Here is a 50,426-nt window from a genome sequence, read left to right as displayed (position 1 = left end):
CCAGTCAGGCGAGACCGATTACTCCGGCCGGATCAGCAAAAATGGGGACGCTTCCGTGCGCGAGGCGCTCTATGAGGCTGCCCACATCATTCTGACCAAGCCAATCAGGGGCTGTGCCCAGCTCAAGAGCTGGGCGATGCGGATTGCCAAGCGTGCCGGCATGAGCAAGGCCAAGGTGGCGCTGGCGCGCAAGCTTGCCGTCATCATGCTTCGCATGCTCAAGGACAACGTGCCGTTCAACTCAACTGCCAAGGCGAACGCCATGGCGGCCTAAAGCAGGAGCAAAACAGACCTTCGGGCGGGTACCACACCAGCCTTCCCGATGCGAAGTCCCTTCGCCGGGACGATGGATCAGGCCAGGCCGTCATGCGGGTTGTCGACGCATCCAACGATGCGATCACGCTTCCGTAGATTGGCCGGCCGGCTCCTCTCTAGAACCCCATCAGGTGACGGCCACCGCGCCGATCCCGTACAGAAGCAGGTTCCCGGCGAGAGGATGGCGCAAAAAGGGATTGACTAACCAAGCCCGTTACAGAAGCCCGCATGAGCGAAGCGATATGCGGGACCAGCGGCCCCGGATATCGCTGCGCTCATCCGGGCTACAGCGCTGCCACAACCTCCGTCGTCATCCTTCGAGGCGCGCAAGAGCGCACACCTCCAGCGACAACCGCTTCGCGGTCGCGCGGGGATGACCGTGGCGTGTGTGGCAGCGATGCATGGCTGATCTCCAGGCACACCCAAGTATCTTGAGCGGCCGGCGACGAACGTGTAAGGCCCCAAGAGTCCCACCCAGGTGATCGCTTGAACCCCCTTCCCCAAAATCCCGTCGTCGCGTCCGGATCGTTCGCGGCGATGAAGTCGGTGCCGTACCGGCTCCAGTTCATGGCCTACGTGCTGGCGATGATGGCCGACAATATCGAGCACGTGATCAGCTATTGGGTCGTGTTCCAGAAATTCCATTCGCCGGCGCTGGCGGGCTTTGCGGTGCTGTCGCACTGGCTGCCGTTCCTCTTGTTCTCCGTTGCCGTCGGCGGGCTCGCCGACCGGTTCGATCCGCGCCGCATCATCCAGTGCGGCATGCTGCTGTTCATCGTGGCCTCGAGCGGTTGGGGCTTCTTCTTCATCACCGATACGATCCAGATGTGGCACGCGATGCTACTGCTGGTGATCCACGGCTGCGCCGGCGTGTTGTGGCAGACGCCGAACCAGCTGCTGCTCTACGACCTCGTCGGCCCCGCTGATCTTCCGAGCGCGGTGCGGCTGAATGCGATGGCGCGCTATCTCGGCATTTTGGTCGGGCCCGCCGTCGGCGGAATCATCATGCTGACGCTCGGCACCTCGCACGGCATCATCTTCAACACGCTGTTCTACCTGCCGATGCTGCTGTGGCTGTTCTGGGCGCCGGTGCGGGACAAGAGTGTCGCGGTGCGGCGCTTCGCCGTGCGCGGCCTCGCCGACATCATGCTGACCATCCGCGCCATCGGCACGCAGCCGGTGCTGACGGCGATGACATGGCTTGCCGGCCTCACCTCCTTCATGATCGGCAACGCCTATCACGCGCAGATGCCTGGCTTTGCCGGCGATCTCGGCCACGGCGATCCCGGCGTCTCCTACAGCGTGCTGCTCGCGGCCGATGCGGCCGGCGCACTGCTTGCCGGCATCGCGCTGGAATCGTGGGGACGGCTCAAGGGCACGCCGCGCACTGCGATCATGCTCGCGATGCTGTGGAGCCTTGCCCTGCTCGGCTTCGCCTCGGTGCGGATCTATCCGGTCGCGATCGTGCTGCTGTTCTTTGCAGGCTTCTTCGAGCTGTCGTTCAACACCATGGCGCAGGCGCTGGTGCAGTTGAACGCGCCGTCCGACATCCGCGGCCGCGTCGTCGGCCTCTACAACATGGCGGGGCTCGGCATGCGGGCGTTCAGCGGCGTCACGGTCGGCTTGTTCGGTGCGGCGATCGGCATTCACTGGTCGCTTGGGCTGTCGGCGGCGGTTCTGCTGGCGCTGCTGTGTCTCCTGTACCAGCGCGCGGTGAGGAAGGCAGCCGGTTGACTCCGGCCTCTCTCCACCGCACCCTCGATACAGGGCCGGGGAGATGAGACGTTGCACAATCGCTGGGGCATTCTTGCGATCCTGTTCGTCGTTCGCCTCACCATCGCGTTCCAGTTCCAGAGCGTGGCCGCGGTCGCGCCGCTGCTGCAACAGACTTTTGGCGTCGGGCTCGCCGATATCGGCATTCTGATCGGGCTCTATTTCACACCGGGCATCGTGCTGGCGCTGCCGGGCGGCGCGATCGGCCGGAGCCTCGGCGACAAGCCCACGACCATCGCGGCACTGCTGCTGATGACGGCCGGCAGCCTGATCATGGCCACCACCGACGTCTGGGGCTGGCAGATGGCGGGTCGGCTCGCCTCCGGCGCCGGCGGCGTGCTGCTGACCGTGCAGCTCACCAAGATGGGCACCGACTGGTTTGCGGGGAAGGAAATCGCAACCGCAATGGCGATCTTCGTCAACTCCTGGCCCGCGGGCGTTGCGATCTCGCTCTTGGTGCTGCCGGCGATCGGCACCACCTATGGCGCGGGCGCCGTGTTCCTCGTGGCCGGCGCGCTGACCGCGATCGGCATTGTGCTGATCACGTTCTACCGGCCGCCGCCGGGGGCAACCGCCAGCGCGGCCGGCTCCGGGCGGCTTGATCCGCTTGCTCTCTTGGCGGTGATTGTCGCGGGCGCGATCTGGGGCCTCTATAATGTCGGCTTCGCCATGATCTTCTCGTTCGGCCCCTCGCTGCTCGCCGAGCGCGGCTGGAGCATTGCCGCGGCGGGATCGGCGATCAGCCTCGTGATGTGGCTGTCGGTGATCTCGGTGCCGGCAGGCGGCTATCTCGCCGATCGCTTCAAGCGGCCGCTCGTGCTGGCGATCGCGGCCAGCCTCGTGGTGGCTGCCCTGCTGGCCTGGCTGCCTCGGTCCGACGCGGTGATCACGATCCTCGTCCTGATCGGCCTGGTTGGCGGCCATCCGGCCGGGCCGATCATGAGCCTGACCGCCCGCGTGCTTGTGCCGGAAACGAGGGCGATCGGGATGGGCGTGTTTTACACTCTCTTCTATGCCGCGATGATGCTCGGACCGGCGGTGGCGGGCCGGCTCGCCAAATCGGCCGGAACTGCCGCCGTCGCACTCGACCTCGGCGCGCTGACGGTGCTGGCCTGCCCGCCGCTGATGTGGCTTTTCGAACGCATTGTGTCTGTCCGTCATCGACGCGCCCGATCCTAACGCGGCATTAACCCTGTGCACCTTAGGGTCGTCCCGGACTCCGCCAGGCGGGGGGTCGGGTTGTGAAAATGGCGTTGGCGAACAAAAAATTTCTTCCGGCCGCCGAGGAACGTCGGCGTTTCCAGCGGGTGAAGGTTCACCTGCTCGGCCGCTACATGCTGCCGGACCGCCGTGAATTCCCCTGCCAGGTGATCAACATGTCGCCGGGCGGGCTGGCGCTTCTCGCCCCCGGCATCGGCAATGTCGGCGACCGCGTTGTCGCCTATCTCGACCATATCGGCCGGGTCGAGGGCAAGATCACCCGCATCATCGACAATGGCTTCGCCATGACGGTGGGTGCGACGCCCCGCAAGCGCGACAAGCTCGCGGCACAGCTGACCTGGCTCGCCAACCGCGACATCCTCAACCTGCCGGAAGACCGCCGCCACGACCGTATCGTGCCGCGCAACCCGATCGCGGTGCTGACGCTCGAGGACGGCACCAAGATGACTTGCCGCATCATCGACCTCTCGCTGTCGGGCGCCGCGATCGCCGCGGAGAACCGCCCGCCGCTGAAATCGACGGTTCTGCTCGGCCGGGTGCAGGGCCGCGTGGTTCGAAACCTCGAAGACGGCTTCGCCCTCGAGTTCATGCATTCGCAGCCGATCGAGACACTCGAAGAGAGCGTTACCGCGCGGTAAAGCGCGAAGGCACCAAAACCACTGTATTTCCAGCCATGAAGGCGGCCTCCGCAATGCGGACGCCGCCTTTTTCATGGGTTGTGACGAGCCTCGCGCGGGTTAACGCGGGGGCTGCGGGCCTGTGCAAACAACAGTTCCGCCAGCGTTTCCGCGTTAATAGATCAAATTTGAATCAATTGCAGTCATATCGACTTTTATTCGAATTCGATTCAAGTATAGATCGAATTTTCCGCGCCTTTTACTTGAATTCGTCTCGACTTTACTTGGCTGACTTAGCGGCAACTCAAAAGCTCGCTGCGCAATGTGGTCCCAACAAGAAACGGGGGCCGCAATGTTTGATTTCAGGGGACAGGGGAAGGGAATGGCGCTGGCTGCCATGCTCTTCGGAGTGAGCGCGGCAGCGCAGGCCGGCGAAGGCCGCCTGCTCTACGCAAGCCTCGGCGACACCACGCGTGCGCCGATCGGCTGGGTCGAGTTCTGCGCGGATAATGCCGCTCAGTGCCAGGGCGCGCCGACGCAACCGCGCGACATCGTGATGTCGCAGGCTGCATGGCGCGACCTCGTCAAGGTCAATCGCTGGGTCAACGAGACCGTCAAGCCTTTGACCGACCAGGAGCACTGGGGCGTGATCGAGAAGTGGTCGCTGCCGTCGGACGGTTACGGCGACTGTGAAGACTACGTGCTGTTGAAGCGCAAGATGCTGATCGATGCCGGATGGCCGCGCGAGGCCCTGCTCATCACCGTCGTGCGCGACAAGAAGGGCGAAGGGCATGCGGTGCTGACGGTGAAGACCGACAAGGGCGAGTTCGTTCTCGACAATCAGAATGAGAACGTCGTTGCCTGGACGGAGACCGGCTACCGCTTCGTCAAGCGCCAGTCGCAGAGCGATCCCAACGTCTGGGTTTCGCTCGGCGATACCAGGCCGGCGGTCTCCACCGCCAGCGCAAGAGATCAGTAGAGACAAACAAAAGAGTTACGCGATCCGGTCACATCCCCACCCCTCCCCGTCCCAGACCGGTTCGCGCGCGGCCAGCCATCCCCCAATGGCTGGCCGCAACTTTTTTGGGGATGTGCTTCGATCAGTCCTGCTGCGTCTGCCGCGACCAGGGCGGGCGCGCGGCGGTGAAATCGCGCCACGCACTTTGCAAGGCGGGCTGCACCCCGACCGACGCGCGCGCCTGCCAGCCGGCGATTGCCGCAGCCGCGATCACACTGTCGGGCTCGGCAGCGAGCCCGTCGAGCAATGATGCCGTCACTGCCATGTCGTTGAAGGCGCCGAGCTGCTCCTGCAAACCGGCGAGCCTGCGCGAGAATTTTCGCGCGGATTTGCGATCCTCGTAGAGCGGCAGCAGAAACTCGCTGAGATAGCGCAGCCGCTTGGTCGCGAGCCGCACGCGGTGCAGATCTTCGGCGGGAAGCGACTTGAAGCGGCGGCCGCGCTTGAGCACCTTCGCATATTGTTCCGACAGAATGCCCTGCGCGAAGTTGACGGCGGGCTCGGCGAGCTGGCCGAGGTTTTCGGCGGCGACGTCGTTGCGCCAGCCCCGCGTCTCGATCCAGCCGCCGAGGCCGATCAGGAAGGCGGCGCAGCGGCGATCTTCGAGCGCGTCATGCGCCTTGCGATAGGCGTCGGACTGACGCCCGATCGCAGCCCGGCCCAGCGCATCGAAGCCCGCGACCGACGGGCAGGCTTTTGCGATCGTCGGCAAGGTCTCGAGCTGGAACACGTCCCAGTCGCGCGCGGCGGAGAGGTCTTGCGCCAGCCATCTGGCTTCCGACCGCAGCGCATCGAGATTGCTGAGCGCGCCGACCGATCGCATCAGATCGAGCGCCGATCGAAGCCGGCGCAGCGAGACGCGCAGCTGATGCACGCCTTCCGGATTGCGGCCGTCCTCGGCCGCCGGCAGCGACTGAAGCAGATGGAGGAAGCAGGAGCGCAGGATCGTCGCGAAGGCATCGTCGAGCGTAACCGACGCATCGAGGCGAAGTTTTCGCGGCCGTCGCGCCGATGGCGGCTTGTCGGCGGCGAGATCGAAGCCGCGCGCCGATTTGGTACGGATCGACGGCTTCACCGCCCCCTGCTCGGCAAGCCGCAACGCGATCTCGTAGATCGCGCCGGCGCTGCCGCTCTTGAGCTCCAGCTCGATCTCGCTCACCTGTAGCGATCGATCGCCCGCCGTCAGCACACCCTGGTCGAAGGCGATTTCGACCGTGCCGGACGGCAGATCAACCATCCGAGCATGACGATGGATGTCGGCGGTGAAGACGGCATCGAGCGGCTGCGCTGCGAGAGAGCTGCGAAGCTTCTCCGGAATGAAGGGCATCGCGAGAGCCAGATCGGGCGCAAGCGACGGCACGCCCGCCTCCCACTCACCACGGCGCAGCGGATCGTCCACCGCATCGGTCTTCACGGTTTGCACAAAGCGCGCGCCGCTCTGGCGAACGCGCAAGCTCAAGCCGTTGCGCCGCAATGTCCGGTCCGGCGTGTCATAATAGATGGACTTGAGATGCTTGCGCGTGCCCTTGTTGCGTGCGTTCGCCGCGATGACGGGCGCAGCGTTGAAATGCGCCATGCGATCGGCATCGACGAGCAGCTTGAGCTCGATTTCGCCGGCGGGACGTGCGGCAGCGTTCGACTGGGTTGGCGCCGGTACAGGCGTCGCCTCTTGCGATGGCGTCTGGTCGATCACAGCGCCCTCGACGATCGCAGGTTCCGCGCCGGGTTCGGCCGGTTCACGCTGCCTGAGGAAGCCGGCGACGTATTGCGTTTTCTTGTTGTCCTTCGGGACAGGATTCCCATCCGGCGCGCTCGGAGTCTTGCGGCCCGGCGTTACGTCTGACTTCAGCATTTACGGCAACATGACAGTTCGATGACAGAGCGCCACCATATAGCTGCTGCGGCCCGCGAGAAATAGTCACGTTAAGCCGCAGCGCACGATCGTCCACACGAGGAACCGGGCGCTTCGCGAGGCGGTCAGTCTGGAGGACGGCGTACGCCGCTGCGTACCTCCGATGAAGAAAGTCGCTTCCGCACTTGCCGAGGCGCTCGGCGCCAAGCTTGCTGCGCCCGCCATTCCTTCCGCCGGTCGGAAGTGATCATTTCACACAATGAAACGGTATTTTGCTTCCTTGACGCTCCCGTTTGCGCGTGTGACACCTCGTTCCGGTGGCTGCCGGCTGCCCAATGACACTGGGAAAAGGGGGGAGGCCGAAGTGCGGACATCCGCGAGAATTCTGGTTGCCGCGATTGCATGCCTGACGATGGCCGCGGCTGAAACGGCTTGGGCCGAAGCCTGGCCGACCCGGGCAATCAGGATCGTCGTCTCCACGCCGGCAGGCGGCATCACCGATGCCTTCGCCCGCGCCTATGGCGACTATATCTCGCAGAAGCTCCGCCAGCCGGTCATTGTCGAGAACAAAACCGGGGCCAGCGGAGCGCTGGCGGCGCAGTCCGTGAAGGATTCCCCGGCCGACGGTTACACGCTGATGTACACGATCTCGTCCACCCTGCTCGGTAACCGGCTGCTGCTGAAATCGCTGGCCTATGATCCGGACAAGGATTTCACCATCGTCGCGGTGACGCCTTCAGGGCATCTGCCGTTGGTGGCCCATTCCGCCATCAATGCAAAGACGCTCGAAGAGTTCGTCGCGTATGCGCGTGGCAACAAGGTACGGCCGGCTCGTACGGTATCGGCTCGTTCGCACATATTGCGGTCGCCGAGCTCAACCGACAATTCGGCCTCGACATTTCCATCGTGCATTACCGCGGCGAAGCGCCGATGTGGCAGGATTTTGCAGCCGGGGTCATCCAGGCGGCGGTCGGCAGCTACCAGGCCGCGCTTCCGGTGCTCGATACCGGCGTCGGCCGCGCGATTGCCGTGCCGACACCGGTGCGCATGAAGAAGCTTCCCGAAACCAGGACGTTTGTCGAGCAAGGGGTCACCGGCAATGTCTTCCAGCTCACCAGCTTCACCACGCTGGTGGCACCGGCTGCGACACCAACGGACCGGGTCGAACTGCTCGCCAAGCTGATGGTCGAAGGCGGCAAGACGGAGCGTGTGCAGAAGCTACTTGAAGCCTTCGGAGTCGACTCGCCGGCACTGGATCGCGCAGCCTCGGTTGCACTCTACGAAAAGGAAGGGCCGATCTGGCTCGAGTCGATCAAGACTCTCGGATTGGAGCCGCAATAGTTCCGGGGCTGCCGCTTCCGCGTGCGGACCCATCGTTGCCCCACGCTCCCAGTCTTGACGGCGGTAGACAAGGATGTGAGCAAGGAAGCGCGCGATCAATTTCTCAAGCGCGAGACTATTCTTGTAACTCCTGCCGCCTTTCATGATCACCACGAAGTTCTTCGCGGATCTTTGATGAGGCCGATGTTGTCGGACGGGTGCCTTCGACCAGCAGGAGATCGGCGAGCGGCCGCGTCGCCCGCGCGTCACTCTGCGGCTTCAAGATCGGCCGGTCTTTCGGCGCCGCCGAGTGGTGACACCGCAGGGCCATTCAGTGCGGTGCCATCGGGCGCGAATTGCGAGCCGTGACACGGGCAATCCCAGCATTGCTCCAGCGAATTCCAGTGCACAACGCAACCGAGATGGGTGCAACTTGCCGAATGCAAATGCAGATTTCCGCCCCGGTCCCGGCAAGCGGCAATCCTTTTCAGGCCGCTGCGCACCAGGCGCCCTTCTCCAGGGCGCAGCCCTTCGACGCTCGCAATCTCGCTCGCTGTCAGATATTCGGCAAGATTCTTCAGCGGAGTGATGTTCTCGCTGATGAACTCGCCGATGTTCTTCTGAATCCTCCGTGACGGGGCGTAGACCTCCTCCCAAGCGCTCGCGCCTGTCGTGATCAGATCCGTAATCAACATGCCGGCCACAAGCCCATTGGTGATGCCTTGCCCGGAATCACCACTAACGATGAAGAGATGCTCCTCGCCGGGGCTGCGGCCAATGAAGCCGACAAAATCGATCGGCTCCAGCACCTGACCTGACCATCGATGAGTGACCTCGCGCAGGTCCGGCAAACGATCGCGCGCCCAGCGTTCGAGCGCGGCAAGGCGCTGCGCGCCGTCGTCCGCCTCGCCAGACTTATGATCTTCTCCGCCGACGATCACGAGATCCTCGCCGGCAGAGAACGGCTGCAGCCGGACATAATGATAGGGATCGAGTGTGTCCCAATAGAGCGCATCCTCCAGCGCGCCGGCCGGGATCTTGGCGGCGAGCGCGTAGGTGCGGTAAGGCGCCTGTTTGCTATGGATCGCCACCTGCACGTTGACAGGCGAGTTCGTCGCGACCACCACGTCGGCCGCACGGACCTCGTGGCCTGAGGTGGTCGTCACGACCATGTCGCCATGCTGCTCGCGGATGCCTTCGACACAGGTGTCGGCGTAGAGCCGCGCTCCCCGGCCCTGAAGCGCGCCGGCGAGACCGGCGAGATATTTGGTCGGGTGCAGACGCGCCTGGCGCGCAAAGCGCAACGAACGCACCAGACCTTCGGCATGGAACGGGGTCGGCTCGATGCAGTCATCGACGGGAATCCCGAGCTTTCGGCAGCAATTCAATTCCTCGTCGAGCGCGGATGCGGGCGTCTCGGGCGCAAGTACCCAGTAACCGTCCACCCGCCGAAAATTGCAATCGATGCGTTCGGCGCGCTGAATGGCCTCGGCGCGATCAATGGCGGCTGCAACGCTCTGATAGTAGAGATGCGCACAATCAGAGCCGCGCACCCTGACCAGTTCGTCGTAGCCGTCGTCGAGCGCAGTCGCCAGATGCGCGGTGGTGCGCGCCGTCATCCCGCTGCCAATGCGGCCGCGGTCCAGCACCACGACCGAACGTCCACGACTGGCGAGCTCATAGGCGACCGACAGCCCGGCAATTCCGGAACCAATGACCGCGACGTCTGTGGCCACCGTGCTCGATAGCGCCGGAGCGTCGGCGACCAAAACATCCATCCAGGGCGATCGGGTGTGCTCGTCTCGTACGTTCATGAATGTTCCTCGATAGAACAAACGATGCGGCAGGATGCGGGGTTCCTATTCGCCCCGCCTGTTGAGAAGGTGTCATCGAAGGCCAAGCGACTTTAGGAACCTTCATCGTGCTCGCGCTTGAACGGGTATGGAGAGCCCATCGCCCGGGATGCGCGGGGCCTTGCACTAAGCTCAGCTGTACGGCCACCTATTGGTCCGAAATGACAGCTGTATCACCCTGGGGAAAACCACCCGATCTGCTCCGTGCAGGTTGCGCGGGAAATGGTCAGGTCCGGATGGCCGAGATCGCGAGGCGGCGAATGCGAGATTACACCTGACGGGCAGTTCGCTGCCGAAACCGAACTAGCCGTTGACGCAGGTCTGAGCTCCGTCGCGGAGTTTCCTGGCGGCTCGCGGGCCGCGCGTTTCAGAGCCCGAGCACATCCGCGAGCCGCAGCTCGTCGGCGGCGGGATCCTTCAGGAACAGCTCGGCCTCGATCTCGTTCAGATGCGACAACATCTGCGCGCGCGCGGCCTCTCTGTCGCGCTTGCGGATCGCGGCGACGATGCCGGCGTGGTGATCGGTGCCGCAGGCCGGCGTGTCGTGCCGGCGGTAGAGCAGTATGATGAGCGAGGAGCGCGCGATCAGCTCCTTGAGAAAACCGAGATAGATGCTGTGGCCACTCATCTCGGCGACGAGACGGTGAAACTCGCCGGAGAGGCGGACCGAGGCACGCGCGTCGCCGCGCAGCTCCGCCTCGCGTTCCTCGGCAAGATGCCGCTGGAGGCGATCGATCCAGGCCGGCGACACCGCGTCAACGGCGTGATTGACGATCGTGGGCTCGATCAGGCGGCGCGCCTCGAACACTTCGCGGGCGTCGGCAGGCGTCGGGCGTGCGACGAAGGCGCCGCGGTTCTTCTCGATGTTGACGATGCCCTCATGCGCGAGCTGTTGAAGCGCGGTGCGAACCAGCGTCCGGCTTGCGCCGTAGATCTCGCCGATCTCGTCCTCGCCGAGTTTCGTGCCCGGCAGCAGACGATGCTCGAGGATCGCCGCGGTCACGCCTTCCCGGATGCGGCTGACGCGATCGCTCGCATCTGGCGCGTCGGATTTCGGTCGGGACTTGGCGGCCATGGGGATAAGGACTCGATCGTCGCATATGGCCTCGAATCTTAGTCGACCCTCTGTATCCAATCACAGGCGAAACTTTATACAATCCTCGCCTGCTTTGTGTGCACGCAACTGCGAAGGCGCCGGGCAGCCCGGATGCACCGAATTCGATCTAACGATCTGACTCCGCTACACTGTTTTGGAATTCGGCCGGCCAAGGACAATTCAAGAGCGATTGGCACGGACCTTGCGGAGAGAGGCGGAACATCGCTCCTCCCCCGGACACGCCATGGCCACTCCCGCCGCTCTCGAACTGGTCGCCGTCACCAAGCGTTACGACACGACACTGGCGGTCGACACCGTCAATTTGAAGATCCCGGCCGGCACCTATTGCTGCCTGCTCGGCCCCTCCGGCTGCGGCAAAACCTCGACCTTGCGCATGATCGCGGGCCACGAGGCGGTCAGCGAGGGCGACATCATCCTGGGCCCGCAGAATGTCACCGACCTCGAGCCCGCCAAGCGCGGTACGGCGATGATGTTCCAGTCCTACGCGCTGTTTCCGCACCTCACCGTGCTCGACAACGTGGCGTTTGCCCTGAAAATGCGCGGCGTCGACCGACCGACACGGCACAAGCGCGCCGGCGAGCTACTCGAGCTGGTGGCGATGACCCCCTACGCGGCACGGCTCCCCGCACAGCTCTCCGGCGGCCAGCAGCAGCGCGTCGCGCTCGCCCGCGCGCTGATCACCGAGCCGCAGATCCTCTTGCTCGACGAGCCGCTCTCGGCACTCGATCCGTTCCTGCGGGTGAAGATGCGGGGCGAATTGAAGCGGCTGCAGCGCGAGCTCGGCATCAGCTTCGTTCAGGTCACGCACGGCCAGGAAGAGGCGATGGCGCTTGCCGACCACATCGTGGTGATGAACCAGGGCAGGATCGAACAGCAGGGAAGTGCCCGCGACATCTTCCATCATCCCCGCACCGAATTCGTGGCGCGCTTCATCGGCGGTCACAACGTCCTCAGCGACGCAGGCAAACTCATCGCCGTGCGCGCCGATCAGCTCGGCATCGCGCCGTTCACTGACGGCGCCTACGGCGCGCCGGCGCTGCTGACCCAGACCGAGTACCAGGGCTCCTACATCGCTGTCTCGCTCACGCTCGAAGACGGTACCGCCCTGTTCTCCCACCTTCCCGAGGCCGCCTTCGACGTCCATCAGTTCCGGCCGGGCGATCGCGTGCTGGCCACCTGGGATCCCGCCCGGGCGCAACGTCTGCAATAGCGCCGATCAATCACCGGAATGCGCAACAGAGGAGTGAGTGATATGACCGAAACGACCAGGAAGAAGGGCCTTAGCCGCCGCACGCTACTGAAGAGCACCGCGGGCCTCGCCGGCCTTGCCGCCGGCTCCGGCGCCATCACCGGCTTTCCCTATGTGATGTCGGCCGAGCCGAAGGTGCTGCGCTATCTCGGTACCGCCGTGAACGAGGGCGACGACATCTCCAAGCAGTGCCTGAAGGACACCGGCATCAAGATCGAATACATCACCGCGACCACCGACGATGTCACCAAGCGCGTGATGACCCAGCCGAACTCCTTCGACGTGCTGGACACCGAATATTTCTCGCTGAAGAAGCTGGTGCCGTCTGGCAATATCCTTGCCCTCGACTCCAAGAAGATCAAACAATTCGACAACATCACACCGGTCTTCACGAAGGGCGAGACCCCCGGCGGCAAGAAGATCGGCAACCAGGGCACCGCGCCCTGGAAGGTGCTCTATCTCGAGGGCAAGGATTCCAAGACCTTCTCCAAGACGGCGACCGAATTCGTCACGCTGATCCCGACCGTCTACAACGCCGACACGCTCGGCATCCGTCCCGACATCATCAAGCGTCCGATCGGCTCGTGGGCTGAACTTCTCAACCCCGAATTCAAGGGCAAGGCCTCGATCCTCAACATCCCCTCGATCGGCATCATGGACGCCGCGATGGTCGTGGAAGCCACCGGCAAGTACAAATATGCCGACAAGGGCAACATGACCAAGGAAGAGATCGATCTCACCATGAAGGTGATGACCGAAGCGAAGAAGGCCGGCCAGTTCCGCGCGTTCTGGAAGGATTTCAACGAGAGCGTCAACCTGATGGCCTCGGGCGAGACCGTGATCCAGTCGATGTGGTCGCCGGCGGTGACGAAGGTCCGCTCGATGGGCATCGCCTGCACCTTCCAGCCGCTCAAGGAAGGCTATCGCTCCTGGGCCTCGGGCTTCTGCGTCTCCAAGGGCGTCTCGGGTGCGAAGCTCGAATGGGCCTACGAGTTCGTCAACTGGTTCCTGTCGGGCTATGCCGGCGCCTATCTCAACCGCCAGGGCTATTACTCCGCCGTGCTCTCCACCGCGAAGGCGCACATGGAGCCCTACGAGTGGGCGTACTGGATGGAAGGCAAGGCGGCCGAGAAGGACATCAAGGCGCCCGACGGCTCGCTGCTGGAAAAGGCCGGCGCGGTGCGTGACGGCGGCTCCTATGAAGACCGCATGGGCGGCGTCGCCTGCTGGAACGCCGTGATGGACGAGAACGACTATATGGTCCGCAAGTGGAACGAGTTCATCGCGGCGTAATCTGATGGACACGTCGGAGGACATCCTGCAACAGGCATCCCCGGACCTGGTCCGGGGATCGGAGACGGCTCGCCGCAGCAAAGCGGCGCGCCTGTCGCCGTCCTTCATCTCCTGGCTGCAGGCCGGGCCGATGATGCTGGTGTTTCTCGCCTTCTTCCTGATCCCGCTCGTCTTCGTCATCATCGTCTCGTTCTGGGACTACAACGAGTATCAATTGCTGCCGGCCTTCTCGGGCCGCGGCTACACCGACACGTTCGAAGGATGCATCGCGCAGCTCCCTGATCTCTGTACGATCGGGCGAACCTATGTGAAGACGTTGAAGCTCTGTGTGATGGTGTGGGCGATCACGCTTTTCATCGGCTTCTGGGTCGCCTACTTCCTCGCCTTCCACGTCAGGTCCAAGACCTGGCAGATGGGACTGTCGCTGCTCTGCACGATCCCGTTCTGGACCTCCAACGTCATCCGCATGATCGCCTGGATTCCGCTGCTCGGTCGCAACGGCCTGGTGAACTCCGGCCTGGTCAAGAGCGGACTGATCAACCAGCCGCTGGAATGGCTGCTGTTCTCCGAATTCTCCGTGGTGCTGGCGCTGGTGCACCTTTTCACCTTCTTCATGGTGGTGCCGATCTTCAATTCGATGGTGCGCATCGACAAGTCGCTGATCGAGGCGGCCTACGACGCCGGCGCAACCGGCTTCCAGACGCTCGTCAACGTCATCATTCCCCTGGCTAAACCCGGCATCGTGATCGGCTCGATCTTCGTCATCACCATCGTGATGGGCGACTTCATCACCATCGGCGTGATGGGTGGCCAGCAGATCGCCTCTGCCGGCAAGATCATCGAGACACGGGTGAACGCGCTGCAATTCCCGGCCGCGGCCGCGAATGCCGTGATCCTGCTCGTCATTACCTTCCTGATCATCACCATGATGTCGCGCATCGTCGACATCAAGAAGGAGCTGTAAGCGATGACGGAGGGCCGCCCGCGCAGCTTCTACGTGCTTGCGATCTTCTTCGCGGCTTATGTGCTATTTCTGTACGGACCGATGATCGCGATCTACGTCCTGTCATTCCAGGGCCCGCAGGGCGGCCTCACCTTTCCGATGAACGGGGTCTCGACCTTCTGGCTGTCCAAACTGTTCCAGGGCACCGGCATCGTCGACCTCGGCGCCGCCTTCCGCCGCTCGCTGCTGCTCGGTCTCATCGTGATGGCTGCGACCGTCGTGCTGTCGGTCGCCGCCGGGATGGCGTTTCGCCGCAAGTTCAAAGCGCAAAGCATCCTGTTCTACTCGGCGATCGCGAGCCTCATCGTGCCCTCGATCATCACCTCGCTCGGCATCTCGCTTGAATTCCGCATCATCGACGATCTGATCAAGGCGCACTGGAACGACAACTTCGAGACCTCGATGGGCCTGCTCACCTCGGGCCTCGGCGCGCATCTGACCTGGACGCTGCCGTTCGGCCTGCTCATCATGTTCGCGATCTTCAACCGCTTCGATCCCAGGCTCGAGGAAGCCGCGCGCGATCTCGGTGCGACGCCGTGGCAGGCCTTCCGACATGTCGTGCTACCGATCATCCTGCCCTCCGTGATCGGCATTGGACTGTTCGGCTTCACGCTGTCGTGGGACGAACTCGCGCGTTCCAGCCAGGCGATCGGGGCGGTGAACACGCTGCCTCTCGATCTCCAGGGCCTCACCACCACCGTGACGAACCCTGACATCTATGCGCTCGGCACCGTAATCTCGGCCGTATCGTTCACGGTGATCACGCTTGCACTTGGCACCATCCACATGCTCAACAAGCGGCAGGCGGCCAAAGGCTCGGACGCCGGCAAAGGGCTTGTCTGACAAGGGGCTTGTCTGATCTGATGCGGCTTCACGTCGTCAATCCCAACACCACTGTGACCATGACGGCGAAGATCGCCGCTGCCGCGCGCGCGGTCGCCCTCCCCGACACGATGATCGACGCGCGCCAGCCGGCGATGGGCCCGGTCTCGATCGAGGGCTTTTACGACGAGGCATTCGCGGTGCCCGGCATGCTCGGCTGCATCCGCGACGCCGACCGCGACGGCGCGGACGCGCACATCATCGCCTGCTTCGACGACACCGGCCTCGACGCCGCGCGCGCCGCCGCGAAAGCGCCGGTGATCGGCATTGGCGAGGCCGGCTTCCACGTCGCGAGCCTGGTCGCTGCGCGCTTCGCCGTGGTGACGACGCTCGGTGTCTCCATCGTGCCGATCGAGCATAACTTACGGAAATACGGCCTCGCCGAGCGCTGTGCCCGCGTCCGCGCCGCTGAGGTCCCCGTGCTCGCGCTCGAGGAGCGCAACACCGGGGCGCTCGCAAAAATCTCCGCGGAGATCACGGCCGCGATCCGCGACGACCGCGCAGAGGCCATCGTGCTTGGCTGCGCCGGAATGGCCGATCTCGCTGCAGAACTCGCCGCCACGCACGGCCTGCCCGTGATCGACGGCGTCGCCGCCGCGGTGACCTTGGCGGAATCACTGGTGCGACTGGGACTGAAGACCTCCCGGCTCGGGCCCTATGCGGCGCCGCGATCGAAGACCTATTCCGGGCCGTTTTCGCCGTTTCAGCCCTAGACCTTAGTCAGCGGACTGGCTTAGGGTTTAGTGTATTGCACGTTGTTTTATCACGTTTCGAATGATACTATTTTTAGTAGAGTGCAACTACTACGACTTTTCCAGATCTATAATTGGCAAATGGCACCTGCGCCGCTGGCGTGCACAAAAAAATGACCGCAGACCACGAATTTGGTGGGCAACATACCGAGCTCAAACTCTCGATCGTCGAGGGCTACTTAAGCGCCTTTGCCCAAGCGCTTCGTCCTCACTTCAAGAACCTTTGGTACATTGATGCCTTCGCGGGCACAGGCACTCGAACGGTAAGAACAGAACGACAAGGTGCGACGTTAGTCGAGACACCCGTCGAGGAAGTAATCGAGCGGCGACGCGGCTCGGCTCAAATTGCATTGGATGGGCGGCCCGAATTCGACTTCCTCGTCTTTATCGAAAAGAACCGCAGCTATGTCTCCGCGCTGAACGACCTGGCCGCAAAGAACCTACAGCGCAGGATCGTTGTTGCAGAAGAAGACGCTAATTCCGCTCTGAAGAGGCTTGTCGCCAACAATAGCTGGAAAGATAAGCGAGCTGTGGTCTTTCTTGACCCGTATGGAATGGAGGTGGAGTGGACAACTCTTCAAGCACTCGCTGGAACACAGGCGATCGACGTCTGGTTTTTGTTTCCGTTGGCAGGATTGTTCCGGCAGGCCACTAGGAAGCTAACGGACATCGACGAGCACAAGCGGGCCGCACTGACAAGGATGTTTGGCTCGGAATCTTGGGAACAGGAACTCTATCCGAACGTCGGCGATCCAGACATGTTCGGTGTGTTACCCGAACGTCGCAGAGAGCTAGATCCGGCAGGACTGGAGCGCTACGTACGAAACCGGCTTGGAGAAATCTTCAGTGCAGTATTGAAGCCTCTTGCGCTACCAATCGATCGCGCACCTCAGATGTTCTCTCTCTTTTTGTGCATCTCCAATCGAACACCAGAAGCGATCGGGCTCGCCACGCGAATTGGAGACCACCTGTTAAATCCTAAGCGGCATCTCATCGTACGTCCGACCACGAAGTAGTCTGCCGGATGCCTTCTTGTTCCTACCGCCCCATTGTTTGAAGAAGAACGCTGTGCCGTTACGACGGCAAGCGATCTCAATTTCGTCCACCCACTTTGGGTCCATGGACCGAGCGCGGGGACCGCTCTCACCGCCAACGATCGCCCAATGAATGCCGGAGAGATCGGCAGTTGCCACAGATCCGAGCAGCGGCTCGAACGAAATAAACCTGATCGCTGCACGCACCCGTCGTAGATCATTGATGCGATCAAGACAATCTGCGTTCTCGACGCTGGCACCAAGCCAGACATTTTGAAGCGTTGGCAGAGCCTCTGTGATCTCAGCCATCCGGTTGGGACGCTTGGTTAGGATTTGATAAGTGTGCTGCGGTGTCGCCTGCATCGTCGACCACACCTCGCGAACAAAACTCTCTGGCACATTCGCGTGGAAAAGATCGGACATGGAGTTCACAAAAATTTGGCGCGGCTTGCGCCAAGCTTTGGGCGCTTCAAGTGCTCGGCGATCGAGGGTTAACTTACCGGTCCAAACAGCTCGTCCGCCGCTCTTTCGAGTTAGACCGCGATATTTTTCAACCCCCATAGCTTCAAGTCGCGCGGCCATGCGCATCGCGTAGCAGTTGGTGCAGCCAGGCGAGAGCACCGTGCAACCCGCTACAGGATTCCAAGTTGCGTCGGTCCACTCTATTGAAGTCTCGGCCATCGTGCATCCTCCCGGCGCTCAGACCTGCCAGAGTGCAGTAAATTATCCCTAAGGGTCTTTAGTTGCAGCCGTCCTTTGCGCCAAGCACGGCCTGCCCGTGGTCGACGGCGTCGCCGCCGCGGTGACGCTTGCGGAATCGCTGGTGCGACTCGGGCCCTATGCGGCGCCGCGATCGAATCCGGGCCGTTTTCGCCGTTTCAGCCCTGATCTTTGCCCCTGATGGGGCGTTCGGAGGCCTCAAGGCCTGCTGGTTGCTGGTTTTTTTGCTCTTAGCCTCTTTTTGGTCCCATTCCTTGCCGAAACCTAACGCTTTCGGGACGCCCCGGCGGCCTCAGGGTTGCCGGTCTTCGCCACTCACCAAGTTTCAATTTGGGTTTTGTCAGCGATGATCGATCTCGCAGAGGACGCACCGTCCAACCCGCTTTTTCGCCTCGGCGCCCAGCCCATCGCGCTGACCGCCGCCGCCCTCCTCCTGCTGATCGCCGGCGTGACATCGATCGCGATCTGGCGCGCCTATACCGGCGCAGCCCCGGAGACCGACCGGGTGGTGGCGTCGCGGCAGCTCCAGGCCCGCACCGCACAGGCGTCCGAGCAGCTTGTTGAGAAGACCAAGGGGCTGGAGGCGACCCAGCAGGAATCGATTGACCAGCTCCAGGTCGTTCAGGACCAGCTCCAGACTGTGAAGCGGTTGCTCGCATTCCAGCAGGCCGACACCAAGCGTCTGTCCGAGCAGGTCGCGACGCTGAACGAGTCCATCGACGGCCTTCGGCAGTCCTTTGCCAGCGCCCGGACCACCGAGGCCGAGCCCGCCTCGGTTACCCGCAGGAAACCGGCGCGGCACCGCGCCCAGGCGAGCGCACGCAAGCGCTCGCGCGGCTGAGCAGCCCGTAGCGCGACTTTAAATTTTTTGACTTGTGAACTGGATCACATTCGACCGTATGATTCCGCGCGATGCTCGCCGTCACCGGATGGCGTGAGCCGATTTCAATGTCCGGGGCTGGCAAGGTCGTTGACGGTATATTGCGTCAACGGCCTTGTTTTTTTGGCGGGTACAGCCAAGCCTATTCGCAGACATCCACACGGCGAAAACGCCAGCCCGACGGCGTCATGACGCGCTTCCGCACCACGTAGCAGCCGCCATAACCACCATCGTCGTAGCCGGTACCATAGTAATAGGGATTGCCGTAATAGGGTTGGCCGTAGCCGTAATAGCCGCCGTAGTAACCGGCGCCGGCGATACCCGCCCCGATGGCGATCCCCGGCCAGAAGCCGCCACCACGCCAGCCGCCCCCATGGCCCCAGCCACCGCCGTGGCCCCAGCCGCCACTACCATGTCCGAAACCCCGCGCTTGTGCCGCCTGCGGAGCCGACAGTCCGACTGCCGCGACGGCCAGCGCCGCCATCATTATCTTGCGTAACATCACTCGATCCTCCGCGTGGACACGCTCCACGCTCAAAGCAGGACCAAGCTAGCGCCCCTAGGGCATTCCGGACAGCCACGCTGTCTCACTTCCGCGCGAGATCAGCAGCCGCGGCAGATGCTCTTGAGCTTCTTGTCGAGCATACGGTTCTCGGCGTTGACGGTGGCGTCAGCCGCCCCACCTGCGCCGGTGCCGGTGGTGACCCCGGGGGCGGCATTCGCACCGGACGATTGGGCCGTACCCAGACTGTTGGTGCCGGGCGGCGGAGCCGGAGAATTGGCGACGCCTCCCGCCGATCCCGCAGAGCCGCCGGTCGTCTGCGCGAACGATACGGCCGGCATCGCCGCAAGGGCAAAGATCACGAGGACGGTCTCGATTGAACGGGTTGTGGACGATCTGGCCATCGGAAATTCTCCTTCGCCGGTCAACGGCCGCAGCCAGGACCGGTTCCGGAACAAATGCCGTCGCATCAGCTTGAAAGCGGGAAGGCAGGCACGATCATGCGCAAACTGATCGCGTTCGACGAGGCAAACCAGACAGGCGAAATCAGATGACGGATCGCGATCCTTTTGCAGAGGGCGAACGTGCCGCGCGCGAGAACATTCCGACTGAGGCCAATCCTTACCTGGACGGCAGCGACGAGCATGCGCTGTGGGCCGCCGGACACGAGAAGGTCGCAAGCGCAATCGAAGCGAGAACCCCCGAAGGAAGCTGACGCTTCGTCTCCCGGGCGCAGCCGATCGCTATGCGGCCGCCACCATCTTCTCGGTCCGGTCCTCGACCATGGTCACGAACATGTGGGACTCTTCGCCCGCGCCGCCGATCTGGACACGGCGGGCGGAGATCACGCGGCGCCCGCGCGCGGGATTGTCGATGGTATCGACGATCGGCTCGAGTTGCTGCTTCTGCGCCAGAAGCTGCTTGTCGCGCCGCTCGATCAATTCGGCCGCCTCCGCGGAGAACAGCTCCCGCGCGGTCTTGCCGATGATCTCGCCGCGCGACATGCCGATCATCTTCTCGGCAGCCTTGTTGACGAAGACGTAACGCAGGTTGCGCGCATCCTTGGCGATGATGCCCTCGGCCACGTTTTCGATGATGGTGGCGAGGAAGCGCTCCATCCGCTCGAGAATGCGCTCGCGCTGACGCAGCTCGGTGACGTCTTCCTGCACCGAGACCCAGCCGCCGCCATCCATCGGACGCTCGTAGATCCTGATGATGCGGCCGTCGTTCAAGGCGATCTCGTTGGCTGCGGGCTCGCGCCTGGCGATGCGGTCGAGAACCGCCGCCAGATATTTCGCGACGTCGCCGCTGAACAACCCGCTCTTGACCCGATGCTGCAGGATCTCCTCGAGCGTCGATCCCGCCTGGATCGTCTCCGGCAGATTGTAGATCTGGCGGTAGTTGGAGTTCATCGCGACCACATTGGCCCTGCCGTCGAGCATGATCAGGCCCTGCGGCATGCTGTTGATCGCGGCCGACAGCTGCCACTTCTTGGCCTGGTACTTGTCGTTGAACTTGTCGCGCTCGGTCATCGCCGCGTCGCGCGCCTGCGCGGTGCCGAGTTCGAGCTCCTCGAGCTCGAAGATGCGCGCCACCGCGTCGCGGAAGTTCTGCACGGCGCGCGCAAGATGTCCGATCTCGTCGTGACGGCCGCGATGCGGCACCACGCTCTTGACGTCGCCGCTGGCAATGCGGTCGGTCGCTTGCGTGATCTCAGCCAGCGCCCCGACCACCGAGCCCCGCATCACGACGACGTTCAGCCCCGCGAAAATGAGCGCCGCGAGCCCGAGCGCGAACAAATAAGCCGCGGCATAGCGGTTCTCGTTGGCAAGTTCGTCCGCCTCGCTGGCGGGCTGCCTGTAGATGCGTTCGAGCGCCTCCAGATCGAGGTTGAGCTTGTTGCGTAGCGTCCGGTTGGCGTCGTTATCGCCCCATTCGCGCGCCGCGGCCGGACTGATCTCCAGCCCGCGCCGAACAAGCTCCCGACGAAATTCGATGAATTGCGCGATGCGCTGGCGGAAGCTCGAGACTTGCTCGGCATCGTCGTCGGCGACGGTCCGCTCCATGCTCTTCACCGCCTCGGCGAGCTCGCGGTTACGGCGCACCAGACCGTCAGCGAACGGCTTCATCGCGCCGCGATCGGAGGACATGTAGATGCCGCGCGATTCCATGACGATGGCGTAGATCAGCGTGTTGATGCGCCCGACATTGATCGCGGCCTCCGCCGAGGAGGCGTGCATGTGGCGGTAGGTCGTCTGCAGGCGGACGGTCTGGATCGACATCACCAGCAGGAAGGTGGTGACGATCGCGAGAAAGCCCGCAATGCTGTAGACCTTCTCCGCAACGCTCAGCGTATCCACGCCACGAACGAAGCGAACGAGCTTTTTCAGAAATTTGGTTCCGGCGCCGAGCCCGGATCCCAGCGCCGCCGCATCCATGGCGCTACTCCTCCTGGTTGAAAACGCCCCACGATACCGTCGCGGCGCTAGCGGAGGCTTAAAGTTACAACCGGTATTTTTACGGCATAGAGCCGGGATGCTGGGATCGAGCCGGCACCGCTCGTGCCTCAGCCGATCCGCTTCAAGCCGTTCTTGAAGCGTGGGCCGTTGGCGACATAGAATCTGGCGGCGCTACCCATCTTCTGCACCTGGGCGTCGTCGAGCGTGCGGATCACACGCGCCGGCGAGCCGATGATCAGGGACCGTTCGGGGAACTCCTTGCCCTCGGTGATGACGGAGCCGGCGCCGACGATGCTGTTGCGGCCGATCCTGGCGCCGTTCATCACGATCGAGCCCATGCCGACAAGCGCGCCCTCCTCGATGGTGCAGCCGTGCAGGATGACGTTGTGGCCGACCGTGCAGTTGCTGCCGATGTGAAGCGGAAAGCCGAGGTCGGTGTGGCAGGTCGAGCCGTCCTGTACGTTGGCGCCCTCGCCGATCTCGATCCACTCATTGTCGCCGCGCAGCACCGCGCCGAACCAGACGCTCGCACCCGGCTTCAGGCGCACGCGGCCGATGACGGTGGCGGTCTCCGCGATGAAGTAATTGCCGTCGGCGGGAAGGTCGGGCGCCTGCCCGTCGAGCTCGTAGATCGCCATAAGGGTCTCCTGTCGCGTCAACCCCAGCCATAGCGAAACGGAGGCCTTGGCGCAAAGGGCCGCCGTGCCGGCAGCCCTTAAAGCGCGCGCATCAGACCAGAACGCCGGCCGCGCGCAGCGTCATCAGGAAGAAGGTGCCGCTCATCATGCTCCAGAAGCCGGCAATGACGGTCGCTATCATCACGAATTCGACGCGGCGGCTTTCCACCTTCATGCCGCCCAGGGTGTTGCGCATGATGATGAAGGGCGCGGCGAACACCAGGAACGGAACTGCCGCGAAAGTCTTCGGCGCCACGCCGTCCTGCAACAGGCCGAAGCCGGCGGGCCGCTGCGCGACCGCCTGGTATCCGCTCACGAGCGCGCCCGCGAGCGCGAAACCGATGCAGATCGAGAAGAAAGTATTGAGAGCTTCAGGTGTCATCGGAACGGTCCGCCTTACGCAACGCCGGAGCCTTTCCTGTGACAAATAGTGCCGGTTAACGCTACATTATCCTTAAGGGAAGGTTAACGCCGCCGGCCATCCCACGCAGGCCCCTCTCCCTTCCCCGCAGCCGGCGAACGCTCCGCGAAATCGCCGTCGCGTGGCATATTCGCCGCTGATTCGTCGGCCATCGGCCGACTTCCGGTTCATTCGCGCGGCTCATGACGGTGATTTCGGCAACCTCCCCTCAGTCTCCCCGGACGCGCACCCGGGCGCACGTCGTCCCGATCGTGCTCGGCGGCACGGCTGCGGTGTGCGCGGTCGCGCTCGTCGCCTATTTGTTGTGGCCGACCTGGGGCCCGAGCGGCGCAAACGCCCCGGACAAGCTGCCGGTGAGCGTCGGCGGCACGCTGTTCAACCTGCCGACGACTGCGATCCGCATGAAGATCCAGCGCCACTCAGGCCCGCAGGAACGGATCGATCTCGACTTCCTGTATCCGTCGCTGGAACCGCCGGGCGCGCCGAAGCACGTCACCGCCGATAGCGTGGATGCGGCGATGCAGCCGATCGACCGCATCTTCCTGTCGATCGCCGCGCATCGCGATGGGCTCTCGCCCGAGCAGCGCACCGCCACGATCTATCCGCGCTATCTCGACCAGGCCGCGGCAATGCCCGCGGACGGGCTGACGATGCGGACGTTCCGCGCCGATACGCCTTACGGCAGCGAGGACTTCTACTCCGCCGCAAGTCCCGCGCTGACCGCGCGCTGCACGCGCGATGCGGCGACGCCCGGCATGTGCCTCGCCGAACGTCGCGTCGGCGGCGCCGACCTCACCTTCCGCTTTCCGCGGAGCTGGCTGTCGCAATGGCGCGACGCGGCGGAAGCGATGGACCGGCTCACCGCGCAGTTGCGCGGGCCAAGGAGCTAATACTCGTGGTGACGATTATTCCTGATCGACGAGATCGTCCTCGAGGATCGCCATCTGGAACTGGAATGAGCGATCATCGTCCTCGTCATCGACGAAGAGCACGCCGATGAACTCCTCGCCGATATAGACCTCGGCGGAATCATCCTTCTTCGGCCGCGGCACGACGCGGATCTTGGAATTGCCGAATACGCGTTTCAGATACGCGTCGAGCTTCCTTACTTCCTTGACGTCCACGGCAAGTCTCCAATCGAAATCTGGGTTGGCGGGGTTTTAGGACGAGACGCGACGAACCGCCAGCATGAATTGCCAAAGAATTTGGGGACGAAAGGGCCGGAAAATCCGGCCCTTCCGGCAACCTCAAAGCCCCGTCTCAGAGTCCCATCTCAAAGTCCCATGGCGTTGATCATCTGATCCATGGTGCGCGACGGCTCGGCGCAGCCGGCTTCGCCGACGACCTTGGCGGGCACGCCCGCGACGGTGACGTTGTGCGGCACCGGCTTGACCACGACCGAGCCCGCCGCGATGCGCGCGCAATGGCCGATCTCGATGTTGCCGAGGATCTTTGCGCCGGCGCCGATCAGGACGCCGTGGCGGATTTTCGGATGACGGTCCTCGTTCTCCTTGCCGGTGCCGCCGAGCGTGACGCCATGCAGGATCGAGACATCGTCCTCGATAAGCGCCGTCTCACCGCAGACGAAGCCGGTGGCGTGATCGAGGAAGATGCCGCGGCCGATGCGCGCGGCGGGATTGATGTCGGTCTGGAACACCGCAGACGCCCGGCTCTGGAGATAATACGCAAAATCCTTGCGGCCCTTCAGATAGAGCCAATGCGCCAGGCGGTGGGTCTGGATGGCGTGAAAGCCCTTGAAATAGAGCAAGGGATCGATGAAGCGCGAGGTCGCGGGGTCGCGGTCGTAGACGGCGACGAGATCGGCGCGGAAGGCGTTGCCGAGATCGGGATCGTCGCGCAGCGCCTCGTCATAGGTCTGGCGCACGAGATCGCCGGACAGCGCGGAGTGATCGAGCCGGTCGGCGACCCGATGGATCACCGCATCTTCCAGGCGGCTGTGATGCAGCACTGTCGAATAGATGAAGGTCGCAAGCTCCGGTTCGCGGTGGACGATGTCCTCCGCTTCGCCGCGGATCCGCTCCCAGATCGGATCAAGCGTTGCGAGCTTTCCTCCCGGATTGACCTGATGCACTGCCATGAGATCTGCTCTTTCGAATTGGCTCGTTTTGCTGGCTCTATAACACAGTCTAGGCGACAAAGTCCTGACGGGCTTGCCTGAGAGCGAACAGTGCGTTGCCCCGCGAAAGCACGCCAACGCGTTGAATCACAACAGTTTCTTCCGACGCCCCCAAGCGGCAAGGTCGGCTCAAAATGGTCAGGGTTTTGCCAAATTCAAGCCGGGCGGCGTCAAACTATTGGTGAATTCCGCCTCAACGGTAATTGCGGGCATGGTCCGGGCGAGGACGGAGCGGATTTGACCAGCACCACCGATCATTTGCGCGCAGGCGCCGCGGGCTCATTTTGGCTGCGGCTGGCCGCGGTGGCTCTGCCGCTCCTGATGATCGCGCCGGCGTTCTGGAACGGCTATCCGCTGTTGCAATGGGATACCGGCGGCTATCTCGCACGCTGGTACGAGGGCTATCTTGTCCCGAGCCGCTCCGCCGTGTTCGGCCTCTACCTGCATTATGGCGAGAGTTTTGGTTTCTGGATCAACCTCGCGGTCCAGTCGGTGGCGACGCTGTGGCTGTTGCAGCTCACCTTGCGCGTGCTCGGCCTGATGCAGACGTTCCGCTTCGTCGCGATCAGCCTGCTCCTGATCCTGTCGACCGCGCTACCCTGGCTCGCCAGCATGCTGCTCACCGACATCTTTGCCGGATTGGGGGTGCTGTCGCTGTTCCTCCTGGTCGTCGGTGGACAGCGGACCTCGGTGCTCGAAAAAATCTCGCTGTTCGTCTTCACCGCCTTTGCCGCCGCAACCCACAGCGCCACGCTCGGCGTGCTGCTCGGGCTCTGCATCGCGGGCTGGATGGCGCGACCGTTGCTGGGGCGCCGGCTTCCGATCGCCGGATTGGCCCAAGCGAGCATGACGATCGTCGCCGGCGGCCTGATGCTGGTGTCGGCGAACCATGCCTTGTCTGGCAAATGGGCCTGGACGCCCGGCGGCTACGGCGTTGCGTTCGGTCGCATGATGCAGGACGGCATCGTCGCGCGTTATCTTGGCGATCACTGCGCGCGCGAAACCTTCAAGCTCTGTCCGTATCGCAATGAGCTGCCGGCCAGCGCCGACGAGTTCCTGTGGGGCAAGAGCATGTTCAACACGCTCGGCCGCTTCGAAGGCATGAACGACGAGATGGGCTACATTGTCGTGCATTCGCTCGCCGACTATCCGGCGTGGCAGGCCGGCGCAGCCCTGAGAGCCATCGGCCGGCAATTGCTGCATGTGGCGACGGGCGAAGGCACCAATGGCTGGATCCCGCACACCTATGGCATCATCGAGCGCTACATCCCCGCGCAGGTCGCGCCGATGCGCGCGGCGCGCCAGCAGCACTGGGCAGTCAATTTCGACGACGTCAACCGGCTGCACGTTCCCGTCGCGCTGGCCTCGATGCTGGCGCTGGTCGTGCTGCTCGCGCTTTCGCTCAGGAATCGCCGGCTCGACGATCTGACACTGCTGGCAGCAACCGTCGTGCTGGCGCTGGTCGGCAACGCCTTCATCTGCGGCGTGATCTCGGGCCCACACGACCGCTATGGCGCGCGGATGGTATGGGTCGGCACCTTCGTGGTGCTGATGGCTCTGGCGCGGCGCTTGAGCGACGACGAACCGGCGGACGAGATTTCAGCCGCGGCGTGACAGGAAATCGAGCACGCCGGTTTTGTAGACCTTGTCGCCGACCGCGCGCATGTGATCGCGGTTCGGAATGTCGAGCACTTCCGAGCCCGGGATGATGGCACCGAGTGCGCTGGCGGAGCCCGCGACGTCGTCGGTACTGCCGACCGCGATCAGCACGGGCACATCGATGCGCGCGGCTTCATCCTTCGTCATGAGATCGCGCGTGCCGCGCAGGCAGGCGGCCAGCGCCTTGCGGTCGGAACGGGTCTGATCGGCGAACGCGCGAAAGGTGCGCCCGACGGGATCGGAGACGTCGTCGAGAGAAGGCGCTTCCAGCGCCTTCGCCACGTTCTCGCCCGGCCCCGAGCCCTCGATCAGGCCGCCGATACCGATGCCGCCCAGGATTGCCGAACGCAGGCGCTGCGGCTCGTTGAGGGAGAGCCAGGCCGTCATCCGTCCGCCCATCGAATAACCCATGAGATCGGCCTGCGGGATGGCGAGGTGATCCATCAGCGCGAGCACGTCGCCGGCCATGGTCGGGATCGAGTACTGCGCGGGCTCGTAGAGCTTTGCGCTTTCGCCATGGCCGCGATTGTCGAGCGCAACGACGCGGCGGCCGTTCTTGCGCAGTTCCGAGACCCAGGTCGGATAGACCCAGTTCACGTTCTTGCTGGAGGCAAAGCCGTGCACCAGGATGATCGGATCGCCCTCGCCTTCGTCGAGATAGGCAATTTCAACGGCGCCGTTGTGAAAGCTCGGCATCATCAGTTCCGCAATCTTGAGGGGAAGAGGTCGATCTTAGGCCGTGACGGCAGCGCTTGCCAGAGCGGCTTCGGCCGCGATCCGGGCCCGGCGAAGTCGCCGCGCCCGTCTGCGATCGCACCAGGCCTGGGTCAGGCGCTCCGTCGTCGCCTTGATCGAAGACAACAGGCCGAACAGCGTCAGGGCCGCACCGAACAGCCAGAGCGCGAGATCGAACGCACCGCCGATCAGCAGCAGCGCGCCGCGGCCGAGCAGCTTCATGATCGCGCGCGTCTTGCCGCCCTGCGCTTCCGCGAGCCGCGCCGCGCGTGCGACGTCCTTGGGACCTTCGGCGATGCGTAAGCTATCCATCGCGCCGCGCGTGCCGGTCTTCTCGACGACACGCGTGACGTCCTTGCCGAGCCGAACCAGCGCCCCGGCCTTCTCGACGCGGAACGCGGCCTTGATCGCGCTGACGGTCTCGCCCGGACGGAACACCGAACCCTTTGCGACCGCATTCTGAAGCATCGGCGCGTCGACCACCTCGCGCGCGGACCGGCCGGCCCACACCGCGAGCCCTTCGCCGAGCCGTCCCACCTTGCGAGCATCCTTCACCAGCGTCAGTCCGGCGCGCACCGGCGCGGCGCCGCCAACCGAGACGTAAGTCACGGCCGTCACCGCAAGTCCCGCAGTCGCAAGGCCGAGCACCAGGCGATCGGTCTCCTCGCCCATGGCGAGGTGCTTGCCCTCGCGCACGACGTCCCTGATATCGCCGATCACGAAGAGATCGCCGGCCACGGTTCCCGACAGGCTCGCAACATCGTCCGCGTTGCCGGTGACGAGGCCGGTGGCAAACCGTTTTGCGAAATGCGAGGTGGAATTTTCGGCTTTGACCGCGTCGCTGACACGGCTCAGGAGATCGTCAGGCAGCGCGATGTTGCGGTCGCGCGCCAGCGCGACAAAACTGTCGGCGAGATCGGCATCGCCCGATGCGAGCGCAGCCTCGATGTTGTCCTGAATGAGGCGATCGTTGTGCCGCAGCAGCGCGTCGAGCTTGATGTCGGAGAGCGCGGCGGGATCGTCCTGGACGGCCAGAATCGCGCCGGCCTCGCGGGCATGCGGCGCTACCTGCGCGAGCATGAAGCTGCATGCCGCGATACCGGTCAACGCTGTGCTGATTCGCAGCCACTTCATGCGGAAAGCCTGGACGGTCCTGAGATCGTTGACGCCTGACGGTTCGTCTTTCGTCGCAATTACGCTCGTCAACAGACATAGTATGCCAAAATTGCGACACAACGTCCCCGACGAAAGAAGGGCTTCTCTCAGGCCGCAAGATTGTGTCGAATTTGCATGAGCAAACGAGCATGGGGCAATTGCGGAGCTTTCGGTTCCGCTGGACTAGCAATCATCTGCACCCACCAGTATGGTCCGCGGCGCCTCAATAATGCCGCGTCAGTTCTGATAGTATCTGCCGCCATTGCCACTCCAGGATGAGTTACGATGTCCGACCATGTCGTCCCGCACTTCCATAACGATGCCGGTGTCCCCGTCATCGAGATCGGCTCGCAAGAGTTCATGTGCGTGGGCGCCAATCCTCCGTTCGATCATCCGCACGTCTTCCTCGACCTCGGCAACGACAACGAGATCATCTGCCCCTACTGCTCCACGCTGTACCGCTTCGCCGCCGACCTGAAGGCGGGCGAAGCCCGTCCGCCGGAATGCGTCCTGAAGGACAAGGTGGCCTGACCGCGTCCATCGGTCAGGGGTGGCGCTCTCCCGAACGATTGTCATCGCCGGTGCCGGCATAGGTGGACTGACGGGTGCGCTTGCGCTCGCGGCCCGCGGCTTCCGCATCGTCGTACTGGAAAAGGCCGAGCGGCTCGAGGAAGTCGGCGCCGGTCTGCAACTCTCCCCCAATGCCAGCCGCGTGCTGGTCGAGCTCGGCCTCAGCGAGCGCCTCAAGCTGCGCGCCGTGATCCCGGAGGCGGTCTCGATCATGAGCGCGCGGGCCGGTGGCGAGCTTTTGCGCATGCCGCTGGGAGAAGCCGCCACGGCGCGCGCCGGCGCTCCCTATTGGGTGGTGCACCGCGCCGACCTGCAATCCGCCCTCGCCGGCGCAGTCTCCGACCATCCTGACATCGACCTGAAACTCGGCGCGACCTTCGAAGACGTCGCGCCTCACGCCAAGGGGCTGACCGTCGTCCACCGCAGCGGCACGATCCGCCGCAGCGATCTCGCCAGTGCGCTGATCGGCGCCGACGGCATCTGGTCGACGGTGCGCCAGCATCTGTTTCCCGAGGTGCAGCCGCGCTTCTCCGGGTTGATCGCCTGGCGCGGCACGCTCGATGCCACGCAACTGCCGAAGGATTACACCGCGCGCCGGATCCAGCTCTGGATGGGTCCGAACGCCCATCTCGTCGCCTACCCGATCGCGGGCGGACGCCAGATCAACGTGGTCGCGGTGCTGCCGGGCACCTGGAACAGGCCGGGCTGGAGCACGCCCGGCGATCCCCGCGAGGTGATGGACGCCTTCGCTGCGCCACGCTGGCCGCCACCGGCGCGCATGATGCTCGCCACGGTCGATAGCTGGCGGAAATGGGCGCTGTTCGGCGTGCCTGACGACTGTCCCTGGAGCAAAGGTCCGGTCGCACTGCTCGGCGACGCCGTGCATGCGATGCTGCCGTTTGCGGCCCAGGGTGCCGGCATGGCGATCGAGGATGCCGCCGTGCTCGCGCAGCATTTGAGCCTTGAGGCCGCCGAGAGCACCGCGGGCATCACGGCTGCGCTGAGACAATACGGCCGTACGCGCCAGGCGCGCGTGCGGCGGGTGCAGCGGACCGCGCGGCAGCAGGGCCGCATCTATCATTTCAGCGGGCCGCTCGCGTTCGCACGCGATCTTGCTATCCGCGCGCTCGGCCCGGACCGCATGCTGGCGCGGCAGGACTGGATCCACGACTGGCGGGCGTAGCGCATCAGTTGACGGCGCCGCCTGACTTCGGCCTGGACGGCTTGGCGGCAACTGCCGGTGCGGGCGGAGCCGCCGGCTTAGCGGGCGGCTCAGCCGCCGCCATATCGCTCTCGCGGCACCTGTTCTTGCGCCAGGTCTCCTCCATCAGCTTCTGCTGTCCCCGCGTGGCGATGTAGTCGTTGCGATAGGCGAGCTCGACCACCACGGCGCCGCCCGCCCCGGTCTCGGCCTTGGCCATCAGCCGCTCGAGATCCGCGACGCGATTGACGAGATTTTTGCGCTCGGGTGCGAGTTGCTTGCAATCCCAGAGGTCATAGCGGGCCGGATCGACGAAGGCCGGGCTGATGGTGTCGCTGACGCTCGCGCAGCCGCCGAGCGCCGCACAGAGCAAGCTCAGCGGAAGCAGCGTGCGCACAGGGCGACAGCGAGAGAGAAACGAAACAGGCATGCCGGATGAATAGTCCCCGTGGATTGAGAATGCCTAAAGCAGCAACGGATGTCCGGATTGAGGCTTTGCCTTGTGCGGCCGGCTCGCTTAAGGAAGAACCGCCCCTCCGGCCCACCAAGCGCCAATTCCAGACGGCCGGCAAGGGACTTAAGTGATTGATCTCGTTGGATCAAGCGGGCATGGCGGAATTGGTAGACGCAAGGGACTTAAAATCCCTCGGCGCGCAAGCGCTGTGCCGGTTCGACCCCGGCTGCCCGCACCACGAGAGCTGCGCCGATGGTCCGGCGGAGCAACGCGTCGGCACATCGCCGAAGCAAGCTGGTGCCGCCGGGACTGCCTAACAGCCGCGCTACGCGGCTTCGCCCGCGAACAGTGCGCTCACCAATTCTTGTCCGGCCCTGCTCCGCCTGTCAGCCATCTCGAAACATGCCTTGTGCGCCGCAGCATGGACGATAAGTAGAAGACCCATATCAGAGGTGAGCTTCTTGTCCGACGTCAATGCCGACGATTGGGTGTCCGCGGGACACCGGCCCATGGGTTTCCCCGAATTCGTCATCGTGATCGCGTCCATCATGGCGCTGAATCCGCTTGCGATGGACATGATGCTCCCGGCGCTGCCCAATATCGGGGCAGCTTTCCATATCCCCGCCGCCAACCATCTTCAGCTGGTGCTGTCGACCTTCCTGATCGGCTTTGGCGCAGGCCAGTTCGTCATGGGTCCGCTGTCGGACCGCTTCGGTCGCCGTCCGGTGCTGCTCGGCGGGATGGCGGTCTACGCGGTGGCGAGCGTGCTGGCGATTGCCGCGCCGTCGTTCGAGACGCTGCTGCTGGCGCGCGCACTGCAGGGCTTCGGCACCTCGGCGACGCGCGTGATCGCGACCTCGATCGTGCGCGACTGTTACGTAGGCCGCCGCATGGCGAGCGTGATGTCGCTTGCGATGATGATATTCATCGCCGTCCCCGTGATCGCGCCCTCCTTCGGACAGGCGGTGCTGCTGGTGACGCAATGGCGCGGCATCTTCGTCGTGCTGATGCTCTACGGTCTGCTCGCGCTCGCATGGTCCGTGCTGCGGCTGCCGGAGACCTTGCCTGAGAGCGAACGCAGGTCGCTTGCGCCGGCCGACGTGCTCACGGCCTACTGGCAGACCGTGACCCATCGCCAAACCATCGGCTACGCGCTCGCCGCTGGTAGCGTCATGGGTGCGCTGTTCGCCTACGTATTCTCGGCCCAGCAGGTCTTCACCGGCATCTATCACCTCGGCCATTATTTTCCGCTCGCCTTCGCCGCGATCGCGGCCGGCACCGCCATTGCCGGCTTTCTCAACGCGAGATTCGTCGGGACCCTCGGGATGCGCGTGATCTCACATGGGGCACTGACGCTCTACACCGCGGTGGCGGGCGTAATGCTGCTGACGGAAAGCCTCGGCGCGCTGCCGCTTCCGCTGTTCATGGTGCTCTCGGCCCTCATGATGTTCTCCTTCGGCATGATGGTCGCCAACTTCACCGCACTCGCCATGGAGCCGCAGGGCCACATCGCCGGCACGGCGTCCTCGCTCTACGGCTCGATAACGACGTTGATCGGCATCCTCGTCGGCATGGCGATCGGGCAAAGCTTCGACGGCACGCTGCTGCCGTTCTCGGTCGGCTTCTTCGTGTCGTCACTCGCTGCGCTTGCGATCGTGCTGGTGGTGGAAAAGGGACGGCTGTTCAAGCCGCATCATCGCCCCAGCGCGTGAGGAACTTCACGGCGCTCTCGATGTTGTACTGCAACAATCTGAAAAGGCGCTTCAATGGAATCGGAACACCGTAAAGACCACGACGCCGCGGAGCAGGCGAAAACGGAACGCACACCGTCGAGCGCCGACGCCGAGAAGGCCACCTCCACCGTTCCATTCGCGAGCGAAGGGCTCGAGCGGGTCCGCGACAGCCACTGCTGAGCGGAACGCCTATTCCGCCGCGCGCCTGCTGGCGCTGAAATCGTCAGCGGCGCTCTCGGGCGTTCGACGGGGTGGCACCATCATCACAATCACTTCCCGCGTGAGACCCGGCCGGCCCCACAGCTGCGCCTGCACGGTGAACTCGCGCCTGACGAAGTGCCCGGCGCGCCCGGACGCCCACTCCATCCACCGGCTGCAATAATCCTGACCGCGGAAACAGAGCGCGGCCCAGCCGCGGTCCAGCGTCGTCTTGCGCGGCAAGCTCCAGGCATCTTGATCCGCGAATGGTCGCACGTAGTGCGGGTGGTCCGGGCTGTAGAACGCCGTCGCGAAGGCCAGCGAATCGTCGCCGCTGACGGCGACGAGCGGCTCGCCGGTCAGTTCGCGCCACTCGCGGGTCAATTCGCTGGCCGCCTGCGCGTAGAGATTCCGCCCCTCCTCGTAACCGTGATCGTTGCGATAGACGGCATGGATCGGCGCAGCGACCAGGACGGCCGCGAGCGCGACGCCGGCCACGATCACGGTGAGGTTGACGGTGTAGAAGCGCTCGATTGGGTAACTCGTGCCGCAGACCACGAGAACGGCGAACAGGAACAACCCCTGCAACGCCCACAGCGACGGCAGATCGGTGCCGATCACCAGCGAGATCAGGACCGGTAGCGCAATCGTGCCGATGGCAACGTAGAAGAGAAGCCTCAGGCCCGGATTCATCGCCGCGAAGTCGGCCGGAAACTGCTTCAGCCGCGTGCCGGCGATCAAGACCCAGAGCACGGCCGACACACTCATAGCCGCCGCCAGCCCCAGCAGGAAGTTCCTGGCCTCACCGAGCGAGTTCGCAGCGTTGCCGTTGGCATGGTTCAGCGCATAGGTGAAGGTCGATGCTCCCGTCGTCGCGAGCCAATAAAGATGCGGTGACAGCGCCGTAAGCCCGACGACGACCGAGATCCAGGGCGAAGCCGACGTGAAATAAGCGCGTCGCGCCGGATGCGCCAGCGCGGCAAATGCGAAGCTCGCGACCAGGAAGATCGAATAATATTTGCCGACCATTGCCAGCGCCGTCGTGCATCCGACTGCGACCGCCCACAGCGGCGCGCGCGTCTCGAACGCGCGCAGGAAGCACCAGGTCGCAAGCGGCCACGTCGCGAGCAGCACAGCATTGGCGTTGAAGCGCTGGGCGTGGAATTGATAGGCCGGCGTCAGCATCAGGAGCAAGAGCACCAGGATTCGCTTGTGCCCGGTCACGAATTGACGCGCGACCAGATCGACAAAGACCAGCGCAAGCCCTGCATTGGCCATCGCCATCAATTGCAGTGACCAGTCGCCGAGCGGAAAGACGGAGGTCCAGCTCGCGGCAACCCAGCCGGTCAATGGCGGATGCTTGTCATAGCCCCAAGCGAAATGCCGCCCCAGCGTCCAGGCCTCCAGCGTATCAGGGTGCAGGCCGCTGCCGGCATAGGCGACGGCCAGATAGAGCGTCCAGATCGCAACGAAACAGGCGATGAGAAGCGGCACGGCCCAGCCCGTCTCGACACCATCGAGCCAACGCAGGAACGGCCGGCGCCATCGCGCCGGCGTGCGATCGGACCGTTCGGCCCTCGCCTGGAATGCAAAATCGATCGGCACTGGAATCAAATGGAGGAATGAAGGTGATGCGCGAGGACGACACATCTAGTTCAGGATAGAAACAAATAGCAATGATTGGAAACTGGAAAAGATTGAAAGCGTCCGCCCTCCCGGCCAGCGCAAGGTCGACAAAAGACCAAGATCGGCACCGACCAAGATCGACAAACGACAACGGCGCCGCTGATGACAGCGGCGCCGCATGATGATCCGGACGAAGGTGCCGACGAAGTGCCCTCGCCCTATTCCGACTTGTCGACGTTCCAGAACAGCGGAGTCGCGGGACCGTCGAGCACACCGCTCAGCGATTTGCGCCAGCCGCTCGGCAGGAGATACTGTCCCAGCGGAATGTAGATCACCTGCTCATAGGCTTCCTTCTGGATCTCGGCGGCGATCTTCTTCTGATCGTCGAGCGAGGCGGCGCGAACGAAGTCATCCTTGAGCTTTTCGATCTTCGCGTTCTCCGCCCAGCCGAACCAGCCCTTCTTGCCCTGGCCGCCGATCGAGAGATTGGCGATCGGGTTGGAGACATCGGCCGCGACCCAGTTGGTGAAGAACATATTCCAGCCGCCCTCCTTCGGCGGCTTCTGGCTGGCGCGGCGGCTCACCACCGTCTGCCAATCGGTCGCTTGCAGGTCGACCTTGAAGCCGGCCTCGCGCAGCAACTGAGCCGCCACGATCGGCTGCGCCTTCAGCGTCGTGACGTCGCCAGGCGCCATGATCACGATCGGAGTGCCGTCATAGCCGGACTCGGCGAGCGCCTTCTTGGCTTCGGCCATGCCGCTGCCCTTCACCAGGGTCTCCGCGCCAACCTCGGTCGCGAACGGCGTATCGCACACGAAGAAGGCGCCACAGATCTTCTGATATTTGGCGTTGCCGACCAGCGCGTCGAGAACGTCCTTCTGGTTTATCGCCAGAAAGGCAGCGCGGCGCACTTTGACATTATCGAACGGCGGATGAAGGAAGTTCATCCGGCCGAGCGTCTGGAAACCGAACTTGTTCGAGACCTCGATCGTGATCTCCTTGTTCGCCTCCAGCAACGGCAGCATGTCGTAGGGCAGGTTCTCCATGAAATCGATGTCGCCTGACTGCAGCGCGTTCACCGCGGTCTGCGAGTCCGGCATGGTGATCCATTCGACGCGGTCGACCTTCACCACCTTGCCGCCGGAGGTCCAGCTCGACGGCTCCTTGCGCGGCACGTAGTCGGTGTTCTTGACGTAGACCGCCTTCACGCCCGGCTGGAATTCCGACTGCACGAACTTGAAAGGACCCGAGCCGATCTGCTCGGGGATCTGCTTGTCCGGCGGCGTCTCGGCGAGGCGCTTCGGCATCATGAAGGCAACGCGGGAAGACGGCTTGCCGATCGAATCGAGCACGAGGCCGTAGGGCTCCTTCAGCTTCAGCGTGATGGTCTTGGCATCGGTCGCCTCGATGCTCGCGGTGAAGTCCAACAGCTTCTGACCCATGCCGTCGACCGCGGCCCAGCGCTTGAGCGAGGCGACGCAGTCTTCCGCCGTCACTGGCGCACCGTCATGCCACTTCAGGCCGTCGCGCAACGTGAAGGTGTAGACGAGCTTGTCGTCGGAGATCTTCCAGTCCGCCATCTGCGGCTGGATCTTGAAGTTCGAATCGGGCGCCACCAGCGTGTCGTAGATCATGTAGCCATGGTCACGCGTGATGTAGGCCGTGGTGAAGATCGGATCGATGATGCGCAGATCCGAATGCATCACCGCCGTGATGGTCTTGCCGGCCGCAAGCACCGGCGAGGCCAGCGCGGTCGAAAGCGCGACGACCGACAGCGCAAGTTTGGAGGCGAACGCGCGAGGCCCCCGGCGCATCAACTGGAACATAAAAAGTCTCTCCTGACGTGAAACTGTTCAAAGGCAGGTTATTGGTTGAGCATCCGGTTCGTTCTTTAGGCGAACTAACCTCATGCAATGCCTTTATCTTTTCGAGACTTGCAGACAGTGCCGAGCGCGTCAATCCGGTTTCGCTGCAAGCCCAAGCGGCGCGCGCACGGGCTCCACAAGGATCGGTTTGGCTCTACAACACTCTCCGCTTGTCCTGCCCGCCAATGCAATGCGCGTTCCATCTTCCGAAGCTCGAGAGACATTGAGATGAATCCAGCCAATCTCCCCTTCGATTCCGAGGCGATGCTCCAGGGCCTGCGCGGTTGGGTGGAATGCGAAAGCCCGACCTGGGACGCGGGCGCCGTGAACCGCATGCTCGATATCGCCGCGCGGGAGATGGCGATCATGGGTGCGACGATCGAGCGCATCGCCGGTCGCCAGGGCTTTGGTGGCGTGATCCGCGCGCGCTTTCCGCATCCGAAGCAGGGCGAGCCGGGCATCCTGATTGCCGGACACATGGATACCGTCCATCCCATGGGCACCATCGAGAAGCTGAAATGGCGGCGCGAGGGCAGCAAGTGCTATGGACCCGGCATCTACGACATGAAGGGCGGCAATTATCTTTCGCTGGAAGCGATCCGCCAACTGGCCCGCGCCTCGTTCACCACACCGCTGCCGATCACCGTGCTGTTCACGCCCGACGAGGAAGTCGGCACACCCTCGACGCGCGATGTCATCGAGGCGGAAGCCGCGCGCAACAAATACGTGCTGGTGCCCGAGCCGGGGCGCGCCGACAACGGCGTTACCACCGGACGTTACGCCATCGCACGCTTCAACCTCGAGGCGACCGGGCGGCCGAGCCACGCCGGCGCGACCTTGTCGGCGGGCCGCTCGGCGATCCGCGAAATGGCGCGGCAGATCCTCGCTATCGACGCGATGACGAGCGAGAACTGCACCTTTTCGGTCGGCGTGGTGCAAGGAGGGCAATGGGTCAATTGCGTTGCCACGACCGCCACCGGCGAAGCGCTTTCGATGGCCAAGCGCCAGGCCGACCTCGATCGCGGCGTCGAGGGGATGCTGGCGCTCTCCGGTACGAGCAATGATGTCGCCTTCAAGGTGACGCGCGGCGTGACACGTCCGGTGTGGGAGCCCGATGCCGGCACCATGGCGCTGTATGAAAAGGCGCGCGGGATCGCCAAGGCGCTCGGTTCCGAATTGCCGCATGCCAGCGCCGGCGGCGGCTCCGACGGCAATTTCACGGGCGCGATGGGAATCCCGACTCTCGACGGCCTGGGCGTGCGTGGCGGCAATGGCCACACGCTCGAAGAGTATATCGAGGTCGAGAGCCTGGTCGAACGGGGCCGGCTGATGGCGGGGCTGCTCGCAACTCTGGAGTGACAACGCGCGCCAGCTCACCAAAAAACCGAGCCCGCTCACCAAAACAGGGTGACCGCACTGCAAAAACTGTGGCCCGGATGGCACGGGAATTGCTGAAATGTTAGGCTGATGGCAGAACCCAGGCTGCAGCCGCTGCCTCTGATTTGACTCTAATCTGACGGGATCCAATTTGCTCGGATATCTCCTTCGCCGAATTTTCGCCGCCGCGCCCGTGATGGGCGTGGTGGCGCTGTTCGTGTTCCTCCTGCTCCGCCTCACCCCGGGCGATCCCGCCGCGATTCTCGCCGGCGACAATGCCACCCCGGAACGGCTGGAGCGCATCCGCACCTCGCTCGGTCTCAACGAGCCGCTGATCGTGCAGTTCATCACCTGGCTGAACAAGCTGCTGCACGGCGATCTCGGAACTTCACTCATCTCCAACCTTCCGGTGATGAAGATGATCGGCCAGCGCGTCGAACCGTCGATCTCGATCGCGCTGTCGACCATCATTCTCGCCGTCATCGTCGCTGTTCCCCTGGGCGTCATCGCGGCGTGGAAGCACGGCACCTGGATCGACCGCTTCGTGATGGGCCTGTCGGTGCTCGGCTTCTCGGTACCGGTGTTCGTGGTCGGCTATGTCCTGATCGAGGTCTTCGCCATCGACCTGCGCTGGGTGCCGGTGCAGGGCTTCCGCAGCATCTCGAACGGTTTTGGGCAGTTCTTCGAGCGCATCATCCTGCCGACCTGCGCGCTGTCCTTCATCTACATCGCGCTGATCGCGCGCATGACGCGCGCGGCGATGCTCGACGTGCTCGGTGAGGACTACGTCCGCACCGCGCGCGCAAAGGGCATCAACGAGGTCGCCGTGATGATGCGGCACGCGCTGCGCAACGCCGCCGTGCCCGTGATCACGGTGATCGGTACCGGCTTTGCGCTATTGATCTCCGGCGTCGTCGTCACCGAGAGCGTGTTCAACATCCCCGGCATCGGCCGCCTCACAGTGGATGCGGTGCTGGCGCGCGACTATCCGGTGATCCAGGCGATGATTTTGCTGACGTCGTTGATCTATGTCGTCGTCAATCTCCTGATCGACGTCGCCTACACGCTGCTCGATCCCCGGATCCGGTACTGAGGCAAGGATAACAGCAAAAATGTCGGTCGATACCCTTCCCCAGTCATCCATTCCGATCACGTCGCCGCTGCGGCCGCGCTTCGGATTCCTCACCTCGACGCCGATCATCGCGGCAGCGACCATCTGCCTCGCGTTGATCGTGCTGATCTCGATCCTGGCGCCGTTGATTGCGCCGCATGATCCGATCCAGCTTGCGCCCTCGCAGCGGCTGAAGCCCTCTTCGACGCAATTCCTGCTCGGCACCGACGCCTATGGCCGCGACCTGCTGTCGCGCGTCATGTATGGCGGACGCATCTCGCTTCTGATCGGCATCGGGTCGGCGATCATGTCGATCGTCATCGGGCTGGCGATCGGCCTCGTCTCCGGCTTCTTCAAGCTGGTCGATTCCGTCATGATGCGGATCATGGACGGCCTGATGGCGATGCCGAGCATCCTGCTGGCAATCGCCGTGGTGTCGCTGTCCGGCGCCAGCCTCTGGACCGTGCTGATCGCGATCACGATCCCCGAAGTTCCGCGCGTGGCACGCCTGGTGCGCTCGGTCGTGTTGTCGGCGCGCGAAGAGCCCTATGTTGAAGCGGCGATCTCGGTCGGCTCATCCCTGCCAAAGATCATGTGGCGGCATTTGATGCCGAACACGATCGCACCTCTGATCGTGCAGGGCAGTTACGTCTGCGCGTCCGCAATCCTCACCGAGGCCATCCTCTCCTTCCTCGGCGCCGGCATCTCGCCGGAAACGCCGACCTGGGGCAACATCATGGCCGAGGGCCGTCAGTACTTCCAGCTCAAGCCGACGCTGATCTTCTGGCCGGGTCTGTTGCTGTCGATCGCGATCCTCAGCATCAATTTGATCGGCGACGCCGCCCGCGACGCCCTCGATCCCCGCATGAAGCAGCGGGAGGGGAAGTGATGACCAACACCGTTCTCGACATCAGCAACCTCGTCGTTTCCGTCGGCAAGAAGCCGAAGGGCACGAACATCATCGACGGCATCTCGATCCAGGTCCGCGAGCGCGAGACGCTGTGTCTCGTCGGGGAAAGCGGCTCGGGCAAGTCTGTGACCTCGCTCACCACGATGGGCCTGCTGCCGAAGGGCACGCTGGTTCCGACCGGCGGCAGCATCAAGCTGGTCGGCGAAGAGCTGCTCACCGCGACCGACCGCCGCCTGCGCCAGCTGCGCGCGACGCGAATGGCGATGATCTTCCAGGAGCCGATGACCGCGCTCAATCCGGTGATGCCGGTTGGCCGCCAGATCGACGAGGTCCTGCGCGCGCACACCAAACTCGATGCGAAGGCGCGGAAGAAGCGCATCCTCGACATGATGGACCAGGTGCGCCTGCCTGAGGTCGAGCGCATCTTTGCCTCCTACCCGCACCGCCTCTCCGGCGGTCAGCGCCAGCGCATCATGATCGCGATGGCACTCGTGCTCGAACCGAAGCTGCTCATTGCAGACGAACCGACCACCGCGCTCGACGTCACAACGCAGAAGCAGATTTTGACCCTGATCCGCGACCTCCAGCGCGATCACGGGACCGCCGTGCTGTTCATCACCCATGACATGGGCGTGGTCGCTGAAATCGCCGACCGCGTCGCGGTGATGCGGCAGGGCCGACTGGTCGAGACCGGAACGCTGGATTCCATCCTGCGCAATCCGACCATGGAGTACACTCGCAACCTGCTTTCCGCAGTGCCGAGCCTGGTGCCGCGCGCGGCACGGCCTGAGACCAAGGAACCGGTGGTGCTGGAGGCCAACGAACTCGGCAAGGTCTACCGCGAGCGCGCGTTCTTCGGTAAAGGCCGCGAAGTTGTCGCCGCTGACAAGGTTACGCTGACGCTGCGCAAGGGCCGCACGCTCGGCATCGTCGGCGAGAGCGGCTCAGGCAAATCGACCGTGGCGCGCTGCATCGTCCGCCTGATCGACCCGACCTCCGGCGGCGTACGCCTTTCCGGCCGCGAGATCTCGGACATCTCGCGGCGGCTGTTGCAGCCGCATCGGAAGAAGATCCAGATCGTATTCCAGGACCCCTACCGCTCGCTCAACCCGCGCGTCACCGTCGGCGAAAGCATCGCGGAAGGCCCGATCAATTACGGCGTGTCGCATGCGGACGCAATGAAGCGTGCCCGCGAATTGCTCGAGCTGGTCGGCCTGCCCGCCGATGCGGTCGCGCGCTATCCGCACCAGTTCTCCGGCGGCCAGCGTCAGCGCATTGCGATCGCCCGCGCGCTCGCGCTCGATCCCGACGTGCTGGTCGCGGACGAGGCGGTCTCCGCCCTCGACGTCTCCGTGCAGGCGCAGGTGCTGGAACTGTTCGACGAGATTCAGAAGCGGCTCGGCATCGCGATCCTGTTCATCACCCACGATCTGCGCGTCGCAGCGCAAATCTGCGACGAGGTCGTGGTGATGCAGCACGGCCGCGTCGTCGAACAGGGCCCGGCCGCCGAAGTGCTGACGCATCCGAAGGAAGCTTATACCAGAGCCTTGCTCGAGGCAGCGCCGGGCCGCGGCTGGGACTTTGCGAATTTCCGGCCGGTGTCGGAAGGCGTAGCGGCGAACGCGTAGTCTCTCCCCTCGTCATTTGCGAGCGAAGCGAAGTACTCCAGGTCCCCGCGGCGGGATTCTGGATTGCTTCGCTTCGCTCGCAATGACGGCGGCTGCGGCAAGCAATCCCAAAATGGTTTGACGCCATGCATGGCGCGATTGCTTCCCGGCTTGCTCTCGCCGCAAGCACAGGGCTAACGTCGCGCGCATCATTTGCGTGGGACTGGATTGAATGACACGTATCGCCGTCGGCGGCTTCCTGCACGAGACCAACACCTTCGCTCCGACGAAGGCGACTTTCGCGGACTTCCAGCACGGCGGCGGCTGGCCGGCGATGACGGAGGGCGCCGACGTGCTGAGGGTGATGCGGCACATCAATGTCGGCCTCGCCGGTTTCGTCGACAGTGCCGAGGCCAACGGCTGGGAACTCGTTCCGACGATTGCGTGCGGCGCGAGCCCGTCGGCGCATGTCACCAGGGATGCCTTCGAGCGCATCGTCAAGGTGATGGTCGACGGCATCGCAGCCGCCGGCTCGATCGACGCCGTCTATCTCGACCTGCACGGCGCGATGGTCACGGAACATTTCGACGACGGCGAAGGCGAGATTCTGGCGCGCGTGCGCCGCGTCATCGGCAAGGATGTTCCGCTGATCACCAGCCTCGACCTCCACGCCAACGTCACGCCCGACATGATGGAACATGCGGACGCGCTGATCGCCTACCGCACCTATCCCCATGTCGACATGGCCGAGACCGGCCGCGCCTGCGCGCGACATCTCGCATTGGTTCTGAAGACCAGGAAGCGTTTTGCAAAGGCCTTCCGGCAATTGCCGTTCCTGATCCCGATCAGCTGGCAGTGCACCAACGACCAGCCGACCAAGGGCATCTACGAAAAGCTTGCCGCGCTGGAGAGCGATGCGGTTCCGACGCTGTCCTTCGCGCCCGGCTTCCCCGCCGCCGATTTCCGCGATTGCGGGCCGAGCGTGTTCGCCTACGGCAAGACGCAAGCCGACGCCGACCGCGCCGCGGATGCGATCGTAAAACTGATCGAAAGCCACGAGGACGATTTCGACGGCAAGATCTGGTCACCCGACGACGGCGTACGCCATGCGATGGAGCTCTCGAAGAGCGCGAGCAAGCCGATCATCATCGCCGATACCCAGGACAATCCCGGCGCCGGCGGCGATTCCGACACCACGGGCATGCTGCGCGCGCTGGTGCGCAACAAGGCCAGCGCCGCCACCGGCGCGATCTACGATCCGGGCTCGGCCAAGGCCGCGCATGCGGCTGGCGTCGGCGCCACCGTGACGCTGTCGCTCGGCGGCAAGTCCGGCATTCCCGGCGACGAGCCCTATCGCGAGACCTTCGTCGTCGAAAAGCTCTCCGACGGCCGCTTCATCGCGCCCGGCCCTTACTATGGCGGCCGCGAGATGGAGATGGGCCCGTCCGCGTGCCTGCGCATCGGCGACGTCCGCGTCGTCGTCTCCTCGCACAAGGCGCAGCTCGCCGACCAGGCAATGTACCGCTATGTCGGCATCGAGCCGACCGAAGAGAAGATTTTGGTCAACAAGAGCTCGGTGCACTTCCGCGCCGATTTCGAGCCGATCGCGGAAAAGCTGATGATCTGCGCCGCCCCCGGCGCGATGCCCGCGGACACGGCCACGCTGCCATGGACGCGCCTGCGGCCGGGTATTCGCATCAAGCCGAACGGCCCGGTTTTCACTCCCTCCCCACGCTAACTGGACAGGACACATGCCCACGATCGACCGCATCGACGGCTACGCCGACGAACTCACCGCCATTCGCCGCGACCTCCATGCCCATCCAGAGATCGGCTTCGAGGAAGTGCGCACCTCCGGCATCGTCGCGGACAAGCTGAAGAGCTGGGGCATCGAGGTGCATCGCGGTCTCGGCGGCACCGGCGTGATCGGCGTCATCAAGGGCAAGGGTTCGGGCGGCAAGCGCATCGGCCTGCGCGCCGACATGGACGCGCTGCCGATGGAGGAGAACACCAATCTGAAATGGAGTTCAAAAATCCCCGGCCGCTTCCACGGCTGCGGCCATGACGGCCACACCACCATGCTGCTCGGCACCGCACGCTACCTCGCCGAGACCAAAAACTTCGACGGCACCGTGCACCTGATCTTCCAGCCGGCCGAGGAAGGCCTTGGCGGCGCCCGCGCTATGATCAAGGACGGCTTGTTCGAGAAATTTCCCTGCGACGAGCTCTATGGCCTGCACAACGCGCCCGACCTCAACCACGGCGAGATCGCGATTCTGCCCGGCCCCGCGATGGCCAGCGCCGACTTCTTCGACCTCCGCATCACCGGCTACGGCGCGCATGGCGCGATGCCCGAACGCTCCAAGGACGCGGTGATCATCGCAACCACGTTGGCGCAGGCGATCCAGACCATCGTCAGCCGCAACGTCGAGCCGCTGCAGGCCGCCGTCATCTCGATCACGCAGATTCACGCCGGTTCCGCCTACAATGTCATCCCTGGCGAAGCCCATCTCTGCGGCACCATCCGCACCTTCTCGAATGAAGTGCGCGCCCTGATCAGCGAACGCATCCGCACGATCTGCGCCGGCATGGCTGCCGCCTTCCAGTGCGAGATCGAAGCCGACATCCGTGACACTTTCGGCGTGCTGGTCAACCAGGTCGAGCAGTCCAAGGTGGTCGAGGAGGTCGCGCGCACCGTCATCGATCCGGCCAAGGTGATTACCCGTGCCCAGCCGAAGATGGGCAGCGAGGATTTTGCCGACATGCTGCAAACCATTCCCGGCGCCTATTTCTGGGTCGGCCACGACGGCTCGGTGCCCGTGCACAATCCCGGCTTCGTGCTCGACGACAAGATCCTGCCGATCGGTGCCAGCATGTTCGCCCGGATCATCGAGACCCGTATGCCGGCAGGTAGCAATGCATAAAAAGAGCGTCGAAGAGGCGGTTACCTCGCTGCACGATCTTTCCGCGGTCGATCTGATCGCGGGCTATCGCGCCAAGCAGTTCTCGCCGAGCGAGGTGCTGGAGGACGTGCTCGCGCACGTCGCAGCGTGGGAGCCCCACCTCAGGGCGCTCTATGCATTCGATCCCGATGGCGCGGTCGAGGCCGCGAAGGCCTCGACCGCGCGCTGGACCGGCGGCGAGCCGTCCGGCCCGCTCGACGGCGTGCCTGTGACGGTGAAGGACAACATCGCGACCAAAGGCGTGCCGGTGCCGCTGGGGGCTGCGAGCGTCAAGCTCACGCCGGCCGAGAAGGACGCGCCTCCCGCCGCGCGCCTGCGCGAAGCCGGTGCGATCATCTTCGCAAAAACCACTATGCCCGATTACGGCATGCTGTCCTCGGGGCTCTCCAGCTTCCATGCGCTCGCGCGCAATCCCTGGGACCTCTCCAAGAATCCCGGCGGCTCCAGCGCGGGTGCAGGCGCCGCGGCGGCGGCTGGCTATGGCCCGCTGCATCTCGGCACCGATATCGGCGGCTCGGTCCGCCTGCCCGCGGGCTGGTGCGGCCTCGTCGGTTTCAAGCCGAGTTTCGGCCGCGTGCCGATCGACCCCGCCTATGTCGGCCGCGTCGCGGGGCCGATGACCCGCACGGTCGATGATTGCGCGCTGATGATGAGCGTGATCGCAAAACCCGACCGGCGCGACGGCATGAGCCTGCCCGCCGAGCCCCTCAACTGGAAGGGGCTGGAGAAGTCTCCGCGCAAACTCCGCATCGGATTGATGCTCGATCCCGGCGTGGGCCAGGCGCTGGAGAAACCGGTGCGCGAGGTCGCGGTGAAAGCGGCGAAAGCGTTCGAGTCCGCCGGCGCGGTCGTCACCGAAGTCGACGGCATACTCACGCGCGAGATGCTCGACGGCCTCGACAACTTTTGGCGTGCACGGATGTGGGATGATCTGTCGAAGCTGACGCCCGCCGAACAGGCAAAGGTGCTGCCCTACATTTTCAAATGGGGTGAGTCTGGCGCCAGGTTGTCGGCTGTCGACGTCATCCGTGGCTTCAACCAGACCATGGCGATCCGCGCCGCGGCGGCGAAGCTGTTCTGTGACCTCGACTATGTCATCTCGCCGACCGCGCCGAACGTGAACTATCCGGCGGAGTGGGCCTCGCCGACCAACGATCCCATGAAGCCGTTCGAGCACATCGCCTATACCGTGCCGTGGAATATGTCCGAGAACCCGGCGATCTCCATCAACGGCGGCTCCAACGCCAAGGGCTTTCCCATCGGCGTGCAGATCGTCGGCCGCCGCTTCGACGATATCGGCGTGCTCGGCATGGCCAAGGCTTTTGAGAGCCTGCGCGGCCCGCAGAAGCCCTGGCCCAGCCCGCCGGCGCGCTAACGCGCTCCATCATGGCCGGGCTTGTTGTTGAGCCCGGCCGTCCACGTTCTCTTACTGGCTGCCACATGCCCAGTCCGCGCAAGACGGACGCTGGTGACCATGCATGACGTCTCTTCGAGACAGAATTCAGGACCGGGAAGGAAACCACCATGGCGTATGAGACGATCAAATACGAAATCGCCGAGCAGATCCTCACCATCACGCTGAACCGCCCCGACAAGCTCAACGCCTTCAACGCGCAGATGCAAGGTGAGCTGATCGACGCGTTCGATGCCGCCGACAAGGACGACAACGTCCGCGCCATCATCGTCACGGGCGCCGGCCGCGGTTTTTGCGCGGGCGCAGATCTTTCGTCGGGCGCCGACACCTTTGATCGCGACGCGCGTCGCGGGCCGGTGAAGCGCTTCGCCGACGGCAAGGTCGACTACAGCGATTCCCAGGTGCGCGATGGCGGTGGCCAGGTGACGCTGCGCATCTTCAAATGCCTGAAGCCGGTGATTGCCGCGGTGAACGGACCCGCCGTCGGCATCGGCGTCACCATGCTGCTCGCGATGGACATTCGCATCGCCTCCGATGCCGCCCGCTTCGGCTTCGTGTTCTCCCAGCGCGGCATCGTGCCGGAGGCCGCCTCAAGCTGGTTCCTGCCGCGCATCGTCGGCATCTCGCTGGCGCTGGAATGGTGCTATTCGGGCCGCGTCTTCCCGGCCCAGGAAGCCCTCGCCGGCCGCCTCGTCAGCAAAGTGGTGCCGCCGGATGATCTGTTGCCGACCGCCCGTGCGCTCGCCAAGGAGTTTGCGGCGAAGACGGCGCCGGTGTCGGTGGCGCTGATCCGCCAGATGATGTGGCGCATGATGGGCGCCGACGATCCGATGGAAGCCCACAAGGTCGACAGCCGCGGCATCTACGCCCGCGGGCGCTCGGACGACGTAAAGGAAGGCGTGGTGTCGTTCCTGGAGAAGCGTCCTGCGCAGTTCAAGAACAAGGTGTCGAGCGATATGCCGGATTATTTCCCGTGGTGGACGGAACGGGAGTACAAGTGAGGGATCGTTGGGTGGGGTACGCTTCGCTAGCCCACCCAGCGTTTCTCACTTCATCACCAGCGCCACGCGCCCGATCGCCTTGCGGTCGATCAGCAACCGCATCGCCTTCGCAAACTCCTCCAGCGGCAGGCGGTGCGAGATGTTGGGCCGCAGTTCGCCCTCCTCCGCCCATGTCAGCAACGCCTTCAGGCGCACTTCGCCAAGCGCGGGATTTTTCCGCACCGCTTCGCCGGCGCGCACGCCGAGCACGCTCGCGCCCTTGATCAGCAGCAGATTGGTCTTGGCCGAGCCGATGCCGCCGGTGAATCCGATCACGAGGAGCCGCGCGCCCCAGGCGATGCAGCGCATCGAGTCCTCGAACACCTCGCCGCCGACGGGATCGAACACCACGTCCGCGCCGCGACCGTCGGTGATGCGCTTGACGGCATCACGAAACGGCTCGCGGTCGTAGCGCACGAGGTGATCGGCGCCGCGCGCCTTGGCGATCGCGAGCTTTTCGTCGCTGGACGCCGTCGCGATCACGGTCGCACCCAGCATCTTGCCGATCTCGACGGCAGCAAGGCCCACGCCCCCGCCGGCGCCATGCACCAGCAGCACCTCGCCCGGCTCAACCCGGCCGCGGTCGATCAGCGCGTGATAGGCGGTGCCGTGCCCGGCGAGATAGGTCGCAGCTTCCGCATAGTCGAACGTCGACGGCATCGGCGTGAGCTGCGACGGCATCACCACTGCTTCATCCGTGAAGGCGCCGTGCCGCATCTTGACGATGACCTTGTCGCCGACGGCGACGCCGCTCGCCTCTGCGCCCACTTCAGTCACGTCGCCGGCCGCCTCCATGCCCGGCGTGAATGGCAGCTCCGGCTTGAGCTGGTATTCGCCGGCCGCCATCAGTACGTCGGGAAAATTCAAGCCAGCGGCGCGGATCGCGACGCGCACCTCGCCCGGCTTCAAGGCGCGCGACGGAAACTCCTCCAGCCGCAACGTTTCGGGCGCGCCGAGCGCGCGGCAGACGACAGCCCGTACCATCAGGCCGCGCTCGCCTTGCTGCGCAGCAGCGCCTCGCGGATCAGCGGCAGGCGGTCATTGCCGAAATACATGTCGGTTTTGCCGACGAAGATCGTCGGCGAGCCAAAGCCGCCGCGGGCGACGACCTCTTCGGTGTTGGCCTTGAGCTGATTCTTGATCTCCTGCCCGGAAATGCCCGCGAAGAATTTCTGCTCGTCGACGCCGACCTTCCTGCAGATCTCGGCGAGCACTGCGTCCTGCGAGATGTCCTTGTCCTCGCCCCAATAGGTCTCGAACACTGCCGTGGCGAAAGGCACCGATTCCTGCCCGAGCCAGATGCAGCCGCGCATCGCTTTCACGCTGTTCACCGGAAACACCGTCGGCGGCATCTTGATCGCGAGGCCGGCCGAGCGCGACCAGTCGGCCAGATCCTTTTTCATGTAGCGCGCCTTCAACGGCACCGGCGTCTCGCGCTGCGCATAGACGCTCGGATTGATCGTGTTGAAGATGCCCCCGACCAGGATCGGCCGCCAGATGATCTCCGCGCCGAGCTCCTTGGCCAGCGGCTGGATGTTATGGAAGGCGAGATAGGTCCAGGGGCTGGAGCAGTCGAAGAAGAATTCGATCATGGCGTTTCCGGTCCGGCCTCGCGGGTTTCAAGGCGACTTTTGTTGTTCTGTACCTCGACGTTAAGACATGGCAGGAAGGGGCGCAATCACAACCCGCCGGGAGGGCCCGCCATGCTGTTTCCAACCACGATCGCCGGCTCCTTGCCGAAGCCGGAATGGCTCGCCGAGCCCAACATGCTCTGGGCGCCCTGGAAGTCGCAAGGCGACGAGCTCGTCCGCGCCAAGCGTGACGCGACGATGCTTGCCGTCAAAATCCAGGAGGACGCCGGCATCGACATCGTCACCGAAGGCGAGCAGGCCCGGCAGCATTTCGTCCACGGTTTCCTGGAGAAGATCGAGGGCATCGATTTTGCCCACAAGGTCGAGATGGGCATCCGCAAGGATCGCTACAAGGCGATGGTGCCGCAGGTGGTCGCCCCGCTCCGGCTGAAGAGCCGCGTCCACGCCTTTGAGGCACGCGTCGCCCGTACGCATACCAAGAAGAAGCTGAAATTCACCCTGCCCGGCCCGATGACCATCATCGACACTATCGCGGATCGCTATTATGGCGACCGCGTCAAGATGGCCTTTGCCTTCGCCGAGCTTCTGAATGAGGAGGCCAAGGCGCTCCAAGCCGACGGCGTCGATCTCGTTCAGTTCGACGAGCCCGCCTTCAACGTCTACATGGACGAGGTCAACGATTGGGGCATCAAGGCGCTGGAGCGCGCCGCGGAGGGCCTGACCTGCGCCACCGCCGTGCACATCTGCTACGGCTACGGCATCAAGGCCAATACCGACTGGAAGCAGACGCTCGGCGCACAGTGGCGGCAGTATGAGCAGATTTTTCCGGCGATCGATGCCAGCCCGATCCAGCAGGTCGCGATCGAGTGCCGTAACTCGAAGGTGCCGCTCGACCTGCTCGCGCTGCTCAAGACCAAGATCGTGCAGGCCGGCGTGATCGACGTCGCCAGCGACACGGTGGAGACCGCCGAGGACGTTGTCACGGTGATCGACGCGGTGTCGAAATTCGTGCCCAAGAACAACATCATCGCCACCACCAATTGCGGCATGGCGCCGATGCGGCGCGAGATCGCCGAAGCGAAGCTGATGGCGCTCGGCGCCGGCGCTGCGCTGGCGCGTGAGCAGCTGGGGTAATGGCGGCGATCCGTCTGGCGTTCACCATTGCAGCGCTTGCAGCGTTCGCGCTGCCGGCGCGTGCAGAGGATCGTTCCGTGCTGCTCAATTGCAAAGCAATCGTGGAGCGTGCGTCGAAGGATGCGAACGCCGCGAGCGAAGCCGAGCTGACCCGCTGCCGCCAAGTGATCCGCGAATGGGCGTTGCGCGATGCGCGGACAAGTGTGGATGAAGACGGTAAGCCGCTGCGCTAGCTGCGCGCGGTCGGATGCAGCACAGGCTGATATCCAGCGATGATCGCGCACAGCGTGGCAGGCGGCGTCAGCAACATCGGGCAATCGAGGGCGCTCGTATGCGGAGCGTAGCCCGCGGATGACCACAGCAGCGCCTTGCCCTGCGCGACCAGGAAGCAGTCATCGCCCTGCTGCACCATCGCGCCGTCGGGCAATTCCGCGATCGGCATCGGCAGCGCATGCAGCCGCTTCTTGCCACGATCGAGCCGTTCCCGATGCAGCACGGCATCCATCGCCTTGGCGCTGATGCCGCTTGCATCATTCCCCGCTTCCCATGCATTGCGAAATCGCTTCGCGTCGTCACGGCGGCAAAAGAAGCAGGGCCGGTGTCCGGCCGCAAAAGCCGTGGCCTCGTCGAGAAAGAACAGCTCGGTCCAGCTCCGCCGCGCCATCACCGGCCGCCGCCAGCCGCGGAATTCACACAGGCAAACGATCCAGGCCGGCGACGACCAGCGCTTCTTCAGCAGCGTCTTGGTCGCGGGATCATGGATGATACCGCGGTTGCCGGTGAACATCCCGCGATGTGGCGTCGAGATGATCTCGCCGGTTGGCGTGACGCGATTTTGCAGCGGCATGGTGCGAGTTCACTCCCTCTCCCCGTTCTTACGGGGAGAGGGTTGGGGTCATTCGCGCTAGGTTTAGCTCTGGACACAAAGAATCTCGATATGATTCAAGCTTGGGATGAAGATTCGTCCTGAGATTTTGGATCATTGGC

At 64.1% G+C, this 50,426-nt stretch carries 49 protein-coding genes, 1 tRNA gene and 1 pseudogene; 32 read left to right on the top strand and 19 right to left on the bottom strand.

Translation table 11 applies throughout. The features are described from left to right. The 5 genes from QCM77_RS36880 to QCM77_RS36860 all read left to right on the top strand — a co-directional run. On the top strand, positions 1–274 hold a 274-nt coding region (locus QCM77_RS36880; protein ID WP_280096211.1), incomplete at its 5' end, for a transposase. Between the two features lie 527 nt (positions 275–801). Continuing rightward, positions 802–2,049: an MFS transporter gene (locus QCM77_RS36875; protein WP_279660838.1), complete on the top strand. Its 1,248-nt coding sequence runs from the start codon at positions 802–804 to the stop codon at positions 2,047–2,049. A gap of 51 nt (positions 2,050–2,100) precedes the next feature. Beyond that, complete coding sequence (locus QCM77_RS36870) at positions 2,101–3,267, top strand: MFS transporter (RefSeq protein ID WP_279660837.1); 1,167 nt, start codon at positions 2,101–2,103, stop codon at positions 3,265–3,267. 68 nt (positions 3,268–3,335) lie between these two features. Further along, positions 3,336–3,947, top strand: coding sequence for a PilZ domain-containing protein (locus tag QCM77_RS36865; protein ID WP_247984434.1), 612 nt, complete (start codon positions 3,336–3,338; stop codon positions 3,945–3,947). Positions 3,948–4,278: 331 nt separating this feature from the next. Continuing rightward, on the top strand, positions 4,279–4,905 hold the full coding sequence (locus tag QCM77_RS36860; protein ID WP_279660836.1) for a transglutaminase-like cysteine peptidase: 627 nt from the start codon (positions 4,279–4,281) through the stop codon (positions 4,903–4,905). A gap of 121 nt (positions 4,906–5,026) precedes the next feature. On the opposite strand, the gene QCM77_RS36855 is transcribed toward QCM77_RS36860, so the two are convergent. Then, complete coding sequence (locus QCM77_RS36855) at positions 5,027–6,796, bottom strand: CYTH and CHAD domain-containing protein (protein WP_280096210.1); 1,770 nt, start codon at positions 6,794–6,796, stop codon at positions 5,027–5,029. A gap of 259 nt (positions 6,797–7,055) precedes the next feature. Here QCM77_RS36855 and QCM77_RS36850 point away from each other — a divergent pair. Both QCM77_RS36850 and QCM77_RS36845 read left to right on the top strand, forming a co-directional pair. Beyond that, positions 7,056–7,559, top strand: a pseudogene (locus QCM77_RS36850) (Bug family tripartite tricarboxylate transporter substrate binding protein); the annotation flags it as partial. Between the two features lie 77 nt (positions 7,560–7,636). Beyond that, positions 7,637–8,137, top strand: coding sequence for a Bug family tripartite tricarboxylate transporter substrate binding protein (locus QCM77_RS36845; RefSeq protein WP_347882422.1), 501 nt, complete (start codon positions 7,637–7,639; stop codon positions 8,135–8,137). Between the two features lie 245 nt (positions 8,138–8,382). On the opposite strand, the gene QCM77_RS36840 is transcribed toward QCM77_RS36845, so the two are convergent. After that, positions 8,383–9,930 carry an FAD-dependent oxidoreductase gene (locus QCM77_RS36840; RefSeq protein WP_279660834.1) on the bottom strand — a complete coding sequence of 516 codons (1,548 nt, stop codon included), beginning with the start codon at positions 9,928–9,930 and terminating at the stop codon, positions 8,383–8,385. 406 nt (positions 9,931–10,336) lie between these two features. After that, a complete protein-coding gene (locus QCM77_RS36835; protein ID WP_279660833.1) occupies positions 10,337–11,044 on the bottom strand; it encodes a GntR family transcriptional regulator in 708 nt (235 codons plus the stop codon). 265 nt (positions 11,045–11,309) lie between these two features. On the opposite strand from QCM77_RS36835, the gene QCM77_RS36830 reads away from it, so the two are divergent. The 6 genes from QCM77_RS36830 to tcmP all read left to right on the top strand — a co-directional run bounded on the left by QCM77_RS36830 (position 11,310) and on the right by tcmP (position 17,281). After that, positions 11,310–12,296, top strand: coding sequence for an ABC transporter ATP-binding protein (locus QCM77_RS36830; protein ID WP_279660832.1), 987 nt, complete (start codon positions 11,310–11,312; stop codon positions 12,294–12,296). A gap of 42 nt (positions 12,297–12,338) precedes the next feature. Next, complete coding sequence (locus QCM77_RS36825; protein WP_279660831.1) at positions 12,339–13,628, top strand: ABC transporter substrate-binding protein; 1,290 nt, start codon at positions 12,339–12,341, stop codon at positions 13,626–13,628. Positions 13,629–13,632: 4 nt separating this feature from the next. Then, positions 13,633–14,592 (top strand): ABC transporter permease, encoded by a 960-nt coding sequence (locus QCM77_RS36820; protein WP_279660830.1) that lies wholly within the window; start codon positions 13,633–13,635, stop codon positions 14,590–14,592. A 3-nt stretch (positions 14,593–14,595) separates the two neighbouring features. Then, a complete protein-coding gene (locus tag QCM77_RS36815) occupies positions 14,596–15,474 on the top strand; it encodes an ABC transporter permease (protein ID WP_279660829.1) in 879 nt (292 codons plus the stop codon). A 20-nt stretch (positions 15,475–15,494) separates the two neighbouring features. Beyond that, positions 15,495–16,226, top strand: coding sequence for an aspartate/glutamate racemase family protein (locus QCM77_RS36810; RefSeq protein WP_279660900.1), 732 nt, complete (start codon positions 15,495–15,497; stop codon positions 16,224–16,226). A 113-nt stretch (positions 16,227–16,339) separates the two neighbouring features. Next, complete coding sequence (tcmP, locus tag QCM77_RS36805; RefSeq protein WP_347882421.1) at positions 16,340–17,281, top strand: three-Cys-motif partner protein TcmP; 942 nt, start codon at positions 16,340–16,342, stop codon at positions 17,279–17,281. On the opposite strand, the gene QCM77_RS36800 is transcribed toward tcmP, so the two are convergent. Beyond that, the gene (locus QCM77_RS36800) at positions 17,237–17,980 is read right to left on the bottom strand and encodes a DUF5131 family protein (protein WP_279660828.1); all 744 of its coding nucleotides are present in this window, start codon (positions 17,978–17,980) and stop codon (positions 17,237–17,239) included. The two genes, tcmP and QCM77_RS36800, sit on opposite strands and share 45 nt — an antisense overlap. 385 nt (positions 17,981–18,365) lie before the next feature. Here QCM77_RS36800 and QCM77_RS36795 point away from each other — a divergent pair, with 385 nt between their 5' ends. Beyond that, entirely contained in the window at positions 18,366–18,860 is a 495-nt protein-coding gene (locus QCM77_RS36795; protein ID WP_279660827.1) for a hypothetical protein, read from the top strand. Positions 18,861–19,041: 181 nt separating this feature from the next. Here QCM77_RS36795 and QCM77_RS36790 read toward each other — a convergent pair whose 3' ends face one another. Together QCM77_RS36790 and QCM77_RS36785 are read right to left on the bottom strand one after the other, a co-directional pair. Next, positions 19,042–19,401: a hypothetical protein gene (locus tag QCM77_RS36790; protein ID WP_279660826.1), complete on the bottom strand. Its 360-nt coding sequence runs from the start codon at positions 19,399–19,401 to the stop codon at positions 19,042–19,044. Between the two features lie 101 nt (positions 19,402–19,502). After that, a complete protein-coding gene (locus tag QCM77_RS36785; protein WP_279660825.1) occupies positions 19,503–19,805 on the bottom strand; it encodes a hypothetical protein in 303 nt (100 codons plus the stop codon). Between the two features lie 146 nt (positions 19,806–19,951). Between QCM77_RS36785 and QCM77_RS36780 the strand changes: the two genes are divergently transcribed. Beyond that, positions 19,952–20,116 (top strand): hypothetical protein, encoded by a 165-nt coding sequence (locus QCM77_RS36780; protein ID WP_279660824.1) that lies wholly within the window; start codon positions 19,952–19,954, stop codon positions 20,114–20,116. 28 nt (positions 20,117–20,144) lie between these two features. On the opposite strand, the gene QCM77_RS36775 is transcribed toward QCM77_RS36780, so the two are convergent. From QCM77_RS36775 to QCM77_RS36765, 3 genes are all read right to left on the bottom strand, one after another. Then, positions 20,145–21,839: a PAS-domain containing protein gene (locus QCM77_RS36775; RefSeq protein ID WP_279660823.1), complete on the bottom strand. Its 1,695-nt coding sequence runs from the start codon at positions 21,837–21,839 to the stop codon at positions 20,145–20,147. Positions 21,840–21,967: 128 nt separating this feature from the next. Beyond that, entirely contained in the window at positions 21,968–22,498 is a 531-nt protein-coding gene (locus tag QCM77_RS36770) for a gamma carbonic anhydrase family protein (RefSeq protein ID WP_279660822.1), read from the bottom strand. A gap of 91 nt (positions 22,499–22,589) precedes the next feature. Further along, positions 22,590–22,919: a DUF6949 family protein gene (locus tag QCM77_RS36765; protein WP_279660821.1), complete on the bottom strand. Its 330-nt coding sequence runs from the start codon at positions 22,917–22,919 to the stop codon at positions 22,590–22,592. A 221-nt stretch (positions 22,920–23,140) separates the two neighbouring features. Here QCM77_RS36765 and QCM77_RS36760 point away from each other — a divergent pair, with 221 nt between their 5' ends. Further along, positions 23,141–23,848, top strand: coding sequence for a hypothetical protein (locus QCM77_RS36760; RefSeq protein WP_279660820.1), 708 nt, complete (start codon positions 23,141–23,143; stop codon positions 23,846–23,848). A 15-nt stretch (positions 23,849–23,863) separates the two neighbouring features. Here the strand turns inward: QCM77_RS36760 and QCM77_RS36755 are convergent, their stop codons facing one another. Together QCM77_RS36755 and cysE are read right to left on the bottom strand one after the other, a co-directional pair. Next, positions 23,864–24,082, bottom strand: coding sequence for a DUF3126 family protein (locus tag QCM77_RS36755; RefSeq protein ID WP_027567779.1), 219 nt, complete (start codon positions 24,080–24,082; stop codon positions 23,864–23,866). A 149-nt stretch (positions 24,083–24,231) separates the two neighbouring features. Next, positions 24,232–25,056, bottom strand: a complete 825-nt coding sequence (cysE, locus tag QCM77_RS36750) for a serine O-acetyltransferase (RefSeq protein ID WP_279660819.1) — start codon at positions 25,054–25,056, stop codon at positions 24,232–24,234. Between the two features lie 276 nt (positions 25,057–25,332). Between cysE and QCM77_RS36745 the strand changes: the two genes are divergently transcribed. Further along, positions 25,333–26,709 carry a hypothetical protein gene (locus QCM77_RS36745; RefSeq protein ID WP_279660818.1) on the top strand — a complete coding sequence of 459 codons (1,377 nt, stop codon included), beginning with the start codon at positions 25,333–25,335 and terminating at the stop codon, positions 26,707–26,709. On the opposite strand, the gene QCM77_RS36740 is transcribed toward QCM77_RS36745, so the two are convergent. Together QCM77_RS36740 and QCM77_RS36735 are read right to left on the bottom strand one after the other, a co-directional pair. Continuing rightward, positions 26,695–27,450: an alpha/beta fold hydrolase gene (locus QCM77_RS36740; RefSeq protein WP_279660817.1), complete on the bottom strand. Its 756-nt coding sequence runs from the start codon at positions 27,448–27,450 to the stop codon at positions 26,695–26,697. The genes QCM77_RS36745 and QCM77_RS36740 overlap by 15 nt on opposite strands. 36 nt (positions 27,451–27,486) lie before the next feature. Beyond that, positions 27,487–28,623, bottom strand: coding sequence for a hypothetical protein (locus QCM77_RS36735; RefSeq protein ID WP_279660816.1), 1,137 nt, complete (start codon positions 28,621–28,623; stop codon positions 27,487–27,489). Between the two features lie 306 nt (positions 28,624–28,929). Here QCM77_RS36735 and QCM77_RS36730 point away from each other — a divergent pair, with 306 nt between their 5' ends. Next, complete coding sequence (locus QCM77_RS36730) at positions 28,930–29,175, top strand: zinc-finger domain-containing protein (RefSeq protein ID WP_007602543.1); 246 nt, start codon at positions 28,930–28,932, stop codon at positions 29,173–29,175. 19 nt (positions 29,176–29,194) lie between these two features. Then, positions 29,195–30,397, top strand: a complete 1,203-nt coding sequence (locus QCM77_RS36725; protein WP_279660815.1) for an FAD-dependent monooxygenase — start codon at positions 29,195–29,197, stop codon at positions 30,395–30,397. Between the two features lie 4 nt (positions 30,398–30,401). Here QCM77_RS36725 and QCM77_RS36720 read toward each other — a convergent pair whose 3' ends face one another. Continuing rightward, positions 30,402–30,812, bottom strand: coding sequence for a twin-arginine translocation pathway signal (locus QCM77_RS36720; protein ID WP_279660814.1), 411 nt, complete (start codon positions 30,810–30,812; stop codon positions 30,402–30,404). Between the two features lie 206 nt (positions 30,813–31,018). On the opposite strand from QCM77_RS36720, the gene QCM77_RS36715 reads away from it, so the two are divergent. The 3 genes from QCM77_RS36715 to QCM77_RS36705 all read left to right on the top strand — a co-directional run bounded on the left by QCM77_RS36715 (position 31,019) and on the right by QCM77_RS36705 (position 32,782). Beyond that, a tRNA-Leu gene (locus QCM77_RS36715) sits at positions 31,019–31,107 on the top strand. Positions 31,108–31,330: 223 nt separating this feature from the next. Next, on the top strand, positions 31,331–32,581 hold the full coding sequence (locus QCM77_RS36710) for a multidrug effflux MFS transporter (RefSeq protein WP_279660813.1): 1,251 nt from the start codon (positions 31,331–31,333) through the stop codon (positions 32,579–32,581). Between the two features lie 54 nt (positions 32,582–32,635). Next, positions 32,636–32,782 (top strand): hypothetical protein, encoded by a 147-nt coding sequence (locus QCM77_RS36705; protein ID WP_279660812.1) that lies wholly within the window; start codon positions 32,636–32,638, stop codon positions 32,780–32,782. 9 nt (positions 32,783–32,791) lie between these two features. Here QCM77_RS36705 and QCM77_RS36700 read toward each other — a convergent pair whose 3' ends face one another. Next, the gene (locus QCM77_RS36700) at positions 32,792–34,414 is read right to left on the bottom strand and encodes a glycosyltransferase family 39 protein (RefSeq protein WP_347882420.1); all 1,623 of its coding nucleotides are present in this window, start codon (positions 34,412–34,414) and stop codon (positions 32,792–32,794) included. Positions 34,415–34,644: 230 nt separating this feature from the next. Continuing rightward, positions 34,645–36,252, bottom strand: coding sequence for an ABC transporter substrate-binding protein (locus tag QCM77_RS36695; protein ID WP_279660810.1), 1,608 nt, complete (start codon positions 36,250–36,252; stop codon positions 34,645–34,647). A gap of 267 nt (positions 36,253–36,519) precedes the next feature. Here QCM77_RS36695 and QCM77_RS36690 point away from each other — a divergent pair, with 267 nt between their 5' ends. From QCM77_RS36690 to QCM77_RS36655, 8 genes are all read left to right on the top strand, one after another. Next, a complete protein-coding gene (locus tag QCM77_RS36690) occupies positions 36,520–37,650 on the top strand; it encodes a M20/M25/M40 family metallo-hydrolase (protein ID WP_279660809.1) in 1,131 nt (376 codons plus the stop codon). Between the two features lie 169 nt (positions 37,651–37,819). Beyond that, positions 37,820–38,761: an ABC transporter permease gene (locus QCM77_RS36685; RefSeq protein WP_279660808.1), complete on the top strand. Its 942-nt coding sequence runs from the start codon at positions 37,820–37,822 to the stop codon at positions 38,759–38,761. 19 nt (positions 38,762–38,780) lie between these two features. Then, positions 38,781–39,668, top strand: a complete 888-nt coding sequence (locus tag QCM77_RS36680; RefSeq protein WP_279660807.1) for an ABC transporter permease — start codon at positions 38,781–38,783, stop codon at positions 39,666–39,668. Further along, a complete protein-coding gene (locus tag QCM77_RS36675; protein ID WP_279660806.1) occupies positions 39,668–41,317 on the top strand; it encodes an ABC transporter ATP-binding protein in 1,650 nt (549 codons plus the stop codon). The genes QCM77_RS36680 and QCM77_RS36675 overlap by 1 nt, the downstream gene beginning before the upstream one ends. 211 nt (positions 41,318–41,528) lie before the next feature. Then, positions 41,529–43,034, top strand: a complete 1,506-nt coding sequence (locus QCM77_RS36670; protein WP_280096209.1) for a M81 family metallopeptidase — start codon at positions 41,529–41,531, stop codon at positions 43,032–43,034. Positions 43,035–43,047: 13 nt separating this feature from the next. Next, positions 43,048–44,220: a M20 aminoacylase family protein gene (locus QCM77_RS36665; protein WP_279660804.1), complete on the top strand. Its 1,173-nt coding sequence runs from the start codon at positions 43,048–43,050 to the stop codon at positions 44,218–44,220. Continuing rightward, on the top strand, positions 44,213–45,634 hold the full coding sequence (locus QCM77_RS36660) for an amidase (protein WP_279660803.1): 1,422 nt from the start codon (positions 44,213–44,215) through the stop codon (positions 45,632–45,634). Before QCM77_RS36665 ends, QCM77_RS36660 begins: the two co-directional genes overlap by 8 nt. A 149-nt stretch (positions 45,635–45,783) precedes the next feature. After that, positions 45,784–46,674 (top strand): crotonase/enoyl-CoA hydratase family protein, encoded by an 891-nt coding sequence (locus tag QCM77_RS36655; protein WP_279660802.1) that lies wholly within the window; start codon positions 45,784–45,786, stop codon positions 46,672–46,674. Between the two features lie 45 nt (positions 46,675–46,719). On the opposite strand, the gene QCM77_RS36650 is transcribed toward QCM77_RS36655, so the two are convergent. After that, on the bottom strand, positions 46,720–47,697 hold the full coding sequence (locus QCM77_RS36650) for an NADPH:quinone oxidoreductase family protein (protein ID WP_280096208.1): 978 nt from the start codon (positions 47,695–47,697) through the stop codon (positions 46,720–46,722). Beyond that, positions 47,697–48,305 (bottom strand): 2-hydroxychromene-2-carboxylate isomerase, encoded by a 609-nt coding sequence (locus QCM77_RS36645; protein ID WP_279660800.1) that lies wholly within the window; start codon positions 48,303–48,305, stop codon positions 47,697–47,699. The genes QCM77_RS36650 and QCM77_RS36645 overlap by 1 nt, the downstream gene beginning before the upstream one ends. A gap of 111 nt (positions 48,306–48,416) precedes the next feature. Between QCM77_RS36645 and QCM77_RS36640 the strand changes: the two genes are divergently transcribed. Both QCM77_RS36640 and QCM77_RS36635 read left to right on the top strand, forming a co-directional pair. Beyond that, entirely contained in the window at positions 48,417–49,439 is a 1,023-nt protein-coding gene (locus QCM77_RS36640) for a methionine synthase (protein WP_279660799.1), read from the top strand. Beyond that, a complete protein-coding gene (locus tag QCM77_RS36635) occupies positions 49,439–49,672 on the top strand; it encodes a hypothetical protein (RefSeq protein ID WP_279660798.1) in 234 nt (77 codons plus the stop codon). The genes QCM77_RS36640 and QCM77_RS36635 overlap by 1 nt, the downstream gene beginning before the upstream one ends. On the opposite strand, the gene QCM77_RS36630 is transcribed toward QCM77_RS36635, so the two are convergent. Continuing rightward, a complete protein-coding gene (locus QCM77_RS36630; protein WP_279660797.1) occupies positions 49,669–50,286 on the bottom strand; it encodes a hypothetical protein in 618 nt (205 codons plus the stop codon). The genes QCM77_RS36635 and QCM77_RS36630 overlap by 4 nt on opposite strands. Between the last annotated feature and the right edge of the window lie 140 nt (positions 50,287–50,426).

The sequence above is a fragment of the Bradyrhizobium nivariense genome, assembly GCF_029846695.2.
In the GTDB taxonomy this organism is placed as follows: Bacteria; Pseudomonadota; Alphaproteobacteria; order Rhizobiales; family Xanthobacteraceae; genus Bradyrhizobium.
This window is presented reverse-complemented; position numbering and strand designations above follow the sequence as displayed.

Coding starts and splice junctions, on each gene's coding strand:
- QCM77_RS36640 (WP_279660799.1), top strand. CDS start 48,417: ATGCTGTTTCCAACCACGATCGCCGGCTCCTTGCCGAAGCCGGAATGG.
- QCM77_RS36760 (WP_279660820.1), top strand. CDS start 23,141: ATGACGGTGATTTCGGCAACCTCCCCTCAGTCTCCCCGGACGCGCACC.
- QCM77_RS36795 (WP_279660827.1), top strand. CDS start 18,366: ATGATCGATCTCGCAGAGGACGCACCGTCCAACCCGCTTTTTCGCCTC.
- QCM77_RS36665 (WP_279660804.1), top strand. CDS start 43,048: ATGCCCACGATCGACCGCATCGACGGCTACGCCGACGAACTCACCGCC.
- QCM77_RS36740 (WP_279660817.1), bottom strand. CDS start 27,450: ATGCCGAGCTTTCACAACGGCGCCGTTGAAATTGCCTATCTCGACGAA.
- QCM77_RS36705 (WP_279660812.1), top strand. CDS start 32,636: ATGGAATCGGAACACCGTAAAGACCACGACGCCGCGGAGCAGGCGAAA.
- cysE (WP_279660819.1), bottom strand. CDS start 25,056: ATGGCAGTGCATCAGGTCAATCCGGGAGGAAAGCTCGCAACGCTTGAT.
- QCM77_RS36855 (WP_280096210.1), bottom strand. CDS start 6,796: ATGCTGAAGTCAGACGTAACGCCGGGCCGCAAGACTCCGAGCGCGCCG.
- QCM77_RS36860 (WP_279660836.1), top strand. CDS start 4,279: ATGTTTGATTTCAGGGGACAGGGGAAGGGAATGGCGCTGGCTGCCATG.
- QCM77_RS36650 (WP_280096208.1), bottom strand. CDS start 47,697: ATGGTACGGGCTGTCGTCTGCCGCGCGCTCGGCGCGCCCGAAACGTTG.
- QCM77_RS36815 (WP_279660829.1), top strand. CDS start 14,596: ATGACGGAGGGCCGCCCGCGCAGCTTCTACGTGCTTGCGATCTTCTTC.
- QCM77_RS36865 (WP_247984434.1), top strand. CDS start 3,336: ATGGCGTTGGCGAACAAAAAATTTCTTCCGGCCGCCGAGGAACGTCGG.
- QCM77_RS36655 (WP_279660802.1), top strand. CDS start 45,784: ATGGCGTATGAGACGATCAAATACGAAATCGCCGAGCAGATCCTCACC.
- QCM77_RS36785 (WP_279660825.1), bottom strand. CDS start 19,805: ATGGCCAGATCGTCCACAACCCGTTCAATCGAGACCGTCCTCGTGATC.
- QCM77_RS36675 (WP_279660806.1), top strand. CDS start 39,668: ATGACCAACACCGTTCTCGACATCAGCAACCTCGTCGTTTCCGTCGGC.
- QCM77_RS36825 (WP_279660831.1), top strand. CDS start 12,339: ATGACCGAAACGACCAGGAAGAAGGGCCTTAGCCGCCGCACGCTACTG.
- QCM77_RS36830 (WP_279660832.1), top strand. CDS start 11,310: ATGGCCACTCCCGCCGCTCTCGAACTGGTCGCCGTCACCAAGCGTTAC.
- QCM77_RS36695 (WP_279660810.1), bottom strand. CDS start 36,252: ATGTTCCAGTTGATGCGCCGGGGGCCTCGCGCGTTCGCCTCCAAACTT.
- QCM77_RS36840 (WP_279660834.1), bottom strand. CDS start 9,930: ATGAACGTACGAGACGAGCACACCCGATCGCCCTGGATGGATGTTTTG.
- QCM77_RS36680 (WP_279660807.1), top strand. CDS start 38,781: ATGTCGGTCGATACCCTTCCCCAGTCATCCATTCCGATCACGTCGCCG.
- QCM77_RS36800 (WP_279660828.1), bottom strand. CDS start 17,980: ATGGCCGAGACTTCAATAGAGTGGACCGACGCAACTTGGAATCCTGTA.
- QCM77_RS36775 (WP_279660823.1), bottom strand. CDS start 21,839: ATGGATGCGGCGGCGCTGGGATCCGGGCTCGGCGCCGGAACCAAATTT.
- QCM77_RS36835 (WP_279660833.1), bottom strand. CDS start 11,044: ATGGCCGCCAAGTCCCGACCGAAATCCGACGCGCCAGATGCGAGCGAT.
- QCM77_RS36670 (WP_280096209.1), top strand. CDS start 41,529: ATGACACGTATCGCCGTCGGCGGCTTCCTGCACGAGACCAACACCTTC.
- QCM77_RS36810 (WP_279660900.1), top strand. CDS start 15,495: ATGCGGCTTCACGTCGTCAATCCCAACACCACTGTGACCATGACGGCG.
- QCM77_RS36690 (WP_279660809.1), top strand. CDS start 36,520: ATGAATCCAGCCAATCTCCCCTTCGATTCCGAGGCGATGCTCCAGGGC.
- QCM77_RS36645 (WP_279660800.1), bottom strand. CDS start 48,305: ATGATCGAATTCTTCTTCGACTGCTCCAGCCCCTGGACCTATCTCGCC.
- QCM77_RS36780 (WP_279660824.1), top strand. CDS start 19,952: ATGACGGATCGCGATCCTTTTGCAGAGGGCGAACGTGCCGCGCGCGAG.
- QCM77_RS36820 (WP_279660830.1), top strand. CDS start 13,633: ATGGACACGTCGGAGGACATCCTGCAACAGGCATCCCCGGACCTGGTC.
- QCM77_RS36790 (WP_279660826.1), bottom strand. CDS start 19,401: ATGTTACGCAAGATAATGATGGCGGCGCTGGCCGTCGCGGCAGTCGGA.
- QCM77_RS36765 (WP_279660821.1), bottom strand. CDS start 22,919: ATGACACCTGAAGCTCTCAATACTTTCTTCTCGATCTGCATCGGTTTC.
- QCM77_RS36770 (WP_279660822.1), bottom strand. CDS start 22,498: ATGGCGATCTACGAGCTCGACGGGCAGGCGCCCGACCTTCCCGCCGAC.
- QCM77_RS36730 (WP_007602543.1), top strand. CDS start 28,930: ATGTCCGACCATGTCGTCCCGCACTTCCATAACGATGCCGGTGTCCCC.
- QCM77_RS36735 (WP_279660816.1), bottom strand. CDS start 28,623: ATGAAGTGGCTGCGAATCAGCACAGCGTTGACCGGTATCGCGGCATGC.
- QCM77_RS36660 (WP_279660803.1), top strand. CDS start 44,213: ATGCATAAAAAGAGCGTCGAAGAGGCGGTTACCTCGCTGCACGATCTT.
- QCM77_RS36630 (WP_279660797.1), bottom strand. CDS start 50,286: ATGCCGCTGCAAAATCGCGTCACGCCAACCGGCGAGATCATCTCGACG.
- QCM77_RS36635 (WP_279660798.1), top strand. CDS start 49,439: ATGGCGGCGATCCGTCTGGCGTTCACCATTGCAGCGCTTGCAGCGTTC.